Source organism: Psychroserpens burtonensis DSM 12212, from assembly GCF_000425305.1.
Taxonomy (GTDB): Bacteria; Bacteroidota; Bacteroidia; order Flavobacteriales; family Flavobacteriaceae; genus Psychroserpens; species Psychroserpens burtonensis.
Genome location: NZ_AUDE01000017.1, coordinates 1 through 57671, shown reverse-complemented (window position 1 = coordinate 57671; position 57671 = coordinate 1). Strand labels below are relative to the sequence as shown.

Here is a 57671-nt window from a genome sequence, read left to right as displayed (position 1 = left end):
ATTTTTATAAGGATGAACTTTAAATAAGTTCTCACTTATTGCAAATAGGAACTGACGATAAGGCTGGTTGTCGTAGCTCGAGCGTTTTTCTTCTTTTACAACTTCGTTTTGAGTATCAACGCCAACTTGGTCAATAACTGGGTGAAGCATGCGTTCAGATTCCATCCAAAGACCTAACTCTAAATTATTAGATGGAAATACTTCGTAATAATAGGTTCTATCAAGAGATGTATTCGCATTATTACTACCGCCATTTGAAGATACAATCTTAAACCATTCTCCACGGTCTATATTTTTAGTTCCTTCAAATAAGAGGTGCTCAAAAAAGTGAGCAAAACCTGTGCGAGGAGCGACAGCTGTTCCTCCTAAATCTTTTCCTCCAACATTATACATCACACCAACAGTTACTACAGGAGCAGTGTTATCTTGGTGTAAAATAACGTGAAGTCCGTTATCTAAGTCAAATTCTTCAAATTCAACCTGCTGAGCCTTGGCAGAAAAGCCAACTAGCATCAAAGAGGCTAAAATTAATAGGTAGTTTTTCATTGTGAGTTTGTTTTAAGTTAATTATGGTTTTGTGTTAATTTTTTCAATATGCAATACAAGTGTTTCATTTCGTTAAAATGTTACACGAATCCTACAAAAATAGTAAATAGCAGGACTTATTTTATTGTTTTTAATGCAAAATATATCATAAAATTGCAATGGAAAGGATTGAAAATGAAAGCTAGAAGACTATTTTTTGGATTTCAAAACTAGAAAAGCAAGGTTAAAACGTATTATCTTCTTGAAAATTTATGTATAGTTTGTCAATTAACGAATTAGAATGTATATTTGCATCCGCTTTCTGAGTGGAAAGCATACATTTTTAACAAAATATAATTAATAAAAACGCTATGTACGCAATTGTAGAGATAGCAGGGCATCAATTTAAAGTTGAAAAAGACCAAAAAGTTTTTGTTAACCGTTTAGCAACAGAAGAAGGTAAGAAAGTAGATTTCGATAACGTTCTTTTAATTGGTGATGGTGACAATATTACTTTAGGCGCCCCAGCTATAGACGGAGCACTAGTAGGTGTAAAAGTCTTAAGGCACCTTAAAGGTGACAAAGTAATCGTTTTCAAAAAGAAAAGAAGAAAGGGTTACCGTGTAAAAAACGGTCACAGACAATCTTTATCTGAAATCGTAATTGAAAGCATTGTTGCTTCAGGAGCTAAAAAATCTAGTCCAGCGAAAGCTGAGAAAGCAGCTCCAAAAAAAGAAACTAAAAAAGCAGAAGCTAAGCCAGCCGCGAAAGTTGAAGAGAACACTCAAGATTTAAGCCAAATGACTGTTGCTGAGTTAAAAGAAATGGCAAAAGCGAAAGGAATCGAAGGTCTTTCTTCTATGAAGAAAGCTGATTTAATTGCTGCTTTAAGCTAAATACTAACAAATAAAACCTTAAGACAATGGCTCATAAAAAAGGAGTAGGTAGTTCTAAAAATGGTAGAGAATCAGAATCAAAACGTTTAGGTGTTAAGATATTTGGTGGTCAAGCTGCATTAGCTGGAAATATTATCGTGAGACAAAGAGGTAATACACATCATCCTGGTGACAATGTGTATGGCGGAAAAGATCACACTTTACATGCTAAAGTAGATGGTTTAGTAAAATTCACAAAGAAAAGAGACAATAAGTCTTATATTTCTATTGAGCCTTTTGAAGCTTAATCGAATTTTATCTCAAAATATTTAAGACCCATTCTAAACTAGAATGGGTTTTTTGTTTTTTGACCTCACAGATTTTAAAGATTGTGAGTTTTTATAATTAAGAACAGTCTATTAATCCACAATCTTCATCTTTTTTAATAGAAAACTGGCATTCATATTTTGACAAATACCTTTTTTAAATTTATAATCAAAATAGAGCTCGTCGTTAACGATTTCGGCATCAAAGTAGTAGTTTTTTACTTCGTTGAGTTCTTGGGATATTTCACACAGACTCAAATCGTGGGTGGCAATAATACCTGTAGCGTTTCCTGCGACTAATTTCTCCACAAACTTTCTTGAGCCAATAGCTTTATCTGTGCTGTTAGTACCTTTTAATATTTCATCTAGAATAATAAAATATGGTTCTTTATCTATAGCGTCAACTATAAATTTTAAGCGGGTTAATTCTGAAAAGAAGTAACTACTGTCATCTGTTAAAGAATCACTAGTACGCATGCTTGTAATTAGTTTTACTGGAGAGTAAATACTTGATGTTGCACAAACGGGTAACCCAACATTAGCCATAACAATATGTAAGGATACGGTACGTAGAAAGGTACTCTTTCCCGCCATGTTGGCTCCTGTAACAATAAAGAACTCTTGATTATGTATGTTAAGGTCGCTGTTAATTCGTTTCGTTTTGTCCAATAAAGGATGCCCTAAGCCTTTAGCGTCAATGACAACATTTTCTTTGGAAATCTCAGGATAGGTATGTGTTTGATGATTAAATGCATAATTGCCTAAACTATTATAAGCGTCAAAGAAGGAGACCATCTGAAACCAGTCGTCAACCTTATCGGCGTAATTAGAAATCCAGTGTTCTACTCTATATGCGTTTCTGATGTCTAGTAGTAAATAGCCGTTGCCCAATATGGCGCCAAATAGATTATTTCTGTTGTCTAGGGCATCTAAGCATTTGGAAAATTCAGCGAAAATTTGTGAAGCTTTTGTGTTCTCAGAATTAATTTGTTGCTGCTTGCTTTGTAAAACCTTTGATGTAAATGTCGCGTTTTCTATTTGTAATAATAAGGAGGCATATTGTCTAAAAGTCTCTTTCGTTTTATCTGCATTTAGAGCTAATATATTAACTTTTTTAAAGTAGATTCCTGTTATACCTAAACCGGCGAAAATCCAGTATCCAAAATAGCTAATTCCTAAGACTTTCAAGATTGCCAAGCCTAGTAAGATTACAGATATGGATGCAAATAACCAAGTAGCGAAAAGCATCGGTTTTGGAATAAATGTTTTGTGAGTCTTAAGCCAATTTATTACTGTGTGTGCCGGAGTTTCCGTTTTTATGAGGCGTGCTGTTGCGGTGTAAAGTTGAGTCCATTCCGTTTTGTGTGATAATTCGTTGATGGCTTCTTGTCTGTTTTCAATATCAGAAACGTTATTTGCTTTTAATGCGTTTGCAAGTTGCGATTCACTTTCCGAAGAACTAGTCCTATTGATATACTGAAAAAAGGATCCTTTTCCGAAGAGATCAATATCCAAACTATAAAAATGTAGTGGATCTTGAAATTGCTCGCCGGACTGTCTATGATGAAAATCACCAGAAGCTATTTTTAATTCTTCTTCATTAATAGTCACTAAGGATTTATGGAGTTCTCGTTTCGCTTTTTTATTGGTGTATTTTGACAATAGAAAAATAAAAATTGCTATTCCTAAAACACCAGTAGCTATAGCAGTTTGCCAATTGGGTAGTACTATATAAATTGCAAATCCTGTAACTAGAAAGGTTATTAAACGTAACAAGCTATACGTTAGGAGTTGCTTTTTAAGTGTACTAACTTTTATGATATGCTTTTCTAATTGGTTTTTATAAAATGTTATTGAATGGTCCATAGGTTCATTTAAGTCATAAAGAAACGAAAAACCCAAGTTGTTACAACTTGGGTTTAAATATATTTTTATTATAGTGGTTTTACTAACCCTTCAGTGATGCTGATAAATATTCACGGTTTAAACGTGCTATATTTTCTAAAGAAATACCTTTAGGACATTCCACTTCACATGCTCCGGTATTGGTACAGTTACCAAATCCCTCTTCATCCATTTGCTTAACCATATTTAAAACGCGATCTGTTGCCTCTATTTGACCTTGAGGTAATAGTGCAAATTGAGATACTTTTGCACCAACAAATAACATTGCTGATGAGTTTTTACAACTCGCTACACAAGCGCCACAACCGATACAAGTCGCTGCCATGAAGGCATTATCTGCATCTTCTTTTTCAATAGGAATGGTATTAGCATCAATAGTGTTCCCTGAAGTATTAACAGATATAAATCCACCTGCTTGTTGGATACGGTCAAAAGCTGTTCTATCAACTACTAAGTCTTTAATCACCGGAAAAGCCTTAGCTCTCCATGGCTCAATAACTATAGTTTCTCCATCTTTAAATGTACGCATGTGCAATTGACATGTTGTTACAAGGCGGTCAGGGCCATGCGCTTCTCCATTGATATATAATGAGCATGAACCGCAAATTCCTTCACGGCAATCGTGATCAAATGAAACAGGTGCGTCTCCTTTCTCTATTAATTCATTATTTAAGACGTCTAACATTTCAAGAAAAGACATATCCGGAGAGATATCGCTGATTTGGTAATCAACCATTTTTCCTTTATCGTTAGCGTTTTTTTGACGCCATATTTTTAACGTTAAATCCATAGCTTTTCTTTATTTATAACTTCTTTCTTTCACTTTAATATTCTCGTATGTCAATTCTTCTTTATGAAGTATTGCATCCTTTGGCTCTCCCTTATATTCCCAAGCAGAGACATATTGAAATTCTTTTCTACGAACAGCTTCTCCTTCGGGTGTTTGGTATTCTTCTCTAAAGTGTCCACCAGCAGATTCTTCTCGTTGTAAAGCATCCTTAGCGAATAATTCTCCAAGTTCTAGGAAATCTGCAACACGACCAGCTTTCGCTAATTCTTCGTTGAATTCATTCTCTGTTCCTGGGACACGAACATCTTTCCAAAATTCTGATCTGAGTTCGGAAATTTCAGTAATTGCAGATTTTAAATCTTCTGCGTTCCTTGCCATTCCACATTTATCCCACATAATTTTTCCTAAACGTCTATGGAAATAATCTACAGAGTGTGTTCCTTTATTGTTAATTAAATGGTCAATGTTTTTTCGTACTTCAGCTTCGGCCTTTTCAAACTCTGGTGTGTCTATAGAAATTGGACCTGTACGAATATCATCAGATAAATAATCTCCTATGGTATACGGTAACACAAAATAACCATCTGCTAATCCTTGCATTAATGCTGATGCACCTAGTCTATTGGCGCCATGATCTGAGAAATTAGCTTCGCCAATAGCGTATAATCCAGGAACATTAGTCATTAGGTTGTAATCTACCCAAAGTCCACCCATTGTATAATGTACTGCAGGATAAATCATCATTGGAGTTTCATAAGGATTCTCATCAACGATTTTCTCATACATTTGGAATAAATTTCCATATTTGGTCTTGACAATTTCTTGTCCTAATTTTTTAACTAGAGCGTCATCATCTTCATCCAAACCTTTAACATGGGCTTGCTCTTTTCCGTAACGCATAAAAGCTGAAGCAAAATCAAGATAGACAGCTTCACCAGTAGCATTGACTCCAAAACCAGCATCACTACGTTCTTTGGCAGCACGAGAGGCTACATCACGAGGTACTAAATTACCAAACGCAGGATAACGGCGCTCTAAATAGTAATCACGATCTTCTTCTGAAAGTTGTGTTGGTTTTAATGTTTTATTTTTTATAGCTTCAACATCTTTTAAATGTTTTGGAACCCAAATACGTCCATCATTACGTAAAGACTCAGACATTAATGTTAATTTAGACTGATGATCTCCAGAAACAGGAATACATGTTGGGTGAATTTGTGTGTAACAAGGATTTGCGAAGTTTGCACCACGTTTGTGTGCTTTCCAAGCTGCGGTTACATTAGACCCCATAGCATTAGTAGATAAGAAAAAGACGTTTCCATATCCTCCAGTTCCTAAAACTACGGCATGAGCTGAATGTCTTTCTATTTCACCTGTAATTAGGTTTCTTGTGATAATTCCTCTAGCTTTTCCATCAACTTTTACAACGTCTAACATCTCATGACGGTTGTACATTTTGATTTTACCACGACCTATTTGACGGTTCATAGCAGAATAAGCTCCCAATAATAATTGTTGTCCAGTTTGGCCAGCTGCATAAAATGTTCTTGAGACAAGTACGCCTCCAAATGAACGATTATCTAATAATCCACCATATTCACGAGCAAAAGGAACACCTTGAGCAACGCATTGGTCAATAATATTTGTAGACACTTCAGCTAAACGATATACATTAGCTTCACGAGAACGGTAGTCGCCTCCTTTTACAGTGTCATAAAATAATCGGTATGTTGAATCTCCATCACCTTGATAGTTTTTTGCTGCGTTTATTCCACCTTGTGCTGCAATTGAGTGCGCACGTCTTGGAGAATCTTGAAAGCAAAATGCTTTAACATTATAACCAAGTTCTGCTAATGTAGCCGCGGCAGATCCACCAGCTAAGCCAGTACCAACAACGATAACATCTATGTTACGTTTGTTTGCTGGATTGACTAAATCGATGTGATTTTTATAATTGGTCCATTTGTCTGCAATTGGACCTTGAGGTATTTTTGAATCTAAAGCCATAAATCTCTCTGTGTATTAATGATTAAAGTAATGAAACAGTGCAATAAAAATGAATCCTAAAGGAATACCAATAGCGTACACTTTACTAAACCCGACTAATGCTTTGGTATATTTATTATTTGCTCCAACCGATTGGAATGCAGAGTTGAAACCATGTAATAAATGTAGTGATAGAAATATAAAAGAAACGACATAAAGTGCAACTCTCCACACATCTACAAACTTATGTTGTAAATGTTCCATATATCTATAACCACTTTCTGCGTTGTTTGGGTCTATAAGACCAGACATATCGCCTTCTATAAATTTGATATTTATTTCGGGAAACCAGAAGTCATAAAAATGAAGTCCCATAAATCCTAAAATAGCTAAACCACTCCAAATCATGTTTCTACTCATCCAGGTAGAATTTGCACCACCATTATTTTTAGCATAACTAATTTGTCTTGCATTATTGTTTTTAATTTCTAAAACAAATCCCATTACAAAATGGAAAACAACACCAAAAATCAAAATGGGTTGCGCAATAAATTGCACTGCCCAAAATGTTCCCATAAAGTGAGACGCCTCGTTAAAAGTATCTGCACTAAAAACCGATAGGATATTAATTGCAAAATGTTGAAGTAAAAAAATCATTAGGAAGAGTGCTGAAAGTGCCATAGCAAATTTTCTTCCAATCGATGAATTTAAAATTCCGCTCATTATAATTGTAGTTAATTATTTGTGCTACAAAGATAGGGCTCATAGGCTTGTACAGCAAATTTTACTTTCTATTTTATTTATTTAGAATGGGTATAATTAAAAGTTGAATCTCAAGTTTACAATAGAATTGTAAATGGAACCAAATTGACAACTAAAACCGACACTCATAAAATAGTTATATCCCGTTTGTAATTGTTGCTGTTGGAGTAGCAATTCTTCTAAGGATACATCGCCTGCTGGAAGATTTATTTGGCCTCTAGTTATTCTGTAATTTCCGCTGACATTAAAAATTTAAGCTTTTAAAAACATGAATATTTACCCTTACAAAAAGTCTAAATTATTTAGTATCGTATAAATACTGATTGAATGACGTTCCCAAATTAAGTTCCCCCGCATTCTTGACGGATGCTTCCTTACAATTGAACGGAGTGTTGAAATAGGGGTTCTTTATCCTCTCCAAATACAGAAGAACACTGGATATAATTAATTGCTTCTTAGCCGATTTTTGATACTTAAAAAAACTACACGCTATAGCGGGTGTTAATCTCCAAAAAAACTCATAATTACTAAACGTAGATGTTCTTATATTTCCGAAGAAACCATAGGACCAATGATCGTTTGTACTTAAAATAGTGCTAATACTTATAGCTTTATTTTACTTCAAATGTTGTTTTTTCATTGCCAACTTGAATTGTGTATATACCTTTTGCTACGTAATACTTATCATTTTTAGCCTTATTAATAGTAATACTAGAGTTTTCTTTGAGCAATGATTTTCGGCCTTTTTCAGTAATAGTTAAATCGTATATTGTGTAATTATAGCCTTTGTCTGCTTTAACTGTTAAGTTGTTTAATAATGCTCCTTTTTCAGAATAAATTTTCATTGTTTTTTCTTCGGAAACATTAGAATAAAAAGTGACGTCTATTTCTGGCTCGTAAGCATCAAACCACTTACTCCATGCACTTCCCCAACGTGAAGAAAACCTAATGTCATTACTCTTAAATAGAGTTGTATTTTTAGACTGCATTTCAGCATTCATTTGTTGCAATGGTGCAATGTCTGTTTGGTATATGCTTCGACCATGTGTTCCAATTAATAAGTGCTTTGCTTCTGGTTGAATCACAATATCATGGACTGCAACATTTGGAAGTCCGTTGCTAAATGCTTCCCAATTGTTTCCATTATTGAATGAGATATAGGCGCCATTATCGGTTCCTAAATATAAAATGTTTTCATTTTCAGAATCTTCTCGTATCACATTAACTGGTGATGAAGGAATATTAGAGCTAATGTCTGTCCAAGTTTCCCCATAGTCATCACTCATATAAGCGTAGACCTTAAAATCATCAAAACGGTAACCGTTAAGTGTTGCATAAACCCTTCCTTTTTTGTGCTTTGAAGCTATAACACGACTTACCCAGAGATCTTTTGGTAGTGTTTTTGAGATGTTTCTCCAATTGCCACCGGCATCATTTGTAAGGTATATTAATCCATCATCACTGCCCGTGTAAATTAACCCGAATTGAAAAGGAGATTCACTAATTGAAGTTAACGTACCATAAGCCACATTTCCTTTTTTACCTCCATTAGTGAGATCACCAGAAATAGCTGTAAAATCTGTTCCTTGATTCATGGAACGCATCAATTTATTTCCACCTAGATATAAAATATCTTGATTGTGAGGAGAGAGTAAAATAGGTGTTTGCCAATTAAAGCGATACGGTGTTTCTCCTAATTTATGCTTTGGTTGGATATAAGTTTGCTCTTCAGTTTTTAGATTAAGTCTGTAATAGTTTCCAAATTGGTAACCCGTATAAACGACGTTATGGTCTCTACTATCAATTTGAATTTGCATACCGTCTCCACCCATAATGCTTTTCCAAGGATATTGTCCAGTTTGATGCCAGCTTTTATCTTCGGGAGCACCAAAAGCACCTTTCCAAACACCATTATCTTGTAAACCTCCATAAACATTATAAGGTTTTTCATTGTCTACATTAATAGCATAAAACTGTCCAACCGAAGGGGAGTTATTTTTAATCCAATTGTCACCATCATCATAGGTAATGTTTACACCACCATCATTACCATTGATGAGGTGATTAGGGTTTTTAGGATTGATCCAAAGTGCGTGATGATCTGCATGCACATTTTCTGCACTAATCGACGTGTATGTTTTACCACCATCTTTAGATTTAACTATCGGTACACCATAAATATAAATATTGTCTGCATTGTTAGGAGCGACATAAATATGTCCAAAATAATAACCGTAACTGTAATAAATATCATCTAAATAATCGTCATGCGTTTTTTTCCAAGTAATACCGCCATCTGTGCTTTTATAAACTTCGGTTCCAATAACAGGCGAATCAAATAACATAAAATTAGCGTCTTCAAGATATTTGGAGAGATCAATGGGCTCAACGTTGCCACTTCTCACCATTTGTTTTACGTTTTCTGCTTTGTATTTTTCTTGAAACCCATTCATTTTCAAGTATTCATTTAATCTTTTGTCCTCTAACTTTAGAAAAGTATCAGTTGTCATCGTTTTGAAATCATCTTTTGACAACATGTTTGAGCTTTCCTTTTTTTCTTCTGAAGGTCTGCGAAACTGACTATCATGAACTGCATAAACAATATTGTTATCATATACTGCTAATCCAATTCTACCAACACCTTGACCAGTTGGAAAACCACTTTTTTCAGTAGAAACTTTAGTCCAAGTAGTCCCTGCATCTGTGCTCTTATAGATGGCAGAGTTATTCCCACTCCCATCAAAATTCCATGCTTTTCGGTTTTTGGTCCAAGACGATGCAAACATTACATTGTAGTCGTTTGGGTTGGTTTGGACATCTATAATTCCGCTCATATCGTCAACAAATAATTTTTGCGTCCAAGTTATTCCGCCATCGGTTGTTTTATAGATACCTCGTTCTTGGTTTGCAGAGTACAAATGACCAGTCACACCAATAACAACTTCATCAGGATTATTAGGATTGATGAGAATGCGACCAATATGATGAGAATCTTTGAGTCCCATGTTTTTCCAAGTCTTACCGTTATCTGTGGATTTTAAAATCCCAATTCCTGCGTAGCTAGAGCGTGATGCGTTATTTTCTCCTGTACCGACCCAAATAGTTTTGTTTTTCCAATTTACAGCGAGATCTCCAACATTTTGGGTTTGAGATGTATCAAGAATAGGTGTGAACGTTGTCCCATTATTAATAGTGTGCCAGACACCACCAGAGGCATAGCCAACATAGAATTCTGTTGGGTTTTCTGGGTTAACTGCTAAATCAACAACACGACCACTCATTACTGTTGGCCCTATGTTTTTAAACGCCACATTTTTTACAAGTGATTGTTTTGATAACTCTTGTTTTTGTTGGAGCGCTTCTTCAATTTCTGTTGCTTTAGAATCCTGTTGTTGAGAATTTAGCGATAGTGAACATAAAATCAGAAAACTAAATAGTAAATTTTTTTGCATCGTTGATAGGGTTAGAATTATGGGACTAAAGATACTAAATATGAGTTATGATTCCTCCGAAGAAAAGAAAAAGGTATCCAACACATAATTGAATACCTTTTTTAATAATGTTTATATAAAGTGATTATTCTATAACTAATTTTTTGCTGATAGTTTGTGAATTCACAGTCATCATAACAAAGTATAATCCTGTATTAAGGGCACTTACATCAAAAGTATTTAGTCTATTAGAATCTTGTAGCATTTTAGTAATTACTTGTCTTCCTTGTGCATCATAAATAGATATTTGCTCTAATGTTAATGATGGCGCTATAGAAATATTCAAGCTATTTTTTGCGGGATTTGGATACATGGCAATGTTCTCTAATAGAGAAACATCATCTACTCCAAGTGACGAACATTCTGAGGCGATCATTGCTCCCGTGCCACAAGCGGGACTATTAATATTTCTATCCATAACATCGGCTGCTCCAGCCAAATCGCTAGCACCAAGATCTCGACTATTTTGAGAATTGGCAATTGCAAAATGCATAACCTCACCTGGATTGATAATATGTGCCAATAGATGTGCATGCCCTAACTCATGAACAGCTACACTTTCAAAATCAATTTCAAGTCCAGTCGCTGTTCCAGGACCAAACTCCCAAGATAATGCTGAAAAGTCACCTACAAATGCGTCGTTAAACACCATGTCTAATTCGTTCACTAAAACATCTAGTCCTCCTGGAGAAGAAGGGTTGCTACAAGCAGTAAATCGAGTTGTTGTTCGACCTAAAACACCATTGGGTAATTCAGCACCATCATCAAAACGAATGACATTAATATCGTCATCGGCAATAATATCTACAGCTGTTACCGCTCCAATTTCCCAATTGATTCCTGTAGTGCAAACCCAAGAGTCAAACGCTCTTAGAAATGATGCATTAGCAGCTGTATTAGCATTAAATTCTGTATGCATTTGCCAAGTATATCCTCCATTTCCGTTAAGATTAAAATGTTGTGATTGGAAATCACTGGCAGGATTTCCTGGGTTAATCTGAGAGTAAAAAACAGTAAGTGTCGCGCTAGATGTAAGTGTAATTGAAGTTGATGTGACAACTTGTAAATCTCCAGTACCTGCTCTAGAAGGAACTTCAATCACTATTTGAGTATCATTCCAGCTTATCACTTGCGAGTCTAAGGCTGTAAAGTATTGACTACCTCCAAAATTAGCGTCTCTAAAATTAACCGTTCCTTGTGTGTTTCCAAAACCCACGCCATTTATGGTTAACAAATCCCTTACACCACCATTTAAGGTCGTCGGAGAAAAATTTGTGATTTGTGCTGATCCAGCAACATTGCGATTTATAATGTTGTTATTATAAATATCTTGAGCATCAAAGCTCGACATTTCTATTACAGATATATTATTTGTTAATGATCTAATGTCATTATAGAAGGTTGTGGTAATCCCTTGTTTACTCATAAAAGGATTATAAACAGTATTTGTAGATAAATCATATTTATAAAACCCTTGGGAAGAGGCAAAAGGTTTAAATTTAGTTTGAGAGGTCCCATTGCTAATTGCAACATTATTGCTATGAAGCATAAATACACCAATGTCTCCTACTTTAATTGATAAGCTAGGAGTGACAACTTCAGAGTCATTGCCTACTGCTCCTCCAGGAGTAACTACCTCTATGGTTTCGGTAAGTACTTGGCCTTTAAATACTTTGTAAACCTCAATGGTATGTACTGTATAAATATTGCGTTGATTGTTATCCCAAAATGATGATTTTGAAAGGACTTTACCTTCAATAATTTGTGAAGATGATTGTACTTGGGTGCTTAATGGAACTTCCACCATAAGTTCTTGAGCAAATGATTTGACTGTCATGGCTATAGATAAGAATAGCGCTAATAACATTGTAGAGCATGTCGTTTTATTCATGGTATGGAATTGAATTATTTTTAAAAGGGTGTATTTCCTCTCAAATATAACAATTTACCGATAATTCGATAAAATTGCTTAATCTAATTACCTTTACATTATAAAATTACAGCCATGAAATATCACAAAATAGATAGTAGTCTCTTTATCAACAATCGTCATAACTTTATTTCTAAAATGAAACCCAATAGTTTAGCGGTTTTTAATTCTAATGACATTTATCCAATAAGTGCAGACAGTACAATGCCTTTTGCACAGCATCGTGATATTTTTTATTTAAGTGGCGTTGATCAAGAAGAAAGTGTCTTGGTTTTGTTTCCCGATTGTCCAAAAGAAAATCACAGAGAGGTTCTATTCTTAAAAGAAACGAATGAGCATATTGCAGTTTGGGAAGGTGAAAAACTGACCAAAGAAGCCGCATTAGACACTAGCGGTATTAAGACCGTGTATTGGCTCAAAGACATGGAGAAAATCATGTTTGAGCTCATGACACAATGCGATACCGTTTATATAAATACCAATGAACATTATAGAGCCTCTGTAGAAACCGAAACTCGCGAAGACCGTTTTACCAAATGGCTAAAAGATAAATACCCTGCGCATAGTGTCGCAAAAAGCAACCCTATTTTACAACGTTTACGCTCTGTAAAAGCTCAGGTTGAAATTGATTTGATGCAAAAAGCATGTGATATTACAGAAAAAGGCTTTCGTCGCGTATTGAATTTCGTGAAACCAGATGTTTGGGAATACAATATCGAGGCAGAATTTATGCATGAGTTTTTAAATAACCGCTCTAAAGGGTTTTCTTATACACCAATTATTGCATCGGGTAAAAACGCAAATGTGCTTCATTATATAGAAAATAATCAACAGTGCAAGGCTGGTGAACTTATACTTATTGATGCAGGTGCCGAATATGCCAATTTTGCTAGTGATATGACAAGAACGATACCCGTTTCAGGTCGTTTTACTAAACGTCAAAAAGACGTGTATAATGCCGTTAACCGTGTTAAGAACGACGCAACAAAAATGCTCACACCAGGAACACTTTGGGCGGAGTATCATGTTGAGGTTGGACATTTAATGACTTCAGAATTATTAGGACTTGGGCTATTAGATAAAGCCGATGTGCAAAACGAAGATAAAGATTGGCCAGCTTACAAAAAATACTTTATGCATGGAACTTCACATCATATAGGGTTAGATACACATGATTACGGTATGCTAACAGAACCAATGCAAGCCAACAACGTATTTACCGTAGAGCCGGGGATTTATATTCCTGCGGAAGGTTTTGGGATTCGTTTAGAAGATGATTTAGTAATTCAAGACAAAGGAGAACCTTTTAATTTGATGCGCAATATCCCAATTGAAGCTGATGAGATTGAAGATATTATGAATTCTTAAATTAGTTTTTGATAAAAATTTGAAAGCCTAAATATTTGATTTAGGCTTTTTGTTGTTGCTAATCTTCGTAAAGTTGGTTATTAGCCGTTGGATTTAATAATCCAATACCCAAACAAGCCACTAAAGCAGGCAATACCCATCCTAAGCTAAACTGAGTTAAAGGAATATATTCTGTGATACGTTTCAATCCTTCCGAAGGAGAAATAAAACTAACTACATCTGGAATACTAAAGATAAAGGTAACAATAACAACTGCTCTAAATACCAGAGGTGTTGAAAATCGTTGGGGAAGCACATTGAGTAAAATTAAAACGATCGTGATTGGATAAATAAATAGAAGCACTGGTACTGCAACAATGATGATAGAATTGAAATCTAACTGTCCAACAATGATTCCAAATACACTAGCAATAATTGCTGTAACGATGTAAACCAATTGTGAATTCTCAAGTAAGCCTTTAAAATAATCTGCTGTACCAGCAATGATTCCTACTGCGGTAGTAAAACAAGCTAGAGAAATTAAAATGCTTAAAACGGTATTTCCAAAGCCACCTAGAGAGGCGATACTAATTTTCCTAAGTAAATTTGCGCGTTGCATATCGCTAGATAATTCGTCATTGATATTTATTTCTGATCCGTAGTACGCACCAACCGAAATGAGTCCAGCATAAATGATAAATAGTCCAAAACCTGCAATCCAACCTGACTTTGCAATGAGTGTTTTTTTCTCTTCAAAACTGCCTTTATTTCTAAAGTTAATAGATATAATGATGACTGCGCCAACAACGACAGCACCAATGGCGTCAAAGGTTTGGTAGCCCTCTAAAACCCCTTTAGCGATAGGTGTATCAAATTGGGATGCAGAGGTTAACATTTCCGAAGAGAAAAGTCCGATGCCAATCACCAAAAGCAACATAATCACAATTAAAGGTGTTAGAAATTTACCGATGAATCCTAATATTTTTGAACGATTAAGAACAAATACCAATACTAAAGCAAAATAAATAGCACTTGTCCACAATGGGTCTGAACCAAATATGGGAAATATAGCAATTTCATGAGTTGCTGCTGCAGTTCTAGGTGACGGAATTGCAACTGCAATCACGTAAATAAGAATGCAATAAATAAGACTAAATTGAGGAGACACCTTTTTTCCGAAGTCATATAAAGTACCCTGCAATCGTGCATGAGCTAGAATACCAATAATGGGGATTACTACAGCAGTGACCATAAAACCTATAGCAACCCAAAACCAATTTTCTCCAGCATTGTAGCCTAAAAGTGGTGGTAATAATAGATTTCCTGCTCCAAAAAATAGAGAGAATAATCCAAAACTAGTAATGAGAAGTTCTTTTCTAGAATTCAATTAGTTGGTCTTTTTAAGATTGAGATCATGAAAATCAAAACTGAAATCTGTAATTGGCGCAATATAACTCATGGTTGCGCCAGTTGCGTTTCCTGTTTCGTCAAACGTAAAATGTACAAAAACATCTGCATCATAACTTCTATTATTCCATTTAGCGACAAAAGTTGTGGCATTAAAAGGCAATAACTCGCCTTGCAAATTAGGGGAACGCTCACAGGTTATAGTGTAGCTTTTCTCGTTGTGAGAGATGGTAATAGTGCCAAACCAATCATCTCTATAAGTGCCAGTAATTTGATAGGGTTTTGGTGAATTTTTGTCTTTAGCTGCTAGAGCTACTTTAGCGTACACTGCTTTTTTAATACTATCATTATAAGTGATGTAATTGGTGTTTCTATCACCATAATTTTTGAGCCAATTTCTATCGTCGTAGCCCAAATAGCTGTCTTTTACGGTGTTTGTAATCGTATTAAAAGCTGCGCCTACCATTTGATTAGTAAGTACCACGATGGCTAGATTTAAATCTGGAATCATCGTAAACTGCGTTACAGTACCAAGCAATCCACCAGTATGATAAACCTGCTTGTGACCACCTTTTACATCTGTCAAAAACCAACCTAAACCATAACCTTTAAAATTAGAATCATAAGAGTCATTTTTTTTCACGCTTAAAGGCGTTTGCAATTGCCAAAGTTCATGCAACTGCTCAGTGCTTAGGAGTCTTTTTTCTTCGGAAGTGACTCCGTCATTCATTAAAAATTTTGCCCAAGTTAACATGTCTGGAACGTTACTTATAATCCCTCCAGCTGGGTTTGCAGTTGCACTCCAGTCATGCGGAATTTGAACAACTTCACCGTCTGTTCTGGTATGCGCATCAATAATATTAGATCGATCTATTACACGATTATAAGACGCCTTACTATTGGACATGCCAACAGGTTTCATTATTTTAGTCTCGATAAATTCTTCCCAAGATAAACCGCTAACGCGTTTTAGGACTTCACCAGCGATGATAAACATGTTGTTATTATAGGCAAATTCACTACGAAAAGAACTTTTAGGCTCTAAATATTTTACATTTGAAATCACATCATTGACGTCAAAGTTGTTTCCTTCGGGAAAAAACATTAAATCTCCAGCACCTAGAGCCATTCCGCTGCGATGTGTCACTAAATCTCTTACTGTAAACGCTTCAGTTACCCAAGCCTCATATAATTTGAATTCTGGGATGTGTTTACGTACTTTATCATCCCAATTAAGTTTGCCTTCGCCTACCATCATCGCCAGTGCAAAACAGGTAAACCCTTTACTATTTGAAGCCACACCAACTAAGGTGTTTTCATTCATGTCTTTTTTATTTGTAAGTGAGCGTACACCATGGCCTTTGGCATAGATTATTTCTCCATTTTTTAAAATACCAACAGAAATCCCAGGAACATCAAACGTTGTCAGTGTTTTTTTTATAAGTTCATCTAACTGTTGTTCTTCAATTTGAGCATAAGTGTTAAAGCACGAAAAGAGTACAATAATGGCAAGACATTTTTTTAAAAGCATAAGATGTACTTTATAATAGTTATGGTCAAATATACTAAATACTTAGGTTCAAAATCTATTCAAATATTATCTTTGTCACTATGGTTTTACAGTATAAGGGGGTTCCTGTTTATTATGAAGATGAAGGTCAAGGTGACGCTATCATTTTATTGCACGGCTTTTTAGCTAACTCAACAATGTGGAAGGATATTAAGCCTCTATTTGTAAAAAACAAAAGAGTTATTTGTATTGATTTGTTAGGACATGGTCAAACAGATTGTTTGGGCTACAGTCATACGATGACAGACATGGGAGATGCTGCATTAGCAGTATTGGATCATTTAAAACTTAAAACATATAGTTTAATTGGACACTCCATGGGTGGATATGTGGCTCTAGCTATTGCGGAGAAAAACCCAAAGGCTATTTTATGTGTATGTCTTATGAATTCTACCTATCACGCAGATGATGAAGAGCGCAAGGCATTGCGTAAGAGAGCGAATATAATGATTCAGACTAATTTTGAAAGTATGGTAAGGATGTCTGTAGCAAATTTATTTTCTTCGGAAAGTAGAGTAACTCATAGAAAGGATATTGACAAGGCAATAGATGAGGCTTTAAAAACGGTACCACAAGGCTATATCGCAGGTCAAGAAGGGATGCTTTTAAGAAAAGATAAGTTTGATTTTTTTAAGAATTTAGACGCTCATAAACTTATCATTATTGGAAAAAAAGATCCTGTTATTGACGGAGAACTCATTATAAGTGAAATTGAAGACACAGATATTCAATATAAAGAATTATCATATGGTCATATGAGTTATATTGAAAATAAATCGGAATTATCTTACTTAATTAAGCATTTAATCGAATTTACACACTTATAAACGTTTTAAGTTGCTTTTTTTTATAAATTTATGGTCCTCAAACTAAACTGCCATGAAAAAAGCTATTACAAAGACTACGAGTCCATTAAGAATTTATTGCGATATTTTTGGTCATAATTACGAGATGACTAAAAAAGTAACCTCTCACGTTAAAGAATATACCTGTAAATGTTGTAAGCGTCAGCTAACTACAAACAGTAATGGTAAGCTCACAGAGCTCACGCCAAAATATGAAGAGATTAATATCATTTTAGCAGACATTTATACACGAAGAATGTCACGTTTAAAGCAAGAATCATTCAGTTCATCGATTTATTAAGGTAAAACCTTACGTTAGTATTTAGTTTTCATATATTTAGGAATCCTCTAAAATTAATATCTAATATCAACATAAGATGAAAAGCCTCTACTGCTCATTTTTTGGACATCAATATGAAGTCTCAAAAAATGTTACCTATCACGTAAAAGAATACAAATGTTCTCATTGTAACACTCAAGTTACAACAAGTGGAAATGGTCATTTAACACCTCTAACTCCAAAATATAAAGAAATCAATTCTGTCTTATCCAGAATTCACAATAGAAGAGTCGCTAGAATAAAACAAAACGGAAATTTAAAAACACATGAAGATGTGGTTTTAAATTTCACGCCTCATTTCTCATAGCATTTCATTTGTATAAATATCTATTGTAAAATTAGTAACAGTACATACTTAGTAATAGTTTAACGCGATAAATTTTTAACTTTTATTCGTTTTGAGTATTATTAAAAATACCTAAAACTCTTAAATCTTGAAACATTTATTTTGTAAGTTTTTTAATCACGAACTAGTCGTTAAGGAAAACGTAACTCAGATTGTCAAAGAATATAATTGTATTCGTTGTCATAAAGAATTTACGACGAGTGATACAGGAAAGACAATTCCTTTAACTGATAGGCGTAAGGAAATTAATAGAACCCTAAGGCATCTTTATAAAAAGCGCTTAAAATTCAAAAAATCTTATTCTTGATTTTCTAAAGAGTTCCATCCTTTCGCTATAATTGGTACTGATTGTTCATCTCGAGTGATTAAATTCATACCTCTAGCTTTTTCTGTTATATAACCTATTACAGTTATGTTTGGGTTGCCTTTTATTTTTGGAAAGTCTTCCTGAGAAATCGTCATTAATAACTCATAATCCTCACCACCATTTAAGGCGATTGTAGTACTGTCAATATTAAATTCTTCACATGCCGAAATAACTTGTGGGTCTAAAGGGATTTTATTTTCATAAATGGCTACACCAACCTCGCTTTGTTTGCAGATGTGCATGATTTCAGATGAAAGGCCGTCGCTAATATCAATCATTGACGTTGGTTTAACCTCTAATTTTTTAAGAAGCTCTATAATGTCTCTTCTTGCTTCTGGTTTTAACTGTCGCTCAATAATATACGCGTAGTGATCTAAATCTGGTTGATTCTTTGGGTTTACTTTAAATACTTCTTTCTCGCGCTCTAAAACTTGTAAGCCCATATAGGCAGCACCAATATCTCCAGAAACAACAACCAAATCATTTGGTTTTGCACCACTTCGATATATCACGTCTTTTGCATCAATCTCACCAATAGCAGTAATAGAAATAATGAGACCAGTAGTTGATGAGGTTGTATCGCCGCCAATAACGTCTATGTCATAAATTTTGGCAGCAGTTTCAATTCCAGCATATAGCTCCTCTAAAGCTTCTAGAGGAAATCTATTAGATACAGCAATAGAGATTGTAATTTGAGTGGCACTAGCATTCATGGCATACACATCACTTAAATTCACCATTACAGCCTTGTAGCCTAAATGTTTAAGGGGCACATAGCTTAAATCAAAATGCACATGTTCTACTAACAAATCTGTAGTGACCACTAGTTGTTTAGATTTAAAATCTAAAACTGCAGCATCATCTCCAATACTTTTAATTGTAGATTTTTGGTTGATTTCAAAGTTTTTGGTTAGATGATCTATAAGGCCAAATTCTCCAAGTTTTTCTAATGCCGTACGTTGTTGATTTTTATCTTCTATCATGGTGCAAAAATAGGCAGCTTTTTTGTAGTAAGGTATAGATTTAAGGTATTTTTAAGGCGAATAGAAATTTTAAAATATGTATTTCAACGAAAAAAAATGTGTTTAATCGGTATTTTTAAAAAAAAGAGTTACTTTAGTCTTCCCAAATCTTATTAACCTACTATGCAAAGAACTACTACTAATCGGTTGTTGTGTTCCATTTTTGGACATAACCTAAGGTATACCTCAAGAAAAACAAAAAAAGCACATGTATTAGCTTGTGTCACTTGCCAGTCTAATCAAGACGACTGCGATCTTGATAATTTAAATATGTATCCTTTTAAAAATAAAGAAATTAGAACCGCTTTACAGGAACTTTTTATTTTACAAAGTCAGTATTCTCGAAGGCACATTTCCGTGTAAAAAATCAACATTATTTTATTCCTTTTAACTGATGCCAGATTAATTTTTATGCATTACAATTTCTTATGCAGTCATTTACTAATATTATGTTAGGACGTATGGTAAAAATAGACTTATGTCGTATGTTTGTACTCTATTTAGACAATATCTATATAACAAATGATAAAAGTATCAGAAACAGCTAAAAAGAAAGTCATTGAACTAATGACAGACGAAGGTTTTAACGCTATTTCAGACTATGTACGCGTTGGTGTCAAAAGTGGAGGATGCTCTGGCCTATCGTACGATTTAAAGTTTGATAATGAGCAAAAGGAAGATGATAAAGTCTTTGAAGATAATGATGTAAAAATAATCGTCGACAAGAAGAGTTTTCTATATTTAATAGGGACTACTTTAGAATATTCGGGAGGTTTAAATGGGGCTGGATTTGTATTTAACAATCCTAATGCCAATAGAACTTGTGGTTGTGGAGAATCATTTTCACTTTAATTTTAATAATAAACTCTAAGCATGATTAAATATACAGAGGATGATTTAAGAGAAGAATTAAAAACCAAAGAATATGAATATGGTTTTTATACTGATATAGAATCTGAAACATTCCCAATAGGTTTAAATGAAGATGTCGTGAGAGCAATCTCAAAAAAGAAGGAAGAGCCAGAATGGATGACAGAATGGCGATTAGAAGCTTTTAGAATTTGGAAAGAAATGACTGAGCCAGAATGGGCTAATGTACATTATAAAAAGCCAGATTTTCAAGCGATTGCCTATTATTCTGCGCCAACAAAAATGGACCCAAATAAAACATTGGATGATGTAGATCCAGATTTACTAGCAATGTATAAAAAATTGGGTATCTCTGTTGATGAGCAAAAGAAGATGAATAATGTAGCAATGGATATTGTTGTAGATTCAGTTTCTGTAGCAACAACATTTAAAAAGACTTTAGGAGAGAAGGGAATCATTTTTATGAGTATTTCTGACGCTATCAAGGAGCATCCCGAATTAGTGAGAAAATATTTAGGAACTGTTGTTCCTCAGAAAGATAATTTCTATGCCGCTTTAAATAGCGCCGTTTTTAGTGATGGAAGTTTTTGTTACATACCAAAAGGCGTTCGTTGCCCAATGGAACTCTCTACGTATTTTAGAATCAATCAAGCAGGAACTGGTCAGTTTGAAAGAACACTGCTAATTGCAGATGAAGGTAGTTATGTGTCATACCTAGAAGGTTGTACAGCACCTAGTCGTGATGAGAACCAGTTACATGCAGCAGTTGTAGAATTGATTGCCTTAGACGATGCCGAAATTAAATACTCTACAGTACAGAACTGGTATCCAGGAAATGCTGAAGGTAAAGGTGGTGTTTACAACTTTGTAACTAAAAGAGGTATATGTGAGACAAACGCAAAAATTTCATGGACGCAGGTAGAAACAGGAAGCGCGGTAACTTGGAAATATCCATCTTGTATATTAAAAGGGGATAATTCTGTAGGAGAGTTTTACTCTATTGCAGTGACTAATAATTATCAACAAGCCGATACGGGTACAAAGATGATTCACTTAGGGAAAAACACAAAATCTACGATTATTTCTAAAGGGATTTCCGCTGGGAAATCGCAAAACTCATATAGAGGATTAGTGCAAATAAGCTCAAGGGCAGAAAATGCTCGTAATTTCTCTCAATGTGATAGTTTGTTAATGGGTAATGAGTGTGGCGCTCATACGTTTCCTTACATAGAAGTAAAAAATAAATCTGCTCAAATAGAGCATGAAGCTACGACTAGTAAAATTGGTGAAGATCAAATTTTCTATTGTAACCAAAGAGGTATAGATACTGAAAAAGCGATTGCTTTAATCGTTAATGGATTTAGTAAAGAGGTACTTAATAACTTACCAATGGAATTTGCTGTTGAAGCTCAAAAATTATTAGAGATAAGTTTAGAGGGATCTGTAGGCTAGAAACCTATTCCCTTGACAATGGGACTCTTTAAAACTTAGGTTGAAGTTTAATTAATAAGACTTCCATTTTCATGGAAGATGACTATGAAAAAAGCATTTTTAATACTTATAGTCTTTGCAGTAACGTTAAGCTGTAAAGGTGAGAAGAAATCAGAAGCTGAGGCGACTGCTGACAATCAAACAATCGTGGCTGAGGATGGTAAAACAATAAAGCAAAGCGATGGGTTAGTTGCAATTCAAGGTGATTTTATTTATTACGAAGAGGCAGCCGTTTTAAAAACGTCAACAAAAATGTATGGTGTAATTCTCAACGATAAAATGCACGAATTGCAAGGCCAAGTAAAAGCTTTTAAAAAAGAAGATACAGATATGGTTCCTGTGACTATTAGAGGTCGCATGTTTAAAAAAAATCCAAACGAAGAAGGTTGGGAAGATAAAATTGAGATTAAAGAAATTTTGAAAGTTTCGCCTCCTAATCCTGAGGCAAACGATGTTATAAAAATTGGAAACAAATAGTATGTTAGAAATAAAAGATTTGCACGCAAGTGTAGAAGGTAAAGGTATTTTAAGAGGAATCAATTTAGAAGTAAAAGCAGGAGAAATACATGCTATTATGGGACCAAATGGTTCCGGTAAAAGTACATTGGCTTCGGTAATTGCGGGTAAAGATGAATACGATGTTGAAAAAGGGCAAATTCTTTTAGACGGTCAAGATATTGAAGAATTATCTGCCGAAGAACGCGCTCACAAAGGTGTGTTTTTATCTTTTCAATACCCAATCGAGATTCCTGGAGTTAGTGTCACTAATTTCATAAAAACAGCGATCAACGCAAATAGAAAAGCAAAAGGACTAGGAGACATGCCAGCAAAAGATATGTTGAAAATGATCCGTGAAAAATCTGAGCTTTTAGAAATTGATAGAAAGTTTTTATCACGATCTTTAAACGAAGGATTTTCTGGAGGTGAGAAAAAGCGAAATGAGATTTTTCAAATGGCAATGCTCGAACCAAAATTAGCAATTCTTGATGAAACAGATTCTGGTTTAGATATTGATGCTTTACGTATTGTGGCTAATGGCGTTAATAAATTGAAGAGTAAAGATAATGCGGTAATCGTTATTACACACTATCAAAGGTTATTAGACCATATCGTTCCAGATTTTGTACATGTTTTATATAATGGACGTATTGTAAAGACGGGAACTAAAGAGTTAGCTCATGAGCTAGAAGAAAAAGGTTACGATTGGATTAAAGAAGAAGTTGAAGCATAAACTAGTTGGCAGTAGGCAGTATTCAGTAAGCAGTTTTAATAAACTTGCGAAGACTGAAGACTGAAGACTGAAAGCTGAAGACTGAAATAATGGAATTAAAAGATAAATTAGTATCGTCATATATGGCATTTGAAGACACAGTAGATGTTAATTCTTCTGTCCATGATGTTCGTGACAAAGCCATAGAGATTTTTGAAGATAAAGGGTTTCCTTCCAAGCGTGAAGAAGATTGGAAATATACCTCACTTAAAAGTATTTTGAAGCATGATTATAGTGTATTCCCTAAACAAGAGAATGCGATAGAATATAATGATGTAAAAAAATACTTTATACACGATATTGATAGTTATAAAATCATTTTTATAGATGGTAAATACTCCTCTCATTTGTCACAAACGACTCATGACGGAATAGATATATGCTTGATGTCGTCTGCTCTATCAAAACCAAAGTATCAACTAATTATTGAAAACTATTTTAATAAAGTTGCTACAAAAGATGGTTTATCTTCATTAAACACTGCTTTTTCTAAAGAGGGTGCTTATATTCATGTTCCGAAGAATAAATTGGTGCAAAAACCAATTCAAATTATACATTTTTCTACTGGAAATGAATCGGCGTTAATGTTACAACCACGTAATTTAATTGTTGTTGACGAAAACTCTCATGTTCAAATTATAGAACGTCACCAAAGTTTGACAGAAAATCCTGTGTTGACTAATAGCGTTACAGAGATATTTGCTAATAAAAGAGCGATTGTTGACTATTATAAAATCCAAAATGATAAACAAAGTGCGTCGTTGATTGATAATACCTTTATCAATCAAAAGCGTGAGAGTCATGCCTCAGTTCACACGTTTTCTTTTGGAGGTAAGCTAACACGTAACAATCTCAAATTCTACCAAAATGGAGAGCGTATAGACTCCACTTTAAATGGTGTCACTATTATTGGAGACAAGCAACACGTAGATCATAATACATTGGTTCATCATATAGAGCCTAACTGTGAGAGCCACCAAGATTATAAAGGCATTTTCGGAGATCAGTCTACAGGTGTTTTCAATGGAAAAGTCGTTGTAAATAAAGAAGCTCAAAAGACAAATGCGTTTCAGTCTAATAATAACATATTATTGAGTGATAAGGCGTCAATTAATAGCAAGCCTCAACTAGAGATTTTTGCAGACGACGTAAAATGTTCTCACGGATGTACTATTGGTCAATTAGATGAAAGTGCCATGTTTTATATGCGTTCTCGAGGTATTCCAGAAAAAGAAGCCAAAGCCTTATTAATGTTTGCATTTAGTAATAACGTTTTAAATTCAGTTAAAATCCCTGAAATCAAACAACGTATTACTAAGATTATTGCTAACAAATTAGGCGTTAATCTTGGGTTTGATCTTTAAGAAACTCAATGTTTTTTACTTGTCCGTCACAAGACAACAACAGGCCTATTATTTTGCCACTCTTGTTGGTTGTAAAATGATATAATGTTCTGTTTTGGTTCCCAAATTTGTTAATTTCAACAGGGTAAAGGGTTATATCTAAGTTGTTATAATAAGATAATTTTAGTGCTTTATTTTCTAATGCAAAAGTATAGTTAGTTTCTAATTCTTCGGAAAAATAGTTACCCACGTACTCGCTTAAACCAGAAGACGATTTTGTGATTAGGTGGGCCGGTTTAAAATAAAATAGTGTTCAGCCAAAGGACACAATCAGATCCTCTTTATCTGTTTTTTTTTGATTCTTTTTCTTTTGAAATGAGCAACATATTTACAATTTGATTAGATCTCTTCTCAATAATTAATGCTAAAATAGTATAGTTTGTATGTACCATGTTCTGGAAAGCTTGGGAAAAATTGAAGTATCGTATTATCTAAACTTAACTTCCCGTCTTTGGTCAATGTCCATATCACAGCAGATGTAAATTGTTTGCTAATAGATGCTAAACTAAAAATTGAGAGTCTCTGTTTTTTATGATGTGTTCTAAATTTGCAATCCCAAACCCTTTAGCATAGTAAAATACAAATAGGACAATGCAACAAATCTTTAACTTTGACATTGCTTATATTTTTGATAAAAGTAACTAGGGATTAAACCAAAATTCAGAAACAAGAAGCCTATAAAAACGATAATTCCTCTGTAGGGCCATGTTAGAAATTCAAACATGGCTCCAATACCTAAGATGAAAAAAGTAATAAAGCCCAGAACATAAAATGATTTTGTCATAGTAAATGAATTATGAAAATTTGTGGATTGATGATTTGTAGCGATCATAGAAATATGTTGGAATCACAACTAAAATGAAAACTATACATCCTGAAAACAAAAGTATTGTGGCATAAGGCCAATGCATTACTTTAAAAAGTAATCCTGTCATAATTAACAGAACAGCAATTGTTGATGCCAAATGAAGTACACGCTTTAATCGAATAGCATGTAGTGCAAATTTTTGTAAATTTGTCTCTAATTGCAGATTTTGAAAACTAGTATAACCTCCAAATTTTTGAAGTGTTTCTTGATATGAACCATCAAAATCTTGAGAATTACTTGTTTCTATATAAGTGCAAATATGATCGAGTAAGTCTTCTCTTAAGTCTTTAGATTTTACACCATAAAGATTTAAGTTGTTTTCAATAAATTTAATATGTTGATCGGTTAGTATCATGATTTTAAAGTTTCAGAATTAAAAATAAGATGTAAGGTGTCCATAAAATCATTTATTTCTTTTGTGACTTCTGTCACCATCATTTTGCCATCCTTTGTGACTTTATAATACTTCCTAACGCGTTTTCCTATATATACTTTTTCTGTCTCTAAAACACCTTTAGCTTCTAGTTTGTGAAGAATAGGATATAAAGCGCCTTCAGATATATCAATTTTTCCAGAGGTTAATTTTTTGACTTCTTGTGTTATTTCGTAACCATACATTTTATCCCTACTGTCTATCAGTTTTAAAATTATGGGTTGTAATGTTCCTTTCGTGAGTTCTTTGCTATACATTTTACAAATATACATTTTATTTAAATGTATTTTAATAAACTATTAAAAAATGCATAAGTTTTGTTTTTAGAATATCATTTTAATTAAACATCTCGTAACTTTACAACTATGATAAATGTCGATAAAATAAGAGAAGATTTTCCAATTCTAAATCGAAAGGTAAACGGGAAACCCTTAATATATTTTGATAATGCTGCAACCTCACAAACACCGCAACAGGTTATTGATGTGATTGTTGATTATTATTCGAATTACAATGCAAATATTCATAGAGGAGTGCATACTTTAAGTCAAGAAGCAACCGATTTATATGAAGGAGCACGATTAAAAATCCAGAAGCATTTTAATGCAAAGCACAATTATGAAATCATACTAACATCTGGTACAACTCATGGTATAAATTTAGTAGCTAGTAGCTTTTCTTCTCTGTTAGAAAAAGGAGATGAGGTTTTGGTTTCGGCTCTAGAACATCACAGTAATATTGTGCCTTGGCAAATGTTATGTGAGCGCACAGGTGCGACTCTTAAAGTGATCCCAATGAATGAGCAAGGGGAATTGATTATGAGTGATTATGAGGCCCTACTTTCACAAAAAACAAAATTAGTGTTCGTAAATCATATTTCTAATGCTTTAGGAACCATAAATCCAATAAAGAAAATAATTGAAATGGCACATGAGGTTGGTGCTGCTGTTCTTGTTGATGGCGCACAATCTTGTCCGCATATCAAACCAGATGTTCAAGATTTAGATGTTGATTTTTATGTTGTAGGAGCGCACAAAATGTGTGGGCCAACTGGTGTTGGTTTACTCTATGGAAAAGAAGAATGGCTTAACAAATTACCGCCATATCAAGGTGGAGGCGAGATGATAGATCAAGTTACTTTTGAGAAAACTACCTATGCTGGCTTACCTCATAAATTTGAGGCAGGTACTCCAAATATCTGTGGAGGTATCGCTTTTGGAGCTGCAGTAGATTATTTGAATGGGATTGGTTTTGACGCTATAGCTAGTTATGAGCATGAACTTTTAGATTATGCTACTCAGCAACTTTTAGATATTGAAGGTTTGAAAATATACGGTACGGCAAAAGAAAAAACCTCTGTAATTTCTTTTAATATTCAAGGTATACACCCTTATGATATAGGTACCATTCTAGATAAAATGGGTATTGCCGTTAGAACAGGTCACCATTGCGCACAGCCTATTATGGATTTTTATAAAATCCCAGGAACTGTTAGAGCATCATTTGCCTTTTATAATACGAAGCAAGAAATAGATGCATTGGTTGAAGGTGTTAAGACCGCAAAAATGATGCTTTCTTAAATTTTGGCTTCTTTTTTGTGTTATTACTAACATAAATAGTAAAACTTAAAACTATGAAACTAATAATATGTGTTCTCTTGATGTTGATATCAACTAAGGACTGTGATAAAAACAAAGCACAATTGACGAGTGAGAACGTTTCCGAAGCGACGACTACAGAAAGCTCTAATTGGAAAATGCAAAAGGGTATGAAAATTAATTATCGCGCTGTTACAAGAGGTTCTTATTTAGAAATTTGGATTGAAGGCGATTCTATAAAGTACACTTCAGATAACACCTTAAAAGCTATTTCGACACATCAAATTCCAAAAGAGGAAAAGGAAGACCTTATGAAACTTATAGATGAACTTGACGAAAAAACGCTACCAGATTTGGAGGCACCATCAATAAGACATCAATTTGATGGAGCAGCTATAGCAACCCTTGAAATCACTAATGGCGAGGATTCCTATAGAACAGTCGCATTTGATCATGGGAATGCTCCAAAATCAATTGGATTACTAGTAGAAAAGATGTTATCAATTAAAACTATGTTCGAGAAACAATAGAGATATTGTATCTTTGTGTTTTTGGAAGATAATGGTCAAATAGACAAAAATATAAAAATGACAATTACAGAAATACAAAACGAAATAATCGAAGAATTTTCAATGTTTGATGATTGGCAAGAACGCTATCAGTACATGATTGATCTTGGCAAAACCTTACCTCTTATTAGCTCAGAATACAAAACGGATGACAACATAATCACAGGCTGTCAAAGCAAAGTTTGGGTACATGCCAATATGAATAATGATAAAGTTGAATTCACCGCAGATAGTGATGCTATTATTACCAAGGGTATTATAGCTATATTGATTAGAGTATTTTCTAATCAGCATCCAAAAGACATTATAGAGGGTAATACCGAGTTCATCGATACGATTGGATTAAAAGAACATTTATCACCAACACGAGCGAACGGATTGGTAAGTATGATAAAACAAATTAAAATGTATGCTCTTGCATACCAAACACAATTAAATTAATTTAAAATGAGCGATACAAAAATCGATACGAACCTATTAGGTGAAAAAATAGTACGCGTTTTAAAAACAATCTTTGATCCAGAAATACCAGTAGACATTTATGAGCTAGGTCTTATTTATGATGTCTTTGTAAATGAAGATTATGAGGTTAAAATATTAATGACGTTAACGACTCCAAATTGCCCTGTGGCAGAAACATTACCATTAGAAGTTGAAGAAAAAGTAAAATCTTTAAACGATGTTAAAACAGCAGAGGTTGAGATTACTTTTGATCCGCCTTGGACTCAGGATTTAATGAGCGACGAGGCTAAATTAGAATTAGGAATGTTGTAAATGGGTAAGGAAATTATAAATAGAGTTGCCTTAAGTAAATTAATGGTAGTGGATCTTGAGGACTACTATCCAGAAGGTGAGCGCATTATTTTTGATATCAAAGATTGGTTGTATGAAGGTTTTGTTTTAAGAGAAAAAGACTTCAGGCAATTGGTTACTGATTATAATTGGTCAAAACATGAAAATCAATTTGTAGCTTTAACTTGTTCTACAGATGCCATAATTCCCGCCTGGGCTTATATGCTATTGACTATAGAATTGCAACCGTATGCTAGAAAAGTTAATGTAGGAGATTTAGAGTCTCTTGAAACGTCAATTTATCAAGATATTATTAATGGTTTAGACGTGGAGCCTTATCACGATAAACCGCTTATTATAAAAGGGTGTGCTCATAAGCCAGTACCTTCAAATGCTTATATTATGTTAACCAGCAAATTAAAACCAGTAGCTAAATCCATTATGTATGGTGAGGCGTGTTCTTCGGTTCCATTATTCAAAAGAAAATAAACAACTTCACTTGTGACTTTATTTTAAAGTAGTATCTAATAAAAGAACTACCTGATGAGCTTAAAGCGAATTTTGGAATAATTAAGGAATGAATTATATTTGCGCAATTAATATATTATAAACCATTAAGATTATGACTAAAAAATTACTTTTAACAACAACATTGTTCTTGTCAATGGCTTTTGGTTTTTCTCAAACAAAAGAAGAACTACAAATACAAAAAGCAGAAAAACAAGGAATTGCTGATGCGGCACAAGCAGAAGCAGACGCTTTACAAAGCCAAATAGACGTACTTCCAGGATGGAGAATAGGTGGGTTTGGTGTTGTTGGAGGAAGCTTATCTAACTTTAATAATTGGTATTCTCAAGGAGCTCCTAATAACACTTCGGGTAATATTGGTATTACATTTAATGGTTTTGCTAATAAAATTGAAGATAAGTACTTTTGGAGAAATTCATTAACAACTAATTTTAGTTGGGTGAAGTTAGATAATAAAGATTCAGATTTCGACTCTGAAGATTTTGAACCTACAACAGATATATTTAATATTTCTTCTTTGTACGGGAGAAATATTACCTCTAAATTAGCAGCTTCTGCATTAATGGAATATAGAACAACTGTGTTAAGTAACTTTAATGAACCAGGATATTTAGATGTTGGTATTGGTGGGGCTTGGATGCCAATAGAAAATCTAATTATTGTGATTCACCCATTAAACTACAACTTCGTTTTTGCTGATAATGATACTGTATTTGAGTCGTCTTTAGGAGCTAAAATCATGGCTGATTATACACGTCAAATTGGGGCTATAGGTTTTAAATCTAATTTATCTATGTTTCAAAGTTATAAGAGTGGAGATTTATCTAACGTAACTTGGACAAACTCATTTAGCTATACCCTTTGGAAAATGATTGGTGTTGGTTTTGACTTTGGATTAAGAAGTAACAAACAAGAAGCATTAAATTTTGCTCAGTCTAATTTTACAGGTGTTCTTGCAGATACTCCAACCTTTGATAATGTAGAGAACGGTTTACAAACGTATTATACATTAGGATTGACTTACAAATTCTAAAATGTACTAGTTTTATATAAATTAAAAGGCACCTCATAGAGGTGCTTTTTAATTTTAAGGAGTTATTCTTCCTCTTCAGAATAATCTGGATATAGAAAGTTATTGTAAGGAAAACGAGTGACATGTATCTCCCTTACTTCGTCATAAATGCGTTTTTTGAATATATCAATATTCTTTTTGTTCAATGCAGAAATAAATAGCGCATTGTTTCCAACACGATTCATCCACGTTTTTTTCCACTCATCAAGCGAGTAATGTAATGAGGTTCTTTCTGTAACCAAGTCGTCATCATCAAAAGGTTCTGCCTCGTAAGCATCAATCTTATTAAACACCATGATTGTAGGCTTATTAGAACTGTCAATTTCACCTAGAACTTTATTTACTGAGTCTATATGTTCTTCAAAATTTGGGTGAGAAATATCTACAATATGCAGTAATAAGTCAGCTTCCCTTACTTCATCCAATGTGCTTTTAAAAGACTCGATTAATTGAGTTGGTAATTTTCGAATAAAACCAACAGTGTCTGTTAGCAAAAATGGAAGATTTTGAATAACAACTTTTCTAACCGTTGTGTCTAGTGTTGCAAAGAGTTTGTTTTCAGCAAAAACGTCACTTTTACTAATAACATTCATTAATGTAGACTTACCAACATTAGTATAACCAACTAAAGCAACACGAACCATTTTGCCACGATTACCCCGTTGCACAGCCATTTGCTTATCTATGATTTTTATTTTTGCTTTGAGCAAGGCTATCTTGTCACGAACAATACGTCTATCTGTTTCTATTTCTGTTTCACCGGGACCGCGCATCCCAATACCACCTTTTTGTCTTTCAAGGTGAGTCCACATTCCTTTTAGTCTAGGCAACAAATATTCACATTGCGCTAATTCTACTTGAGTACGTGCATAACTTGTCGTTGCACGTTGAGCAAATATATCTAGAATGAGGTTGGTCCTGTCTAGTACTTTACAGCCTAATATTTTGCTTATATTACGCTCTTGAGCCGAGGATAGTTCATCATCAAAAATAGCAGTTCCTATGTTATTATTTTCAATGTATTCTTGTACCTCAATCATTTTACCAGTACCTATAAAAGTTTTAGGGTTTGGCATGTCCATTTTTTGAGTGAATCGTTTTGAAACTTCTCCACCAGCTGTGTAAGTTAAAAACTCTAATTCATCTAAATATTCATTAGACTGTTCTTCGTTTTGTGCTTTAGTAACGACGCCAATGAGTACTGCTTTTTCTAAGGCTATATTTTTTTTTTCAATCATAAATTTCAGTAAAAAACAAAGTTACATAATTGAACGTTCGTGTATTGCATTTTAAAACTTAAATTTGTATCGTGAAACCCAAAGAATTAAAAACATCAGCACATACTATTGCATTTTATAATCTCGAAAACCTATTCGATATACATAATGATTCGACAAAACACGATGGTGATTTCTTGCTAGGTTTAGAAAAACGCTGGACAAAAAAGCGCTACGAGGAAAAACTTTATAAACTAGGACAAGTGATCTCTAAAATTGGTTTTGATGATACTCAAAAACCACCTGCAATTGTTGGTTTGGCAGAGATTGAGAATAAAAAGGTTATTCAAGACTTATTACAAGGTAAAGAGTTAGAGCCCTATGACTATGGGTTTGTTCACTACGATTCTAAAGATGAGCGTGGTATTGACGTGGCATTGATTTATGATAAATCCGTATTCATTGTTGAAGATTCTAAAACATATTCGGTATATTTAGAAGATCATAAAGGTGAGCAAGATTATACAAGAGATATTCTATTAGTATCTGGAATGTTTTATTCTGAAAAATTGCACCTTATCATCAATCACTGGCCTTCAAGAAGGGAAGGGGAACTGGAGTCTAAGCCTAAACGTGCAAAAGCTGCTCAAAAAGTGGTTGAAATTATGGATAGTCTTAAAAAAGCCCATTTAAATCCTAAAATATTAGTGATGGGAGATTTTAATGATAACCCAAGTAACGAGAGCCTTAAGTTTCTATCTAAGGCAGGAGAGCTTTATAATCCTATGGACACATTAATGTCTTATAGTAGAGGTAGTGTTAGCCATAATTTTAAATGGAATATTTTTGATCAAATATTGTTTTCTACAAATTTTTTCGAAACTGAAATGAATGCTCTCAAATTTGACGAAGCTAATATTTTTGATGAAGCATTTTTAAAACAAAATAAAGGAAAATTTAAAGGTCAGCCATTTAGAACTTATGCAGGTAAAAAGTATAAAGGAGGTTATAGTGATCACTTTCCCGTTTATATCCAATTAAATATGACGAAACCTTAAGTTCAAAAAAACTTTTTCTTTTTACCGATGATAATTGCTTTTTATCTATTATACCAATGTTAACAGTTTGTTAACTGCCATTTTTTTTATCTTCGGTTCTTGTGGGAGTCTTCTTTGTTAGACTAATTTTGTTTAAGATCGTCAGTTCTGCCCCAGTGACTAATTTTAAGATATTAATTATCAATTATTTAGATTGATTAACAGCATTTTTTGATATGAAAAAAATATTACTCTCGTTACCATTTATTTTTGTTTTTTCAATTTGGTGTGCTGATGCACAAATTACGGCTTATCCTTATCTTGAGGATTTTGAGTCAGGCGATGGAGGTTGGGTCGTAGATGCAGCTAATCCAGGGTCTTGGGCTTTAGGAACACCAGCCGCAACAGTTATTAATTCGGCAGACTCAGGTGCAAACGCATGGGTCACAAATTTAACAGGTGATTATGTTGCAAATGAAAATGGTATTGTAACAAGTCCAGTTTTTGATTTGTCTTCATTGGTTTCTCCATCTATTGAATTGAGTGTTTGGTGGAATTCGGAATTCAGTTGGGATGGTATGGTTCTACAATCGTCAATAGATGGAGGTGCAACATGGCAAAACGTAGGTGCAAATGGTGATTCAAATAATTGGTACAATGATAATTCTATAGCTGGAAACCCGGGAGGACAACAAGAAGGTTGGACAGGGAGAGGTGCTTCTGGTTCAGCGGGTTGGTTAGTTGCAAGACACGCATTAAACGGATTAGGCGGTGAGACTAATGTAATTTTAAGAATTGCTTTTGGGTCTGATGGTTCAGTTCAGGATGAAGGTGTCGCTTTTGATACGGTTTCAATTTTTGAAGTGACTTGTCCAGAGCCTTCAGGAATTACAATTGCAGCAGTCACAGAAAATTCAGTAGATATAAGTTGGGTTCCTGGTGGAGCACAAACAACTTGGGGAATAGCTGTGCAAACAGCGGGTACTGGTATACCAACTGGTGCGGGAATATCTACAATGGATAATAATCCTTATAATGCAATAACATTAACACCAAGCACAGCTTACGAAGTATACGTAAGAAGTGATTGTGGTGCAGACGGATTTAGTAACTGGGTTGGCCCAATTAATTTCTCAACATTAAATGTGCCACCACCTGCTCCAGTAGGAGTAACCTGTGCTGCAGGAAGTTCTTCGTTTATTTTCACTGAAAACTTTGATCAAGATCCGCCTTCAGGTTGGACAGGAACTGGCTTTTCTGGTACTGATGGAAATTGGGACATAACCGCAGCAGGTGCCAATTCATTTGGTACAGGTCCTGCGAACACCTTTGATGGAGGGACAGGAACACATATGGAGTATGAAGCATCTGGCAGTGCTACGGCTATCGCATCAGCGATCAGTCCAGCAATTGATTTATCTGCGGCAATAGATGGTGCAGAGCTTTCTTTCTTTTTCCATGCTTTTGGCGAAGATATGGGAACGCTTAATGTCGGCATTTCTAATGATCCAGCAGGTCCATTCACAAACGTATTCGCATGGGTTGGAGATTTACAAATTACAGATACAGAAGCTTGGGTGCCAGTGGGTATTAATTTAGACGCGTATTTAGGTCAAGTTATATATTTAGAATTTAGTTATGGAGCAGCAGGTACAGGTTTTGAAGGAGATATGTCTATTGACTTTATAAGAGTAGAATCATGTGGAAACTTTTGTATTCCACCTAGTGGAATTACAGTAGCTAATATCACAGGAACATCTGCAGATATAAGTTGGACTGCTAATAATGGAGAAACCTCATGGGAATATGTTGTTGTTCCAGTGGGAACAGGAGAGCCTTCGGGTCCTGGAACTACCATTGCAACACCTTCAGTTAGTATTTCTGGTTTAGATTTTTCTACGGAATACGAAGTATGGGTTAGAGCAGATTGTGGCGGAGGAACATTTAGTATATGGTCTGGACCATCAAATTTCACAACAACTATTCAAACTAATTTTGATGTAGACTGCGCAGTAGGACCTACCAATAGTTTTATTTGCTATGGAAATAATGATTCAGAAATATTTACATATACGAGTTCTGGTGGGGCAGCATTAAACCTTACTATAAATACAGGAGAAATAGAAGGTGCGCCTTTTGATTTTTTATTAGTGACTGACGGAAATGGAACGGTGTTGTATAATGATGAAGGTAACGATGGAGTGCTAGATGGCTTAACGTTTCAATCTATTACAGATATTATTACAATTCAAATAACTTCAGATGGTTCTGTGAGTTGCGAATCTGGTTCGTTTACAGAGGGTATAGATTTCACAGTAGCCTGCGCTACATGCGTGAATCCAATAGCAACATATCAAGTGATTGATGATTGTGATAATGGAGATCAATTTTTAATTGATGTTAATATTACAGATCTTGGAGACGCTACATCATTAACAATATCTAATAACAGTGATGGAACTACAGTGCCAGTTACTGCAATTGGAACGTATCAAATTGGGCCATTCCCGTTTTTGGTTGATGTTGTCGTTTCGGTGAGTAACGATCAAGATGTTAATTGTGTAATTAATAGTAGCCCAATTCAATTATTAGCTTGTCCTCCAGAAAATGATAACCCTTGTGGTGCCGTGGTTGCTGTAGTAAATGATGACCAATCATGCGATATAGTTACAGCAGGAACATTAATTGAGGCAACAGACTCTGGTGTGCCTAACGGAAGTTGTGGTGGAAATCCAGATGATGATGTTTGGTTTCAATTTACAGCATTAAATGAAGTACAATTAATTTCAATCGTGAATATCGCTGGTGGAGGTTTCAATACAGATCATGCTTTATACGAAGGCGATTGTGATAATTTAGTAGAAATAGAATGTACAGATGGTACAGCAAGTGTAACACCTCAGTTAGTCGTAGGTAATACGTACTATGTTAGAGTGTTTTCAGGAGGAAATAATGCTGAAACGACAACATTTGATTTATGTATAAAAGAAGCACCAACTAATATTATTTGTGAAAATGCTGAAAACTTTTGCGCAGAAGAAGGAGGGGCTTTAACAACATCTAATATTATTGGTATTCCAGATCCAACAGATATCGCTTGTCTCTTTTCTGCTCCAAACCCAACTTGGAGTATTATTCAAATTGGTGAACCTGGATTGATTGAAATAGAAATCTCTCAAGTAGATGAAGCTGGAAATGGCTTAGATGTTGATTTCGTGCTTTGGGGACCATTTAGTGATTTAGAAGGGGCCTGTGATGGCTTAGATGTAGGTTGTCCAAATCCAGGTGATTGTCCTAATAACACAGGTGATCCAGATTTTTATCCTTCTGGAAATATTGTAGATTGTAGTTATTCATTTGTTTCTGTAGAAAACTTAACAATTGATAACGCTCAAACAGGAGAAATCTATTTATTATTGGTGACTAATTTTTCTGACGATCCAGGAACAATTTCAATTAGTCAAACAAATACAGGAGGCGATAGTGACGGTGATATTACGGCAGAAATAGAAGTCGATTTAGGAGCAGATCAAAACTTTTGTGGATTCGCAGACTTTGAATTAAATGCAGATTCTCCGTTTGCTGACACTTATGAGTGGTATGATGATGGCTTTATTATTGACGGGGAATCTGGGCCTACATTAATTATTACAGGTTCTAGCACATATACGGTAATTGCATATGATGAGCAATGTGATTCTCAAGCTCAAGACTCTGTAACTGTCAATTTTGGTCAAGAACCGGTAGCAAATACTGTTGATGATATTATTACCTGTGATGACAGTTCTGCAGATGAGATCGAAGACTTTGATTTAGAAATACGAACTGATGGAGTTTTAGGAGCACAAATTGCAGCAGATTTTAATGTGACTTATCACTTAACTTTAGCAGAGGCTCAAGCAGACTCAGGAGCATTAACATCTCCTTATACTAATATTTCAAACCCACAAACAATTTTTGTTAGGATTGAAGATGCAAATGCTCAGTTTTGTTTCGCAACAGCTAGTTTTGATTTAATAATATCTGGCCCAACACCAACAGCCACTAGCATTCCGTTAGAAGTGTGTGATGATGATACAGATGGAAGTGCTGATTTTGATTTAGCAGCACATAGTATTAATGTCTTAGATGGTCAAAGTGCAGCAGACTTTACAGTCTCTTATTATGCTTCGGAAACAGATGCAAACACAGCAACAAGTCCAATTGCACTTTTATTTACAAGTACATCTCAAACGATTTGGGTACGTGTAGAAAGTAACGTTGCGTTTGATTGTTTCACAGTAGTGTCTATCGATCTAATTGTAAGACCATTACCGAGTACTTCATTTACAACAGATTTTGATTATGAGGTGTGTCCTAATGCAACGGTTCCAATTCTAATAACTGCAACAGCAAATAACTATTCAGAGTCTGAAGTGACTATTGTTTGGTACCAAGATGGTGGTATTATTACTGGAGAGAATAGTTTAACGCTTTCTGTACTCGAAGCAGGTTTATATGAAATAGAAGTGACATTTAATGATGCTACTCAATGTACTAATATTATAAGTCAAGATATAATAGAGCTAGAAAGCTGTGTTATTCCACAAGGTATTTCTCCAAATGGAGATGGGATGAATGATACGTTTGATTTAAGTAGCTACGATGTAAGTAAACTAGAGGTATTTAATCGTAATGGAACATTAGTGTATTCTAAAACAAACTATACTGACGAATGGTTTGGTCAAACAAACGAGGGTGATGAATTACCAGTAGGAACTTATTTCTATACAATGGAATATGAAGATGGTAAACAAAGAAGCGCTTGGATTTACATACAACGCCAACAATAAGAACCAATTAATAAACACAATAAGAATTCTCGAATTCGACCAAACAACTAAAATCAAACAACTAACAAATGAAAAATTTTTATATCGTTATTGTATTGCTCATAGCAACACAGGTGTATGGACAGCAGGACCCTCAATATACACAGTACATGTATAATATGAATGTAATCAATCCAGCATACGCAGGTTCTAAAGAGAATTTGTCTTTTGGATTGCTTTATCGTACACAATGGGCAGGTATTGATGGTGCTCCAAAAACAGCAACATTTTTTGCGCATTCTCCAATAGGTGAGAAAGTAGGACTAGGTTTATCTGTTATCTCTGATGAGGTAGGACCCGTTAAAGAGACTAATGCTTATGTGGATTTTTCATACACATTAAAATTAGGAGGAGAACACAATTTGGCTTTTGGGCTTAAAGCAGGAGCTACATTTCATGATATAGGTCTAGCAGGTATTGACTTAATAGATCCTAATGATCCATTTTTTGAAAATATAAGCACTACGACACCTAATATTGGAGCTGGATTCTTTTATTACACAGATAGCTATTATTTTGCGGGATCTGTTCCTAATATTTTAAATTCTGTTCATTTAGATGCTAATGGAAATAAAATTGGATCAGAAGTGGCGCATTACTTTTTTACAGGTGGGTATGTATTTGATTTATCTGCAAATACAAAACTTAAGCCATCGTTTTTGGTGAAATCGGCTTTTGATGCACCAACGTCTTTTGATGTTAACCTTAATGCATTACTTTGGAATAAATTTGAAGTAGGTGGATCATATAGATTAGATGATTCTTTTTCTGGTTTAGTTAATTTTGCTATAACACCATCATTGAGAGTAGGATATGCTTACGACAGTGTGACTTCAGACATTAGTAGGTACGCACCTGCATCTCATGAATTTATGCTATTATTTGATTTAAATTTCCCGAAAAAAGTTTCACGTTCACCTAGATTTTTCTAAACATTTAAGCTAATTATTATGAATAAAATATTAACACTTATTACAATTGCAGCGTTAAGTAGTTTTAGCTTAATTGCTCAAAATGCAAGTACAAAAAAAGCAGATAAACATTTCAAAAGATTTGAATTTGTTGAAGCAGCGGAGGATTATGCTAAACTAATTGAAAATGGTAAGGGAGATTCTTACGTCTACAGTCAGTTAGCTGAAGCTTATTATAATGTCTTCAATACTCAAGAGGCAGAACGCTGGTATGCAAAAGCTCTTGAAGGTTCTGATAGTCCAGAAATGATGTTTAAATATTCTCAAATGCTTAAGGCTAACGGGAAATACGAGGCGTCTAATGTTCAAATGGCCAAATTTGCAAAAATGAGACCTAGTGATGATAGAGCAATAGCGTACAATAACAATCCAGACTATTTACCAAAAATATTAGAAAAAGGAAAGAAGTTTAATATTCAGAATTTAGAATTTAATACCAAGTTTTCAGATTTTGGAGGAACCCTTAAAGATGGAAAATTATATATTACTTCTGCTAGAAATACGTCTCGAAAAACATATGGTTGGACTGAAGAACCATTTTTGGATATATATGAATTAGCGAAAAGTGATGACGGTAGCTACCAAGCAGCAGCATTAGTGGAAGATAAGGTAAATACTAAGTATCATGAAGGTCTAGTATCCTTTTCTCCAGATGGTAAGACGATGTATTTTTCAAGAGAAAGCTTTTTTGAAAAGGAGTATGAAAAAGATTCTATTTCAAAATATAGATACAGTTTATTACATTTATTTAAAGCGAAGAAAAGCGATGGTAAATGGAATAACGTAGAAGGTTTTGCCTTAAACAGTGAAAATTATTCAGTAAAAAATCCTGCAGTAAGTACAGATGGTAAAACTTTATACTTCGCATCAGATATGCCTGGAGGCTATGGTTTGTTTGATATTTATAAAGCGAGTATTAACACCGATGGTTCTTTAGGTGAGCCAGTTAATCTAGGTCAAAAGGTAAATACACAAGGTCAAGAAATGTTTCCTTATATAAGCAGTAATAGTACATTATACTTTTCTTCAAACGGACACTTAGGTCTAGGTAATTTAGATGTTTTTTACACAAAAGAAATAGATGGTAAAATGGCTCCAATTAGAAATGTTGGAATTCCAATTAATAGTAATGCAGATGACTTCGCTTTTTATTTAGACGAAGAATCAGAAGAGGGTTACGTGTCTTCAAACAGAGATGGTGGAGTAGGTAGCGACGATGTTTATGCTATTAAAAAATTACAGCCTTTATGTGATGTTTTAATTTCAGGGACAGTTACAGATAGTAAATCGGGTGATCCGATTAATGCAGCGTCAGTCGCGATGTATGATGATCAAGGAAATAAAGTATTGTCAAAAGTCACCAATTCTGATGGTACTGTTGAATTTATTGTTGAATGTGGTAAATCTTCAGAATTAGAAGTTACTAGGGATGGTTTTGAAAGTCAAAGAATTACAGTTTCAGCTTCTGAAGAAGAAGAAGTTGAAGTGAGAATTGCTTTAGATCCAATTGAAGAGATAGTAGGGCCAGAATCAATTAATTTAGATCCTATTTATTTTGATTTTGATAAATCAAACGTAACGGCTCAGGCAGCTTTTGAGTTAGATAAACTAGTTCAAATAATGAATACATATCCAGATTTAGTAATAAACGCTACATCGCATACGGATAGCAGAGGTAACGCTCCTTATAATGAAAAATTATCAGATAGAAGAGCAAAAACAACGGTGCAGTATGTGATTTCTAAAGGAATTGATAAGTCAAGAATTTCTGGAATGGGTAAAGGTGAAAATGAATTAAAGGTGAAGTGTGGTTCAAATTGTACAGATGAAGAGCATCAACTTAATCGAAGATCAGAATTTATTATTGTTAGTGGAGGACCTCAAGCACAATAATTAAAAAAACTTAAATGATTGAATAAACAATATAAAGCCCTGAAATTAATCAATCAGGGCTTTTATTGATTATATCCAAAGGTTTTTCAACAAAAACTTAAATAAACACGAGAAGAATTTAATATAACAACCGCTCAAATGAAAAAAATTATTTTAATAATGGCATTTATTTTTACCTGTTCGTTGGTAGATGCTCAAATTACATCATATCCATATTCTGAAGATTTTGAATCTGGAGATGGAGGTTGGATAGTAGATAACACTGATGGAGGAAGTTGGGCTCTTGGAGCACCAGCTGCTACATTAATTAATAGCGCCGATTCAGGTACTAATGCATGGGTGACTAATTTAACGGGTAACTACAACGCCAATGACGGTGGCCTTGTAACAAGTCCGCTTTTTGATTTATCTGTTTTAAATGCACCGTCTATACAAATGAGTATATGGTGGAATTCAGAATTTAGTTGGGATGGAATGGTTTTACAATCCTCCATAGATGATGGTGCCAGTTGGCAAAATGTTGGAGCTTTTGGTGATCCTAATAATTGGTATAATGACAACTCTATTAATGGTAACCCAGGAGGTCAACAAGAAGGTTGGTCTGGTCGTGGGACTACAAGTTCCGCAGGCTGGGTTGTTGCACGTCACGCACTTACAGGACTTGGAGGAGAATCAAATGTCGTTCTTAGAGTTGCTTTTGGTTCTGACGGTTCTGTTCAAGATGAAGGTTTTGCTTTTGATACAATATCAATTTTTGACGTCAATTGCCCAGAACCTTTTGGGATTTCTGTCGATAATATAACTGCAACTACTGTAGATATTTCATGGATAGCTGGAGGGTCTGAAATGGATTGGGAAATTTTAGTACAACCTATAGGAATAGGACTACCAACGGGTACAGGGACAGCAACAAATAACAATCCATATACTGCTAATGGTCTCACACCAGTCACAGAATATGAAGTTTATTTGAGATCTGATTGTGATGCTGATGGATTTAGTTCTTGGTCAGGTCCTGTTAATTTTCAATCAGGATGTTCTGTGTTTACACCAGAATATGTTGAAAATTTTGAAACTATTATTCCAGATTGTTGGGATGAAGCAGGAAATGGTGACGCAACAACTGGTCCTACTGGTTTAGGTGCAGGTGATTGGAATCCAGACGGATTTTTAAATAACGGTTTTAATGGTGCGTATAAAATTAACTTATGGCAAGCAGCAAAAAGTGATTGGATTTTATCTCCACAATTTGATTTAACAGGTGTACCATTTCAGTTAGATTTTGACTTTGGGATTATGCAATTTGGTAGCAGTACTACAGCAGGAACTTTAGGGTCTGATGATACAGTACAGTTATTAATAAGTACTGATAATGGAGCTACATGGGTGAATTTAGTAACGTTTGATAATACTAGTGCTTTACCCGCGACAGGAACACAAGTAGTGTTTGAGCTAACAGCATATGCTGGACAAATAGTACAATTTGGTATACTAGGATCTGAGGGCACGGTTGACGACGCAGAGGATAATGATGTTTTTGTCGATAACTTTAGAGTACGAGCAATTCCAACCTGTCCAGAGCCAACTGGATTAGCTGTCGATAGCATTACTGCTTTTACGGCAGACATAAGCTGGACAGCAGGTGGAGCAGAGATGGATTGGGAAATTGCTGTACAACCAGTTGGAACTGGTTTACCGGCAGGTCCAGGAACTGCAACACAAGACAACCCTTATACAGCAACGACTTTGACTCCTGTAACAAATTATGAAGTTTGGGTACGGTCAGATTGTGTGGCAAGTGGATTAAGTAGTTGGGTCGGCCCAATTAATTTTCAGACGGGTTGTGACATATTTATTCCAGATTATTTAGAAGACTTTACTACTATTATTCCAGATTGTTGGGATGAGGCAGGAAATGGTGACGCAACAACTGGTCCTGCTGGTTTAGGTGCAGGTGATTGGAATCCAGACGGATTTTTAAATAACGGTTTTAATGGCGCATATAAAATTAACTTATGGCAAGCAGCAAAAAGTGATTGGATTTTATCTCCACAATTTGATTTAACAGGTGGACCATTTCAGGTAGATTTTGACTTTGGGATTATGCAATTTGGTAGTAGTACTACTGCAGGAACTTTAGGGTCTGATGATACAGTACAGTTATTAATAAGTACTGATAATGGAGCTACATGGGTAAATTTAGTAACGTTTGATAATACTAGTGCTGTGCCAGCGACAGGAACACAAGTAGTCTTTGACCTAACAGCATATGCTGGACAAATAGTACAATTTGGTATTTTAGGTTCTGAAGGGACTGTTGATGATACAGCAGATAATGATGTTTTTGTTGATAATTTTAGAGTACGTGCTATACCAGATTGTTTAGAACCAACAGGGTTATTAGTATCAAATGTTTCTGGAACCACTGTAGACGTTACATGGAATGCAGGAGCGGGTGAAACAAGTTGGGAATATATAGTGATTCCAGCGGGAACAGGTCCTCCAACAGGATCTGGTACGGTGACAACGACAACATCAGTAGCAGTTACTGGTTTAGAGTTTAGTACAGATTATGAGGTTTGGGTAAGAGCAAACTGTGATGCTAATGGATTTAGTACGTGGGTCGGTCCTGGTGAATTTACGACGACAATTGAATCTGATTTTACGGTAGATTGTGGTTCAGGTCCAGTAACCGGATTCTTGTGTTATGAAAATAACGATTCTATAATTTTAACATACACAAGTTCTGATGGGTCATTACTTAATTTAACTATTAATCAAGGTGAAATAGAAGGAGCTCCCTTCGATTTCTTATTGATAACAGATGGTGATGGTACAGTATTATATAATGATGAAGGAGATAACGGAGATATTTCTGGTCTAACCTTCCAATCTATTACCGATACAATTACAATTCAAGTGCTCTCAGATGGTTCTGTGAGTTGTGACTCTGGTTCATTTACTGACGGTATAGACTTTACTGTTGCTTGTGCAACTTGTATTAATCCTGCTGCTACTTATCAAATTATTGATGATTGTGCCAATGGAGATCAGTTTTTAGTAGATGTAAATGTAACATCACTAGGAGATGCTACATCGCTTACTATTTCTAATAATATGGATGCAAATACGATATCTGCAACAGCAATAGGGGTGTACCAAGTTGGACCATTTCCTTTTGCTACTGATGTTGTAATTACTTTAAGCAATAATCAAGATGTTAACTGCGTCATTAACAGTTCTGCTATTCGATTAGAAGCCTGTCCTCCAGTTAATGATAATCCGTGTAATGCAACTGTCGCTGTAGTTAATGCAGATGATAGTTGTGATGTTTTTACATCAGGAACGTTATTGGAAGCTACAGATTCTGGAATTGTAGATGGAACGTGTGGAGGTGATCCAGATGATGACGTTTGGTTTGAATTTACTGCACTAAATGAATTTCAAATTATTCAATTAACTAATATAGATGGTGGAGGATTCTTTCAGAATTTAGATCACGCCCTTTATGAAGGAGCTTGTGATACGCCTATAGAATTGTATTGTTCTGATGCTGACGCAAGTCTTACGACATCATTAACGGTTGGTAACACTTACTTTGTAAGAGTGTTTTCTGCGGGTAGTGAAGGTGTAGATTACACTTTTGACTTATGCATAAGACCGGGTTCTGGAAATGTATCGGTCGATCAAACAACTTATACAGTTGAGGAGTTAGTAACCGATATTTTAATAAATAGTCCATGTGCTCAAATTACTAATATCACATCATCTACTGGATCAGATTTTGGAGATGTCAATGGTATAGGCTACTTTTCTTCAGATGAAGGAAGTTTCCCGTTTGAAGAGGGGATTCTGCTAACATCAGGGAATGCAGCACTAGCTGGAGGTCCTAACTTTAATGCAATGAGTGATGGTGGTTTTGCGTGGGCTGGAGATCTTGAATTAGATGCTGCAGTTGGAATTAATTCTAATAATGCGTCTATAATAGAGTTTGACTTCGTGCCTTTAACTGATGAAATTAGTTTTGATTTCTTAATGGCTTCGGAAGAATATAATGGATCCACAGGAGGTACTTTTGAATGTACATTCTCAGATGCCTTTGCTTTTTTATTAACTGATGAGTTTGGGGTTACAACTAATCTAGCGGTACTTCCAGGAACGACTACACCAATTTTAGTGACTAATATTCATCCAGAAAATCCTGGATGTCCTGCAATAAACGAAGAGTTTTTCGGTGGATATATACCTCCAAACTTACCGCCAATTTCTTTTGATGGCAGAACGACAGTGTTTACAGCATCTGCTCCAGTAAATATAGGTTCAACATATAGTATCAAATTAGTGATCGCAGATGCAAGTGATACCGCATTAGATTCTGGGGTATTCTTAAAAGCTGGAAGTTTTGATATTGGTGAGGTTGAATTAGGAGTAGACATCACAGTTGATGCTGGAACTGCAGTTTGTATTGGAGAGGAGATTATTTTGGAAACACAAGCACCATCTGTGGCTCATGTATGGTTCAAAGATGGTTTCCAAATTCCTGGAGAAACTACTAATACGTTACTTGTTACCGAAGATGGTACGTATACAACCCAAATTATATTTTCACCGTCTTGTATTATAGAGGATGAAATTATTATAGAGTTTTTACAATTACCAATTGCAAACATGCCTGCTGATATTGTAGAATGCTCAACAACGGGGTTTGCTATTTTTGACTTAAACGTTAATAATGATGAAGTTTTAGCTGGACAAAGTCCAGTTGATTTTACATTAACATATCATGAAACAGAAGACGACGCTAACAACGATGCCAATCCACTAGCATTAACTTATTCTAATGTATCCGATCCTCAGATAATCTATGCAAGAGTAGAGAATAATGTGACCGGTTGTTTCAATACTACAACATTTAGTCTACTAACTTCCCAACCATCATTTGCAGCAGCAAGTGTTGAGATTATTGGATGTGATAATGATAATGATGGAGTGGGAGAGTTTGATTTAGAGGCTCATGATGTATTAGTCCTTGATGGTTTAGATGCTTCACAATTTATAGTAACGTATTATGCGACACAGGCAGATGCAGATTTAGGAATAAGTCCATTGATGTCACTATACGACAGCTCAGGAGAAACGATATATGTTAGATTAGAATCTATTGACTATATAGATTGTTTTGTAACGAATAGTTTTAATTTAGTACTAGGTACTAAACCAGAAACAACGTTTACAGAGGACTTTGATTATGAAGTTTGTCCTGGGGCAACAGTGCCAATTATCTTAGAGGCTACGCCGGTAAACTATGATACGACTCAAGTATCAATTAGTTGGTTTTATGCTTTTGATGCGAGTGCAACGCCAGAACTAATTACAGGAGAAAATGGTTTAACACTTCCTGTATTAGAAGGAGGTATTTATACGATTGAAATTTCTTTTAATGATACGGGTTGTACGTCCTCTCAATCACAAGAAGTTATTCAACTAGAAAGCTGTTTCATTCCGCAAGGGATTTCTCCAAATGGAGATGGATTAAATGACAGTTTCGATTTAAGTAACTTTAGAGTGACGAGATTAGAAATCTTCAATAGATATGGTTCATCTGTTTATCAAAAAAACAATTATGTTGATGAATGGTTTGGACAATCAGATAAAGGAGATGAATTACCTGTTGGCACCTATTTCTACTCCGTAGAATTTGAGGATAAAGAAAGTGAAACAGGCTGGGTTTATATTCAAAGAGAAAACTAATAATCAACCAAAATTTTAGATTACTAAAAACCTCTAACGTGAATTCGTTAGAGGTTTTTTATGTTTACTATGTTGCGCTTTTTTATAATGCAATTAATATAATAATGGATAGTAAAATACTAGCAAATAATAAAGACCATAGCAACCAGATATTATAAGATTCGGGTTTTTGCTTACTGTTTAATTTTGCATTTAAAACCTTTCTTTTCTTTCCGCTGTACTGAATCCAGTTTTTGAACATCAAGAATATACTAGCCATAATAAATAATGCCCAAGCATTCCCAGAAGACATGGTTCTAGAATTCATTTCATTTAAAAATGCGGATACAAATAGACCAGATAATAACAGTAACGAACATTGTAAAGAGGTAATGTAATATAATGCTATTGTATTTGCCTTTTTCTTATGTGTAGGTTTGTAATGTTGAAAAACATTAAAGAAGAGTGTGTCGAAAATATTCATAGTTGATTGTATTGTAAAAGAAAAGCCACATCTAGAAGATGTGGCTTTCTAATTATATTTTTTAGTTTACTGAGCGTCTATACTCACAAAGTCTAATTCGTAAGTTCCGTCAAAATCAGATTGACCACTACCAATATATTTGAAAGCGATATATATTTGACCTGAGCCACACGATAAGTCTACATTACCAGATTCAAACCAATCTCCAAAGAAATCACTGTCTTGAGTTACATAAGCGTCTGAAACAAGTCCCCAAGTTGCAGATGTTACTCCAGCTTCAGTGCCATCCCAGTCATTTGAGAATACAATCTCCATTTCACTACCATCTGAGAAACTACTAGAGGTTTCAAAGTTTAATGTTGCTCCTGCATTTGTATCTAAATCAATTTGTGGTGTAATTAACCAAGCAATAGTACTTACATCACCAGAATTAAACGATCCAACCCTAGCAGAGACTCCTTGCGAAGCATTTGTTCCTCCAGCGGTAAATGCTTCCCAACCTTCAGATCCTGCTTCGATGAAATTTGTCCAACCGTTCCCAGAAATTAATGAGTTTGTAGATTGTCCTTCAAAATCATCCTCAAATAAATTATTGGTTCCAGTTGTTGCTGCTAGTCCACATTCTAATTCAATTGGATCACACCTTTCAGAACTTGAAAACGTAATGTCTTCTGGAGAGTTAACTACGACATTAAATGCATCACCAAAGAAGTTTTTTGATAAAATCACATTCATAGATACACGTGTTGTAGGTAAATTTAAAGATTTAAAATCGGCAAAAGTACTCGTGCTAAAAATAACACTACCTTCTGTAGTGCAACTTTCTAACAAACGTTCACCATCAAAACTATCAGACATTTCTGAAGCGAATGTTTTAGGATCAGCTCCTAAAACCTCATCTCTATTAAACTGTACATCCTCTAACTTAACAAATAAGTTGGTTTTGTCATTTGAAAATTCGTTGAATGTAAGAGTTAGTGGCACTACTGTTCCAGATTCTGAAGATCTTTTAATAGTTTCTTCTTCTGAAAAAGCAGGAATTTTTTCCGCATTACCTATGTTTGAGATGATACCCATTGTCAGTACACCATCAATATCGCCAACACTCAAACCTTGAAGTCTTACATATATTTTTCTACCTATATCATATTTTGTAAATAATGGATTTACATCAAGTAGAATTTTGATACCTACAGTTGGGTTTTCTAATTTATCTTGAATAATTAGTTCCTCAAACCAATTTCCACCTTCATCTGTGGAGATTACATAGCCTTCCATGTAATTACTTGCACCATCAAAATCAAAGAGGTGTAATCCTCCAGATTGTGCTACTTGTCCAGCTACTGAACTCATAGTTACTACAGGACCATCTAATGTTGGTTCTACTATGGTTACATTTGGTGTTTTAAAGTCATCGTCTTGCACGCAGGCACTGAATACTACTAAACTTATAAGAAGTAGTAAAATTTTGTTTAAATTCATTGTTTTCATCTTATTTCTTTTCTTTTCCTTAGTGATAAGGACGTTGTTTTTTCTTTTTTAAAATCTAACATATACGTTTAAGTAGTAAGTTGTCCCATTTCCGAAGAAATAACGAGAACCAAAAACTTCTCCATTAGGTCGAGAAGTATCTTCTAAAACACGATCATAAGTTCCTAACCTTGATTGCTCAAATCCTCCTGTTCTAAAAGATTCATTAAATACATTATTTATGGTTGCGAAAAATCCTAAATAGTACCCGTCAATTCTCCACGATTTACCACCTATAATATTTACTAACATATAATCATCAAATTGCTCCTGCTTTAATAAGCCTCTTGCGATATCATCATCATAACCTACGATGGGTTGACCGTCATAATCTGTTGTAAAATTAGCAGATCGTCTTAAGCCACTCGCATCTACATAAGCATTTGAGAAAAAGTTTGAAGTTGCTCCAACCCACCAATAATCTGGATCACGATATTCAAATCCTATTTGGTATGCGCGCTCTGGACCTCCAGCAACATGTAAGTCTTTTAAATTAGTTGTTCCATCTCCAAAACGAACTTCTCCATCAAAGTTATCACTAGTTAAATATAAGTTTGGATTGTTTGAAAAGGTGTATTGACCAAAAGAAGCAGCTCCTTTTAATTTAATAGTAGGTGTTATTTGAGCTTCAATTCCTAATTCTGCTCCAATATTACGTCTTCCAATATTAGTGGTGACTTCTTGTACAAAGGCGTCACCATTATCAATTCCTAATCCTGCTAAATCTTCAGTAAAATAAAAACCTACATCTGTACCGTTTTCAAATCCAGAATAGAAAGCGGTTAGTCTTGCTTTTACAATTGGGCTTCTATAAATGTAACTTAGATCTATGGCTTGTGCACTTTCGCTTTCAAGACCAGTAACAGTGTTGTTATTTTGTCTCGCGTTGCTATATGAGTTTCGTATTGTTGGCGCTTTCGTAAAATAACTTGTATTCACGTCTATTAAATGACGTCCTGTTACCTTGTAAGTTGCTCCTGCTTTAACACCATAATTTGAAAAATCAAGTTTTTCACCTTTTCCAAATGAATTGTTTAGGAAGTTTCCATTTTCGTAAAGTCCATTTCTTTGATACGATGTTTGTGAAAAATTAGCACCAATATAGAAATCTACTTTATTATATTTAAACTGCGCTTGAGCAAATGCGCTAATGACATCTGCATTTATGTCATAATTATATTTATAACGATCGCCTTCTTGTACAATTCTATTTGGGTTGTTTGTATCACTTTGCGCTAAATCTTCTAATGACACAGGGGTTCCTCCTACGGTTTCCTCAGCAAAGAAATCAACGTCTAAAAATCCGGTACCGCCTAAAAGATCTTTTAGCTCTGCAAAGTTTTCACTTTTAAGATTTCGGTAGCTTAGGTTTGCGTTTAATCTAATACGATCGGATAGGTCAGTGTCTAATATGGTATTAATACTAAATTGAGAATCATCATTTCTATCTTCTTGAATAGCATAAATAGAGTTTCCACCTTGATTTCTTGCAATGTCATTTCCAAGATACAAGGCGTTCCAATCAAATTGACCATCATTTCTAAAATCTTGTTCTGCCAAATAAGCTTGTTGATAGTTGTAAGGACTTAAGTTGGGAAAACGTAAGTGATAGCTAGGTAGATTTTGATAATATGCTGGATCTGGATTCCTTGCACCACCAATGTATGAGTTTTGCCCATTAAAATCGACTAGTCGTGTTCCACCATTATCTACTCTAGTGTTTCCAATTGTACCAAATTGATAGGCGACATTGGTATTAAGTTTAATTTTTGATGAGATGTCCCAAAAGTGGTTTAACATTAAAATTGGTTCATTAATTTCTCTAACTCTAGAGTTTCTAATTTCACCATCTTGTTCTCCCCAAAGTGGATTGTATGTATTCCCCTTTAAATTAAATACTTCTTGAGTGATTGCTGTAGAACGTCCTCTTCTATTTTGAGCATAAATGCTGGTAAAGTTAATACTGTGTTTTTCGTTAATCTTTTTTTCAACAGCTGCAAAGAAAGAATTAGAGTCATATAATGTACCATCTACAAAGCCTTCATCTCCATAACGACGAGATGCTAAAATAGAATAAGACCAGCCACCTTCAAGTATTCCGGAATTATAACTTGCCATAACGCGTCCTGTATAACTTCTATTAGCAGATGCGAAAGAAATTCTTCCTCCTTTTCTGTATTTAGAGGCTCTCATTATAATGTTATTTGATCCTGCCAAATCACCGAAGGTGTAGTCGTTTGCAGACATACCCATAGTAAATTCTTGGTTTCGTTGAATATCATTTAGTCCACCCCAATTTCCCCATTGTGGTCGACCACTAAATTGTTTGTTCATTTCAATACCATTGATAAGAATCTTACCGTTCGCATTATCTAAACCTCTAGGTCTAAAAAATGTTGCGCTAAAATCAAAAGCAGCTGCATTTAAGAACACGTCTCTAGAGGCTTGCAGTAGGCCAGAGATGTTATCTGTAAGACCGTCATCTTCGCTATTTAAATTATCATCAGAAATTGAAATAATGAATAAATCTTTTTTGTCACTTGAATCATAGTCTAGTGTCATACCACTAATGTCTACAGTTTTACCTTCGTTGACAACGATAGGATAACGCTTGGTTTCGTAATCTATTTTCTCAATTTTTAAAACCTGTTCTCCCAAAGGGATAATACCAGGGAATTGAAACTCACCATTGGCATCTGTTCGCACAACCTGGGCAGTTTCTTCAATGGTAACAGTAACATCAGGAATTGGTTCACCAGTAGTCCCATCAAGCACGCTACCTTTTATGATAGTATCCTGTGCAAATGATGTGAGCACGGAGAACACCCCAAATAATAAAATTAAAAAACTTTTTTTCATGCCTAATCTTTAGTTAATAATTTGGTTGCGCATTAAATAATAGTTATTTAAAGCGTACAAATTTACATTTTTTATAATAAATACATACTTTTGGCTCAAGTTTTGCTCGCATCAAAACGATAATATAATACCTTACTATGAGACTAAAATATTTTTCATTAATATTAATTTGTTTTCTAATCACATTTACTGGTTTTTCCCAGGGTGAGAAACAAGAAAAACGATTCAAAATTCACACGGTAGCCTTCTATAATTTAGAAAATTTATTTGATACTATTAATGACACCACTAAGTTTGATGAGAAAAGTCCAATAATGGAAATCAAGGCAGATAGAGAGGCGATTTATGTTAAAAAAGTAAAGAATATGGCGCGTGTTATTGCAGATATTGGTGCAGATGTAACAGGTAACACACCTGCTATTATTGGTGTCTGTGAAGTAGAAAACAGGCAAGTATTAGTGGATCTTGTTAACGATCCTCTTTTATTGGCTAAAGATTATGGGATTATTCATTATGATTCTCCAGATGCCAGAGGAATTGATGTTGCTTTATTGTATCAAAAAGACCTTTTTAAACCAATAAGTCACGGGTCTTATGAGGTTAAAATTTATGACGATAAAACAAGAAAGCGCACACAAACAAGAGATCAATTATTAGTAACTGGTGAGTTGGATGGTGATCTTATTCATGTCATAGTTAACCATTGGCCGTCGAGAAGTGGAGGCGAAGCAAGGAGTAGACCAAAACGTGTTGCTGCTGCAAAAGTAAGTAAACACATCAAAGATTCTTTACAGGTTAAAGATCCTTATGCAAAGATTTTTATTATGGGAGATTTAAATGATGATCCAACTAATGAAAGTGTAAAGGATGTTTTAAATGCAAAAAGTGATAAAGAAGATGTTGATTTGAAGGATATATATAATCCTTACGAGGATATGTTTAAAAAGAGCGGTTATGGGACAACAGCCTATAGAGATGCTTGGAGTTTGTTTGATCAAATCATGTTCACTAAAGAGTTGATAAAAAAAGATGATTATACGTCATTTAGATTTTACAAAGCAGGTATTTATAATAAACAATATTTGACAAATAAAAGAGGTCGTTATAAAGGCTACCCATTTAGAAGTTTCTCTAGTGGCTTTACTGGAGGTTTTAGTGATCACTTCCCTGTCTATGTTTACTTAATTAAAGAAGTTAAGGAGTAATCATAAGTTTAAGAACAAGAAAATGCGCTATTAATTTAATAGCGCATTTTCTTATGTTAACAAGTCTTAGAACCAAACATTCCATGGAATTTTAGCCAAGACTAATATCAATGCTAGTGTATAAAAAATAGCTAACATTTTGAATTTTGAGTTAGACGTTAATTTTTTCTTATGCTTAGAGTAACCCATTGTGATTAATACAACAGCAAGAATCATAGCAATTGGATGCTCAATAATGTTTGAGCGTAAAGCTTTATTTTTCATAACCTCACCCATTCCCATATCGTTAATGGTTGATAGATAATTGGACGCAAAGAAAAGCACGATTCCTATAAGTAATTGAATATGTGATACAATTAATGTAAATAGAGAAATTCTAAAATCTACGGCATGAAATTCTTTTTTTCTAAAAAACTTTATCAATGCATTAATTGTGGCTATAACTAGCATAATAAATACGAGATAAGCCCAATAAGAGTGAATCATTTTAACAACATTGTACATCGTTGGTGGTTTTAAAATTATGAACGCAAAGGTAATAATTTAAACGATATTTTATTCTGAAATTGAAATCAACCGTTTCACTTCATTACCAAAATCGTCTACAACGGTTATTGTGTGTTTTCCTTTCTTCGGTAAAATAGCTAATTCGTGAATGTCTTTGGTAGTGCCTACATAGGTTTTGTCTACATACCAATACACACTAGATTCTGGTTTAGAATGGGTAATTTTTAGAATGAGCTCATTGGTTTTACCATCGAAATCCTTAGGAAGAAAAAGCGCATTGTTTTTCTTGGGATAAATAAAATCCATGGTCACCTGATTTTCTCCCATACAATCTAAACGCAGTTTAGGAAGCGGTTTATAAAATGGGTTTTTAGTCTTATAATAATGTGCTTTTAAAGGCGGTAATACAAACCAAGATTTATGTTTGATATTGCTTAAATTTTCACACGAGGAATTAACTTGATATGTTTCTGTTGCATCAACATGAGTTAAAATATGGTATGGACATGGCTCCGTTTTCAATCCGCTATTTTGGACATAATTTTGTTCGGTAATATCACAATTTGTTGATGCACGATGACCGCTTTTAGAACAAATCGTAACCTCTCGCATTTCATCATAAGGTTTAGCGAACCAATCGCTATTAGGCAAAATATCAAATACATCAAATAGAATTGGAGCTGCAGTTTGTACTCCAACTAATCCTGGACGACCTTCACCATCTGCATTTCCAACCCAAACACCAACCACATAATCTTTTGTTGTGCCAATGGCCCAAGCATCTCTAAATCCAAAACTAGTTCCTGTTTTCCAAGCAATTTGTTTAGAGTCGTCAAAAAACTCCCAGCTTTCGTCACCTTGGGGGCGATTCACTTTTTTCATACTTTCATATGTGAGGTAGATGGATGCAGCATCAAAAAGTGTTTTTTCTGTAGACTTTTCTCCAAAGTTTATCGTTTCCGAAGCAAAAAAAGTAGGTTCGACAAACTCATTGCTATAATACGCGCTAGACGTTTCAGAAAAATGATTTAAGGTTGAAGATAATGATGCATAACTTTTACATAAATCCCAGAGGTTACTCTCTGCTCCCCCAAGTATCAGTGATAACCCATAATGATTGGCATTATATTTTAAATCTTTGAGTTGTAGTTGTTTTAGATATTGATGAAAGCGATCTAGTCCAAAACTCTGAAGCATACGTACCGCAGGTACATTTAAAGAGCGAGATAAAGCTCTACTTGCAGGCACAACACCATCATATTCTTTATTGAAATTCTCAGGATTATAACTCCCGAACTGACTCGGGATATCAGTCACTAGCGTGTTGGGTAATAAATCTCCAGCATCAAGCATAGCAGCATACAAGAAGGGTTTTAAAATACTGCCAGTACTTCGTGGCTTATCAATAATATCCACATCTTTTTGATGTGCTCTATCTGTTGGTGTATTTCCCACGTATGCGAGAACTTTTCTAGTGTGAACGTCTAAAACTAAAACTGATGCATTATAGATTTCATTTTGTTTGAAGACGTTGTATTGGTTTTTTACAATGTAATTGGCACGTTCTTGGAGTTTACTGTCAATAGTTGTTTGCGTCCGTTCTCCACGATTAGTGGTCGCTACTTTTTGAAGTAAATGAGGAGCGATTTCTGGTAATGCATATGGTTTTTCAGGCAAACTTTCAGCGATTGATAAATTGTACGTTAATGAATCTATGATCTCATTTTCAAGGAGCTTTTTTAGTAATCGATTACGTTTTTGTAAAAGACGTTTTTGATTCTTGCCTGGATAAATTAAACTTGGTGCGTTTGGTAAAACGGCTAATGTTGCGCTTTCTGCCCAAGAGAGTTGGTGCGCATCTCTATTAAAATAACGCCAAGATGCAGCATCTAGGCCAACAACATTGCCTCCAAATGGAGCGTTACTGCTATAATAAGCTAGAATATCTTCTTTAGAATCTCTAAATTCTAATCGCGTTGCTAAAATGATTTCTTTTGCTTTTTCTAGATAGGTTCTAGCTTGTCCTTTTCGAGATAGTCTAATGACTTGCTGAGTTATGGTGCTTCCGCCACGTTTTACTTCTCCAGAACTCACATTATCTTTAAGTGCTTTAAAAATGGAGATGGGATTAAAACCAGGGTGTTCATAGAAATACGCGTCTTCAAATTGTACTATACAGATTTTAAATTTATCGGGAAGACTATCATTGTGAGGGAAACGCCATTGTCCGTCAGATGCAATTTGTGCTCCCAAAAGTTCATTCTTTTGACTCGTAATTACGGTTGCTGTAGGATCCTTAAATAAATCACTTGGTAAGCAGAAGTAATACACAATTAATAGTAGAGCAAACACTACAGATTTCTTTTTATGTCGCTTTATTAATTGGAAAAAACTATACATGAACTATACAAGAGTGTTTATTAAAAATATTTACAATAAATATACTTAATTTAAGCATTTTACAATAGTTATAAAACGTGAATAAACACTTAATTTATCTTAAAGTTATTATAATTTTCAGCATTTTTTTCTCTTCGGAAAATATTTATGCTCAATTAGAATTTTGTCAAGGAAATTCTGGTGATCAAATTTTTGTTGAAAATTTTGGTACTGGTCTTTCAGATTCACCTTTACCAGCAGGAACGACTACATATACATACGCTAATGGTGGAGAACCACTTGATGGAAGATACACTGTAAGTAGTAATACGAATTACTTTGATTGGTTTAGCGTTCAGGACCATACACCAGATGATACCAATGGCAGAATGCTTGTTGTTAATTCAGCAGCGGCAGCAGGAGAGTTTTATAGAACAACTATCAATGGTTTATGTGAAAATACGTCTTACGAATTCTCATCTTGGATATTAAATCTAACACCAGCTGCAGGGTTTTGTGGAGCTGGAGCAATACCGGTGAATGTGAAATTTGAAATTTGGGATAATACAGATACTAATTTATTAGCCTCCGGAGATACTGGAAATATAGGTAGCACATTTACCCCTAATTGGCAACAATTCGCATTAGTATTTCAAACGATTACAAGTCAAACATCTGTCATATTAAAAATGATTAATAATGGAGCCGGAGGATGCGGTAATGATTTAGCCATAGATGATATTACTTTCAAAAGTTGCGGTGATTTTATTGAAGTACTAAATACGGACTCTTTTGATTCTGTTGCGTTATGCAGTAGTTCTACACCATACGATACAATATTAACAGCGACGCCAGATAACGTAGTATTTAGCAGTCACTTCTATCAATGGCAAGAAAGTTTTGATACTGTTTCTTGGTCGGATCTCCCAGGTGAAACAAACGAGAATTTAGCTGTTTCGGGTGTTACAACAACAATTTATTACAGAGCTAAAGTAGCAGAATTTGCTTCTAATTTGAATAATAACGATTGTAATACGTTTTCAAATGTTTTTGAAATTATTATTACTCAAGCACCAACTCAACCTGCTATAGAATGTTGGGAAATAGCAACGATTAATGATGTCACGTGCGATTGGGAAATCACAGGTACTCAGCCAACTCAACCTTCAGGACTTGAGTGTTGGGAGATAACAAGTTTTAATACAACAACCTGCAGTTGGGATATCACAGGAACACAACCAAGTCAACCAACAATAGAATGTTGGGAAACAGCAACATTTAATACTGCAACCTGCAGTTGGGATATCACAGGAACACAACCAAGTCAACCAACAATAGAATGTTGGGAAACAGCAACATTTAATACTGCAACCTGTTTATGGGAAGTTACAGGTACTCAGCCAACTCAACCTTCAGGACTTGAGTGTTGGGAGATAACAAGTTTTAATGCAACAACCTGCAGTTGGGATATCACAGGAATACAACCAAGTCAACCAACAATAGAATGTTGGGAAACAGCAACATTTAATACTGCAACCTGTTTATGGGAAGTTACAGGTACTCAGCCAACTCAACCTTCAGGACTAGAATGTTGGGAAACAGCAACATTTAATACTGCAACCTGTTTATGGGAAGTTACAGGTACTCAGCCAGCCCAACCGACAGGGCTTGAATGTTGGGAAACAACTAGTTTTAATACAACAATCTGCAGTTGGGATATCACAGGAACACAACCAAGTCAACCAACATTAGAGTGTTATGAAACCACCACTTTTAATAACACAACGTGTATTTGGGATGTGACAGGAACACAACCATTAGAGCCAACTGGCCTTGAATGTTGGGAATCAACAACTTTTAATGATATCGCCTGTACTTGGGAGATCTCAGGAACAGAACCAGTAGTAGCCAACCCGCCACCACCATTAGAAGATTGTGATCCAGACAGTGATGGTTTTGGGGTATTTGATTTAGGGAGTATGGATAATGAAATTACAGGAGGCGATCCCAGTTTAACGGTAAGTTACCATGAGACTATGGCAGATGCAAATAACAATGTGAACCCATTAGCGAGTCCATACAATAATATTGTAGAAGACCAACAAACGATTTATGTGCGTGTAGAAAGCTCAACGATAGCGACTAACTGCGCAACGATTGTAGAATTAATACTAGAGGTTAATCCAACACCACAATTAGGGGCATCACCAACGCCATTGGAGGTCTGTGATGATTTATTGGCAGATGGTTTTGCGCAATT

General features: G+C 34.8%; 42 protein-coding genes and 1 pseudogene (1 of these 43 running past the window's edge). 24 read left to right on the top strand and 19 right to left on the bottom strand.

Annotated elements, in window-relative coordinates; all coding sequences use genetic code 11:
* Positions 1-546 carry the 5' portion of a M16 family metallopeptidase gene (locus tag H593_RS0107740; protein ID WP_028871927.1) on the bottom strand. Its footprint begins 789 nt before the window's first position, so 546 of the gene's 1335 nt are visible here — the first part of the coding sequence; its start codon is at positions 544-546; its stop codon lies off the left edge, out of view.
* Positions 547-896: 350 nt separating this feature from the next.
* Between H593_RS0107740 and rplU the strand changes: the two genes are divergently transcribed.
* Together rplU and rpmA are read left to right on the top strand one after the other, a co-directional pair.
* Positions 897-1421 carry a 50S ribosomal protein L21 gene (gene rplU, locus H593_RS0107735; RefSeq protein WP_028871926.1) on the top strand — a complete coding sequence of 175 codons (525 nt, stop codon included), beginning with the start codon at positions 897-899 and terminating at the stop codon, positions 1419-1421.
* Positions 1422-1447: 26 nt separating this feature from the next.
* Positions 1448-1708: a 50S ribosomal protein L27 gene (rpmA, locus tag H593_RS0107730; RefSeq protein ID WP_028871925.1), complete on the top strand. Its 261-nt coding sequence runs from the start codon at positions 1448-1450 to the stop codon at positions 1706-1708.
* A gap of 111 nt (positions 1709-1819) precedes the next feature.
* Here the strand turns inward: rpmA and H593_RS0107725 are convergent, their stop codons facing one another.
* From H593_RS0107725 to H593_RS0107700, 6 genes are all read right to left on the bottom strand, one after another.
* The gene (locus H593_RS0107725; protein WP_028871924.1) at positions 1820-3592 is read right to left on the bottom strand and encodes a MutS-related protein; all 1773 of its coding nucleotides are present in this window, start codon (positions 3590-3592) and stop codon (positions 1820-1822) included.
* Between the two features lie 82 nt (positions 3593-3674).
* Entirely contained in the window at positions 3675-4421 is a 747-nt protein-coding gene (locus H593_RS0107720) for a succinate dehydrogenase/fumarate reductase iron-sulfur subunit (protein WP_028871923.1), read from the bottom strand.
* A 9-nt stretch (positions 4422-4430) separates the two neighbouring features.
* A complete protein-coding gene (locus H593_RS0107715; RefSeq protein WP_028871922.1) occupies positions 4431-6428 on the bottom strand; it encodes a fumarate reductase/succinate dehydrogenase flavoprotein subunit in 1998 nt (665 codons plus the stop codon).
* A 15-nt stretch (positions 6429-6443) separates the two neighbouring features.
* The gene (locus H593_RS0107710; protein ID WP_028871921.1) at positions 6444-7130 is read right to left on the bottom strand and encodes a succinate dehydrogenase cytochrome b subunit; all 687 of its coding nucleotides are present in this window, start codon (positions 7128-7130) and stop codon (positions 6444-6446) included.
* A gap of 650 nt (positions 7131-7780) precedes the next feature.
* On the bottom strand, positions 7781-10621 hold the full coding sequence (locus tag H593_RS0107705) for a VPS10 domain-containing protein (RefSeq protein WP_028871920.1): 2841 nt from the start codon (positions 10619-10621) through the stop codon (positions 7781-7783).
* Positions 10622-10745: 124 nt separating this feature from the next.
* The gene (locus H593_RS0107700; protein WP_028871919.1) at positions 10746-12551 is read right to left on the bottom strand and encodes a T9SS type A sorting domain-containing protein; all 1806 of its coding nucleotides are present in this window, start codon (positions 12549-12551) and stop codon (positions 10746-10748) included.
* A 114-nt stretch (positions 12552-12665) separates the two neighbouring features.
* Between H593_RS0107700 and H593_RS0107695 the strand changes: the two genes are divergently transcribed.
* On the top strand, positions 12666-13958 hold the full coding sequence (locus tag H593_RS0107695; protein ID WP_028871918.1) for an aminopeptidase P family protein: 1293 nt from the start codon (positions 12666-12668) through the stop codon (positions 13956-13958).
* A gap of 58 nt (positions 13959-14016) precedes the next feature.
* Here H593_RS0107695 and brnQ read toward each other — a convergent pair whose 3' ends face one another.
* Together brnQ and H593_RS0107685 are read right to left on the bottom strand one after the other, a co-directional pair.
* Positions 14017-15324, bottom strand: a complete 1308-nt coding sequence (gene brnQ / locus H593_RS0107690) for a branched-chain amino acid transport system II carrier protein (RefSeq protein WP_028871917.1) — start codon at positions 15322-15324, stop codon at positions 14017-14019.
* Complete coding sequence (locus H593_RS0107685; protein ID WP_051229658.1) at positions 15325-16875, bottom strand: serine hydrolase; 1551 nt, start codon at positions 16873-16875, stop codon at positions 15325-15327.
* An 80-nt stretch (positions 16876-16955) separates the two neighbouring features.
* Here H593_RS0107685 and H593_RS0107680 point away from each other — a divergent pair, with 80 nt between their 5' ends.
* From H593_RS0107680 to H593_RS0107670, 3 genes are all read left to right on the top strand, one after another.
* Positions 16956-17741: an alpha/beta fold hydrolase gene (locus H593_RS0107680; protein WP_028871915.1), complete on the top strand. Its 786-nt coding sequence runs from the start codon at positions 16956-16958 to the stop codon at positions 17739-17741.
* Positions 17742-17793: 52 nt separating this feature from the next.
* Positions 17794-18060 (top strand): hypothetical protein, encoded by a 267-nt coding sequence (locus H593_RS0107675; protein ID WP_028871914.1) that lies wholly within the window; start codon positions 17794-17796, stop codon positions 18058-18060.
* A gap of 76 nt (positions 18061-18136) precedes the next feature.
* Positions 18137-18406 carry a hypothetical protein gene (locus H593_RS0107670; RefSeq protein ID WP_028871913.1) on the top strand — a complete coding sequence of 90 codons (270 nt, stop codon included), beginning with the start codon at positions 18137-18139 and terminating at the stop codon, positions 18404-18406.
* A gap of 336 nt (positions 18407-18742) precedes the next feature.
* Here the strand turns inward: H593_RS0107670 and thiL are convergent, their stop codons facing one another.
* Positions 18743-19795: a thiamine-phosphate kinase gene (thiL, locus tag H593_RS0107660; RefSeq protein WP_028871911.1), complete on the bottom strand. Its 1053-nt coding sequence runs from the start codon at positions 19793-19795 to the stop codon at positions 18743-18745.
* 561 nt (positions 19796-20356) lie between these two features.
* On the opposite strand from thiL, the gene H593_RS0107655 reads away from it, so the two are divergent.
* From H593_RS0107655 to sufD, 5 genes are all read left to right on the top strand, one after another.
* A complete protein-coding gene (locus tag H593_RS0107655; protein WP_028871910.1) occupies positions 20357-20686 on the top strand; it encodes a HesB/IscA family protein in 330 nt (109 codons plus the stop codon).
* Positions 20687-20707: 21 nt separating this feature from the next.
* Positions 20708-22156, top strand: a complete 1449-nt coding sequence (sufB, locus tag H593_RS0107650) for a Fe-S cluster assembly protein SufB (protein WP_028871909.1) — start codon at positions 20708-20710, stop codon at positions 22154-22156.
* An 84-nt stretch (positions 22157-22240) separates the two neighbouring features.
* A complete protein-coding gene (locus H593_RS0107645; protein WP_028871908.1) occupies positions 22241-22672 on the top strand; it encodes a hypothetical protein in 432 nt (143 codons plus the stop codon).
* 1 nt (position 22673) lies between these two features.
* Positions 22674-23426: a Fe-S cluster assembly ATPase SufC gene (gene sufC / locus H593_RS0107640; RefSeq protein WP_028871907.1), complete on the top strand. Its 753-nt coding sequence runs from the start codon at positions 22674-22676 to the stop codon at positions 23424-23426.
* Between the two features lie 89 nt (positions 23427-23515).
* Complete coding sequence (gene sufD, locus H593_RS0107635; RefSeq protein WP_028871906.1) at positions 23516-24829, top strand: Fe-S cluster assembly protein SufD; 1314 nt, start codon at positions 23516-23518, stop codon at positions 24827-24829.
* On the opposite strand, the gene H593_RS0107630 is transcribed toward sufD, so the two are convergent.
* The 3 genes from H593_RS0107630 to H593_RS0107615 all read right to left on the bottom strand — a co-directional run bounded on the left by H593_RS0107630 (position 24807) and on the right by H593_RS0107615 (position 26426).
* Positions 24807-25058 (bottom strand): hypothetical protein, encoded by a 252-nt coding sequence (locus H593_RS0107630; RefSeq protein ID WP_028871905.1) that lies wholly within the window; start codon positions 25056-25058, stop codon positions 24807-24809. The genes sufD and H593_RS0107630 overlap by 23 nt on opposite strands.
* Positions 25059-25662: 604 nt before the next feature.
* On the bottom strand, positions 25663-26091 hold the full coding sequence (locus tag H593_RS18700; protein WP_037051765.1) for a hypothetical protein: 429 nt from the start codon (positions 26089-26091) through the stop codon (positions 25663-25665).
* The gene (locus H593_RS0107615; RefSeq protein ID WP_037051762.1) at positions 26088-26426 is read right to left on the bottom strand and encodes a PadR family transcriptional regulator; all 339 of its coding nucleotides are present in this window, start codon (positions 26424-26426) and stop codon (positions 26088-26090) included. The genes H593_RS18700 and H593_RS0107615 overlap by 4 nt, the downstream gene beginning before the upstream one ends.
* A gap of 108 nt (positions 26427-26534) precedes the next feature.
* Between H593_RS0107615 and H593_RS0107610 the strand changes: the two genes are divergently transcribed.
* The 6 genes from H593_RS0107610 (at position 26535) to H593_RS0107585 (ending at position 30689) form a co-directional block, all read left to right on the top strand.
* Positions 26535-27749 (top strand): aminotransferase class V-fold PLP-dependent enzyme, encoded by a 1215-nt coding sequence (locus H593_RS0107610; RefSeq protein ID WP_028871902.1) that lies wholly within the window; start codon positions 26535-26537, stop codon positions 27747-27749.
* A 53-nt stretch (positions 27750-27802) separates the two neighbouring features.
* Positions 27803-28297 carry a hypothetical protein gene (locus H593_RS0107605; RefSeq protein WP_028871901.1) on the top strand — a complete coding sequence of 165 codons (495 nt, stop codon included), beginning with the start codon at positions 27803-27805 and terminating at the stop codon, positions 28295-28297.
* Positions 28298-28354: 57 nt separating this feature from the next.
* Positions 28355-28777, top strand: a complete 423-nt coding sequence (locus H593_RS0107600) for a SufE family protein (RefSeq protein WP_028871900.1) — start codon at positions 28355-28357, stop codon at positions 28775-28777.
* Between the two features lie 6 nt (positions 28778-28783).
* On the top strand, positions 28784-29110 hold the full coding sequence (locus H593_RS0107595; RefSeq protein ID WP_028871899.1) for a DUF59 domain-containing protein: 327 nt from the start codon (positions 28784-28786) through the stop codon (positions 29108-29110).
* Complete coding sequence (locus tag H593_RS0107590; RefSeq protein ID WP_028871898.1) at positions 29111-29617, top strand: DUF2480 family protein; 507 nt, start codon at positions 29111-29113, stop codon at positions 29615-29617.
* A 133-nt stretch (positions 29618-29750) separates the two neighbouring features.
* Entirely contained in the window at positions 29751-30689 is a 939-nt protein-coding gene (locus tag H593_RS0107585) for a DUF3078 domain-containing protein (protein ID WP_037051759.1), read from the top strand.
* Positions 30690-30751: 62 nt separating this feature from the next.
* Here H593_RS0107585 and hflX read toward each other — a convergent pair whose 3' ends face one another.
* Positions 30752-31966 (bottom strand): GTPase HflX, encoded by a 1215-nt coding sequence (gene hflX / locus H593_RS0107580; RefSeq protein WP_028871896.1) that lies wholly within the window; start codon positions 31964-31966, stop codon positions 30752-30754.
* Between the two features lie 71 nt (positions 31967-32037).
* Here hflX and H593_RS0107575 point away from each other — a divergent pair, with 71 nt between their 5' ends.
* The 5 genes from H593_RS0107575 to H593_RS19955 all read left to right on the top strand — a co-directional run bounded on the left by H593_RS0107575 (position 32038) and on the right by H593_RS19955 (position 46468).
* Entirely contained in the window at positions 32038-33003 is a 966-nt protein-coding gene (locus tag H593_RS0107575) for an endonuclease/exonuclease/phosphatase family protein (protein ID WP_028871895.1), read from the top strand.
* A gap of 215 nt (positions 33004-33218) precedes the next feature.
* Positions 33219-37814: a T9SS type B sorting domain-containing protein gene (locus H593_RS0107570; protein WP_028871894.1), complete on the top strand. Its 4596-nt coding sequence runs from the start codon at positions 33219-33221 to the stop codon at positions 37812-37814.
* Positions 37815-37882: 68 nt separating this feature from the next.
* A complete protein-coding gene (locus H593_RS0107565; protein ID WP_028871893.1) occupies positions 37883-38785 on the top strand; it encodes a PorP/SprF family type IX secretion system membrane protein in 903 nt (300 codons plus the stop codon).
* Positions 38786-38803: 18 nt separating this feature from the next.
* Positions 38804-40717, top strand: coding sequence for an OmpA family protein (locus tag H593_RS0107560; RefSeq protein ID WP_028871892.1), 1914 nt, complete (start codon positions 38804-38806; stop codon positions 40715-40717).
* A 138-nt stretch (positions 40718-40855) separates the two neighbouring features.
* Positions 40856-46468, top strand: a complete 5613-nt coding sequence (locus H593_RS19955) for a choice-of-anchor L domain-containing protein (protein WP_051229656.1) — start codon at positions 40856-40858, stop codon at positions 46466-46468.
* Between the two features lie 82 nt (positions 46469-46550).
* Here the strand turns inward: H593_RS19955 and H593_RS0107550 are convergent, their stop codons facing one another.
* The 3 genes from H593_RS0107550 to H593_RS0107540 form a co-directional block, all read right to left on the bottom strand.
* Positions 46551-46931 (bottom strand): hypothetical protein, encoded by a 381-nt coding sequence (locus tag H593_RS0107550; protein ID WP_037051755.1) that lies wholly within the window; start codon positions 46929-46931, stop codon positions 46551-46553.
* A gap of 66 nt (positions 46932-46997) precedes the next feature.
* Positions 46998-48413: a DUF5689 domain-containing protein gene (locus H593_RS0107545; protein WP_157588801.1), complete on the bottom strand. Its 1416-nt coding sequence runs from the start codon at positions 48411-48413 to the stop codon at positions 46998-47000.
* 57 nt (positions 48414-48470) lie between these two features.
* Positions 48471-51320 (bottom strand): TonB-dependent receptor, encoded by a 2850-nt coding sequence (locus H593_RS0107540; RefSeq protein WP_028871889.1) that lies wholly within the window; start codon positions 51318-51320, stop codon positions 48471-48473.
* 137 nt (positions 51321-51457) lie between these two features.
* Here H593_RS0107540 and H593_RS0107535 point away from each other — a divergent pair, with 137 nt between their 5' ends.
* A complete protein-coding gene (locus tag H593_RS0107535; RefSeq protein ID WP_028871888.1) occupies positions 51458-52525 on the top strand; it encodes an endonuclease/exonuclease/phosphatase family protein in 1068 nt (355 codons plus the stop codon).
* Between the two features lie 66 nt (positions 52526-52591).
* Here H593_RS0107535 and H593_RS0107530 read toward each other — a convergent pair whose 3' ends face one another.
* Together H593_RS0107530 and pbpC are read right to left on the bottom strand one after the other, a co-directional pair.
* Complete coding sequence (locus H593_RS0107530; protein WP_028871887.1) at positions 52592-53029, bottom strand: hypothetical protein; 438 nt, start codon at positions 53027-53029, stop codon at positions 52592-52594.
* Between the two features lie 51 nt (positions 53030-53080).
* Positions 53081-55432, bottom strand: coding sequence for a penicillin-binding protein 1C (gene pbpC / locus H593_RS0107525; RefSeq protein WP_028871886.1), 2352 nt, complete (start codon positions 55430-55432; stop codon positions 53081-53083).
* A 77-nt stretch (positions 55433-55509) separates the two neighbouring features.
* On the opposite strand from pbpC, the pseudogene H593_RS21220 reads away from it, so the two are divergent.
* A pseudogene (locus H593_RS21220) lies at positions 55510-57671 on the top strand (hypothetical protein); the annotation flags it as partial.

Bases quoted from the DNA above. Each gene is read 5' to 3' on its own strand.
- rplU (WP_028871926.1), top strand. From the start codon at position 897: ATGTACGCAATTGTAGAGATAGCAGGGCATCAATTTAAAGTTGAAAAA.
- rpmA (WP_028871925.1), top strand. From the start codon at position 1,448: ATGGCTCATAAAAAAGGAGTAGGTAGTTCTAAAAATGGTAGAGAATCA.
- H593_RS0107725 (WP_028871924.1), bottom strand. From the start codon at position 3,592: ATGGACCATTCAATAACATTTTATAAAAACCAATTAGAAAAGCATATC.
- H593_RS0107720 (WP_028871923.1), bottom strand. From the start codon at position 4,421: ATGGATTTAACGTTAAAAATATGGCGTCAAAAAAACGCTAACGATAAA.
- H593_RS0107715 (WP_028871922.1), bottom strand. From the start codon at position 6,428: ATGGCTTTAGATTCAAAAATACCTCAAGGTCCAATTGCAGACAAATGG.
- H593_RS0107710 (WP_028871921.1), bottom strand. From the start codon at position 7,130: ATGAGCGGAATTTTAAATTCATCGATTGGAAGAAAATTTGCTATGGCA.
- H593_RS0107705 (WP_028871920.1), bottom strand. From the start codon at position 10,621: ATGCAAAAAAATTTACTATTTAGTTTTCTGATTTTATGTTCACTATCG.
- H593_RS0107700 (WP_028871919.1), bottom strand. From the start codon at position 12,551: ATGAATAAAACGACATGCTCTACAATGTTATTAGCGCTATTCTTATCT.
- H593_RS0107695 (WP_028871918.1), top strand. From the start codon at position 12,666: ATGAAATATCACAAAATAGATAGTAGTCTCTTTATCAACAATCGTCAT.
- H593_RS0107685 (WP_051229658.1), bottom strand. From the start codon at position 16,875: ATGCTTTTAAAAAAATGTCTTGCCATTATTGTACTCTTTTCGTGCTTT.
- H593_RS0107680 (WP_028871915.1), top strand. From the start codon at position 16,956: ATGGTTTTACAGTATAAGGGGGTTCCTGTTTATTATGAAGATGAAGGT.
- H593_RS0107675 (WP_028871914.1), top strand. From the start codon at position 17,794: ATGAAAAAAGCTATTACAAAGACTACGAGTCCATTAAGAATTTATTGC.
- H593_RS0107670 (WP_028871913.1), top strand. From the start codon at position 18,137: ATGAAAAGCCTCTACTGCTCATTTTTTGGACATCAATATGAAGTCTCA.
- thiL (WP_028871911.1), bottom strand. From the start codon at position 19,795: ATGATAGAAGATAAAAATCAACAACGTACGGCATTAGAAAAACTTGGA.
- H593_RS0107655 (WP_028871910.1), top strand. From the start codon at position 20,357: ATGATAAAAGTATCAGAAACAGCTAAAAAGAAAGTCATTGAACTAATG.
- sufB (WP_028871909.1), top strand. From the start codon at position 20,708: ATGATTAAATATACAGAGGATGATTTAAGAGAAGAATTAAAAACCAAA.
- H593_RS0107645 (WP_028871908.1), top strand. From the start codon at position 22,241: ATGAAAAAAGCATTTTTAATACTTATAGTCTTTGCAGTAACGTTAAGC.
- sufC (WP_028871907.1), top strand. From the start codon at position 22,674: ATGTTAGAAATAAAAGATTTGCACGCAAGTGTAGAAGGTAAAGGTATT.
- sufD (WP_028871906.1), top strand. From the start codon at position 23,516: ATGGAATTAAAAGATAAATTAGTATCGTCATATATGGCATTTGAAGAC.
- H593_RS18700 (WP_037051765.1), bottom strand. From the start codon at position 26,091: ATGATACTAACCGATCAACATATTAAATTTATTGAAAACAACTTAAAT.
- H593_RS0107615 (WP_037051762.1), bottom strand. From the start codon at position 26,426: ATGTATAGCAAAGAACTCACGAAAGGAACATTACAACCCATAATTTTA.
- H593_RS0107610 (WP_028871902.1), top strand. From the start codon at position 26,535: ATGATAAATGTCGATAAAATAAGAGAAGATTTTCCAATTCTAAATCGA.
- H593_RS0107605 (WP_028871901.1), top strand. From the start codon at position 27,803: ATGAAACTAATAATATGTGTTCTCTTGATGTTGATATCAACTAAGGAC.
- H593_RS0107600 (WP_028871900.1), top strand. From the start codon at position 28,355: ATGACAATTACAGAAATACAAAACGAAATAATCGAAGAATTTTCAATG.
- H593_RS0107595 (WP_028871899.1), top strand. From the start codon at position 28,784: ATGAGCGATACAAAAATCGATACGAACCTATTAGGTGAAAAAATAGTA.
- H593_RS0107590 (WP_028871898.1), top strand. From the start codon at position 29,111: ATGGGTAAGGAAATTATAAATAGAGTTGCCTTAAGTAAATTAATGGTA.
- H593_RS0107585 (WP_037051759.1), top strand. From the start codon at position 29,751: ATGACTAAAAAATTACTTTTAACAACAACATTGTTCTTGTCAATGGCT.
- hflX (WP_028871896.1), bottom strand. From the start codon at position 31,966: ATGATTGAAAAAAAAAATATAGCCTTAGAAAAAGCAGTACTCATTGGC.
- H593_RS0107570 (WP_028871894.1), top strand. From the start codon at position 33,219: ATGAAAAAAATATTACTCTCGTTACCATTTATTTTTGTTTTTTCAATT.
- H593_RS0107565 (WP_028871893.1), top strand. From the start codon at position 37,883: ATGAAAAATTTTTATATCGTTATTGTATTGCTCATAGCAACACAGGTG.
- H593_RS0107560 (WP_028871892.1), top strand. From the start codon at position 38,804: ATGAATAAAATATTAACACTTATTACAATTGCAGCGTTAAGTAGTTTT.
- H593_RS19955 (WP_051229656.1), top strand. From the start codon at position 40,856: ATGAAAAAAATTATTTTAATAATGGCATTTATTTTTACCTGTTCGTTG.
- H593_RS0107550 (WP_037051755.1), bottom strand. From the start codon at position 46,931: ATGAATATTTTCGACACACTCTTCTTTAATGTTTTTCAACATTACAAA.
- H593_RS0107545 (WP_157588801.1), bottom strand. From the start codon at position 48,413: ATGAATTTAAACAAAATTTTACTACTTCTTATAAGTTTAGTAGTATTC.
- H593_RS0107540 (WP_028871889.1), bottom strand. From the start codon at position 51,320: ATGAAAAAAAGTTTTTTAATTTTATTATTTGGGGTGTTCTCCGTGCTC.
- H593_RS0107535 (WP_028871888.1), top strand. From the start codon at position 51,458: ATGAGACTAAAATATTTTTCATTAATATTAATTTGTTTTCTAATCACA.
- H593_RS0107530 (WP_028871887.1), bottom strand. From the start codon at position 53,029: ATGTACAATGTTGTTAAAATGATTCACTCTTATTGGGCTTATCTCGTA.
- pbpC (WP_028871886.1), bottom strand. From the start codon at position 55,432: ATGTATAGTTTTTTCCAATTAATAAAGCGACATAAAAAGAAATCTGTA.